General features: G+C 72.0%; 29 protein-coding genes and 1 pseudogene (1 of these 30 cut by a window edge). 12 read left to right on the plus strand and 18 right to left on the minus strand.

The window, feature by feature from the left end; genetic code table 11:
* Together smpB and BXA10_RS24360 are read right to left on the minus strand one after the other, a co-directional pair.
* Window positions 1–164, minus strand: partial view of an SsrA-binding protein SmpB gene (smpB, locus tag BXA10_RS24355; RefSeq protein ID WP_076473158.1) — the 5' portion only. The gene continues 328 nt to the left of window position 1, outside the view; 164 of the gene's 492 nt are visible here — the first part of the coding sequence; it begins with the start codon at window positions 162–164; its stop codon lies beyond the left edge, outside the window.
* 114 nt (window positions 165–278) lie between these two features.
* A complete protein-coding gene (locus BXA10_RS24360; protein ID WP_076473159.1) occupies window positions 279–1,172 on the minus strand; it encodes a LysR family transcriptional regulator in 894 nt (297 codons plus the stop codon).
* A gap of 95 nt (window positions 1,173–1,267) precedes the next feature.
* On the opposite strand from BXA10_RS24360, the gene BXA10_RS24365 reads away from it, so the two are divergent.
* Window positions 1,268–2,089, plus strand: coding sequence for an NAD(P)-dependent oxidoreductase (locus BXA10_RS24365; protein ID WP_076473160.1), 822 nt, complete (start codon window positions 1,268–1,270; stop codon window positions 2,087–2,089).
* Window positions 2,086–2,505, plus strand: a complete 420-nt coding sequence (locus BXA10_RS24370) for a RidA family protein (protein ID WP_076473161.1) — start codon at window positions 2,086–2,088, stop codon at window positions 2,503–2,505. Before BXA10_RS24365 ends, BXA10_RS24370 begins: the two co-directional genes overlap by 4 nt.
* A 148-nt stretch (window positions 2,506–2,653) precedes the next feature.
* Here BXA10_RS24370 and BXA10_RS24375 read toward each other — a convergent pair whose 3' ends face one another.
* Window positions 2,654–4,879, minus strand: a complete 2,226-nt coding sequence (locus BXA10_RS24375; protein ID WP_076473162.1) for a hypothetical protein — start codon at window positions 4,877–4,879, stop codon at window positions 2,654–2,656.
* Window positions 4,880–5,047: 168 nt separating this feature from the next.
* Between BXA10_RS24375 and BXA10_RS24380 the strand changes: the two genes are divergently transcribed.
* The 3 genes from BXA10_RS24380 to BXA10_RS24390 all read left to right on the plus strand — a co-directional run bounded on the left by BXA10_RS24380 (window position 5,048) and on the right by BXA10_RS24390 (window position 9,356).
* Entirely contained in the window at window positions 5,048–6,715 is a 1,668-nt protein-coding gene (locus tag BXA10_RS24380) for an NAD(P)/FAD-dependent oxidoreductase (RefSeq protein ID WP_245828433.1), read from the plus strand.
* Window positions 6,712–8,169, plus strand: a complete 1,458-nt coding sequence (locus tag BXA10_RS24385) for an ATP-binding protein (protein WP_076473163.1) — start codon at window positions 6,712–6,714, stop codon at window positions 8,167–8,169. Before BXA10_RS24380 ends, BXA10_RS24385 begins: the two co-directional genes overlap by 4 nt.
* A 140-nt stretch (window positions 8,170–8,309) precedes the next feature.
* Window positions 8,310–9,356 (plus strand): aldo/keto reductase, encoded by a 1,047-nt coding sequence (locus tag BXA10_RS24390; protein ID WP_076473164.1) that lies wholly within the window; start codon window positions 8,310–8,312, stop codon window positions 9,354–9,356.
* A gap of 193 nt (window positions 9,357–9,549) precedes the next feature.
* Here the strand turns inward: BXA10_RS24390 and BXA10_RS24395 are convergent, their stop codons facing one another.
* The 7 genes and pseudogenes from BXA10_RS24395 to BXA10_RS24425 form a co-directional block, all read right to left on the minus strand.
* The gene (locus tag BXA10_RS24395) at window positions 9,550–10,065 is read right to left on the minus strand and encodes an NUDIX domain-containing protein (RefSeq protein WP_076473165.1); all 516 of its coding nucleotides are present in this window, start codon (window positions 10,063–10,065) and stop codon (window positions 9,550–9,552) included.
* 107 nt (window positions 10,066–10,172) lie between these two features.
* Entirely contained in the window at window positions 10,173–10,739 is a 567-nt protein-coding gene (locus BXA10_RS24400; protein ID WP_139338119.1) for a riboflavin biosynthesis intermediates N-glycosidase, read from the minus strand.
* A gap of 187 nt (window positions 10,740–10,926) precedes the next feature.
* Window positions 10,927–11,565: an SRPBCC family protein gene (locus BXA10_RS24405; protein ID WP_076473167.1), complete on the minus strand. Its 639-nt coding sequence runs from the start codon at window positions 11,563–11,565 to the stop codon at window positions 10,927–10,929.
* A gap of 185 nt (window positions 11,566–11,750) precedes the next feature.
* Window positions 11,751–12,101 (minus strand): annotated as a pseudogene (locus tag BXA10_RS31000) (ArsR/SmtB family transcription factor); the annotation flags it as partial.
* Between the two features lie 27 nt (window positions 12,102–12,128).
* Window positions 12,129–14,225, minus strand: a complete 2,097-nt coding sequence (locus BXA10_RS24415) for a xanthine dehydrogenase family protein molybdopterin-binding subunit (RefSeq protein ID WP_076473168.1) — start codon at window positions 14,223–14,225, stop codon at window positions 12,129–12,131.
* A 34-nt stretch (window positions 14,226–14,259) separates the two neighbouring features.
* On the minus strand, window positions 14,260–15,249 hold the full coding sequence (locus BXA10_RS24420) for an FAD binding domain-containing protein (RefSeq protein WP_076473169.1): 990 nt from the start codon (window positions 15,247–15,249) through the stop codon (window positions 14,260–14,262).
* Window positions 15,246–15,797: a 2Fe-2S iron-sulfur cluster-binding protein gene (locus BXA10_RS24425; RefSeq protein WP_076473170.1), complete on the minus strand. Its 552-nt coding sequence runs from the start codon at window positions 15,795–15,797 to the stop codon at window positions 15,246–15,248. The genes BXA10_RS24420 and BXA10_RS24425 overlap by 4 nt, the downstream gene beginning before the upstream one ends.
* Window positions 15,798–15,866: 69 nt before the next feature.
* On the opposite strand from BXA10_RS24425, the gene BXA10_RS24430 reads away from it, so the two are divergent.
* Window positions 15,867–16,451 carry a nucleotidyltransferase family protein gene (locus BXA10_RS24430; RefSeq protein ID WP_217696839.1) on the plus strand — a complete coding sequence of 195 codons (585 nt, stop codon included), beginning with the start codon at window positions 15,867–15,869 and terminating at the stop codon, window positions 16,449–16,451.
* 138 nt (window positions 16,452–16,589) lie between these two features.
* Here the strand turns inward: BXA10_RS24430 and BXA10_RS24435 are convergent, their stop codons facing one another.
* The 4 genes from BXA10_RS24435 to BXA10_RS24450 form a co-directional block, all read right to left on the minus strand.
* Window positions 16,590–17,945 (minus strand): GH1 family beta-glucosidase, encoded by a 1,356-nt coding sequence (locus BXA10_RS24435; protein ID WP_076473171.1) that lies wholly within the window; start codon window positions 17,943–17,945, stop codon window positions 16,590–16,592.
* 29 nt (window positions 17,946–17,974) lie between these two features.
* Window positions 17,975–18,814: a carbohydrate ABC transporter permease gene (locus BXA10_RS24440; RefSeq protein WP_076473172.1), complete on the minus strand. Its 840-nt coding sequence runs from the start codon at window positions 18,812–18,814 to the stop codon at window positions 17,975–17,977.
* The gene (locus tag BXA10_RS24445) at window positions 18,807–19,802 is read right to left on the minus strand and encodes a carbohydrate ABC transporter permease (RefSeq protein ID WP_084753208.1); all 996 of its coding nucleotides are present in this window, start codon (window positions 19,800–19,802) and stop codon (window positions 18,807–18,809) included. The genes BXA10_RS24440 and BXA10_RS24445 overlap by 8 nt, the downstream gene beginning before the upstream one ends.
* A gap of 75 nt (window positions 19,803–19,877) precedes the next feature.
* A complete protein-coding gene (locus tag BXA10_RS24450) occupies window positions 19,878–21,179 on the minus strand; it encodes an ABC transporter substrate-binding protein (RefSeq protein ID WP_076473174.1) in 1,302 nt (433 codons plus the stop codon).
* 149 nt (window positions 21,180–21,328) lie between these two features.
* Between BXA10_RS24450 and BXA10_RS24455 the strand changes: the two genes are divergently transcribed.
* The 4 genes from BXA10_RS24455 (at window position 21,329) to BXA10_RS24465 (ending at window position 34,476) form a co-directional block, all read left to right on the plus strand.
* On the plus strand, window positions 21,329–22,528 hold the full coding sequence (locus BXA10_RS24455; RefSeq protein ID WP_076473175.1) for an ROK family transcriptional regulator: 1,200 nt from the start codon (window positions 21,329–21,331) through the stop codon (window positions 22,526–22,528).
* Between the two features lie 553 nt (window positions 22,529–23,081).
* Entirely contained in the window at window positions 23,082–23,252 is a 171-nt protein-coding gene (locus tag BXA10_RS31660; protein WP_175649293.1) for a hypothetical protein, read from the plus strand.
* Window positions 23,253–23,485: 233 nt separating this feature from the next.
* Complete coding sequence (locus BXA10_RS24460) at window positions 23,486–33,163, plus strand: calcium-binding protein (RefSeq protein WP_139338121.1); 9,678 nt, start codon at window positions 23,486–23,488, stop codon at window positions 33,161–33,163.
* A gap of 179 nt (window positions 33,164–33,342) precedes the next feature.
* Window positions 33,343–34,476: a carboxylate-amine ligase gene (locus BXA10_RS24465; RefSeq protein WP_076473177.1), complete on the plus strand. Its 1,134-nt coding sequence runs from the start codon at window positions 33,343–33,345 to the stop codon at window positions 34,474–34,476.
* A gap of 17 nt (window positions 34,477–34,493) precedes the next feature.
* On the opposite strand, the gene BXA10_RS24470 is transcribed toward BXA10_RS24465, so the two are convergent.
* Together BXA10_RS24470 and BXA10_RS24475 are read right to left on the minus strand one after the other, a co-directional pair.
* The gene (locus BXA10_RS24470; RefSeq protein ID WP_076473178.1) at window positions 34,494–36,278 is read right to left on the minus strand and encodes an N-acetylglutaminylglutamine amidotransferase; all 1,785 of its coding nucleotides are present in this window, start codon (window positions 36,276–36,278) and stop codon (window positions 34,494–34,496) included.
* A 171-nt stretch (window positions 36,279–36,449) separates the two neighbouring features.
* Window positions 36,450–36,872 (minus strand): MarR family winged helix-turn-helix transcriptional regulator, encoded by a 423-nt coding sequence (locus BXA10_RS24475; protein WP_076473179.1) that lies wholly within the window; start codon window positions 36,870–36,872, stop codon window positions 36,450–36,452.
* Between the two features lie 80 nt (window positions 36,873–36,952).
* Here BXA10_RS24475 and BXA10_RS24480 point away from each other — a divergent pair, with 80 nt between their 5' ends.
* On the plus strand, window positions 36,953–38,746 hold the full coding sequence (locus BXA10_RS24480; RefSeq protein ID WP_076473180.1) for an ABC transporter ATP-binding protein: 1,794 nt from the start codon (window positions 36,953–36,955) through the stop codon (window positions 38,744–38,746).
* Window positions 38,747–38,816: 70 nt separating this feature from the next.
* Here BXA10_RS24480 and BXA10_RS24485 read toward each other — a convergent pair whose 3' ends face one another.
* Window positions 38,817–39,377, minus strand: a complete 561-nt coding sequence (locus BXA10_RS24485) for an NADPH-dependent FMN reductase (RefSeq protein WP_076473181.1) — start codon at window positions 39,375–39,377, stop codon at window positions 38,817–38,819.
* A 140-nt stretch (window positions 39,378–39,517) separates the two neighbouring features.
* Here BXA10_RS24485 and BXA10_RS24490 point away from each other — a divergent pair, with 140 nt between their 5' ends.
* Window positions 39,518–40,036, plus strand: a complete 519-nt coding sequence (locus tag BXA10_RS24490; RefSeq protein ID WP_076473191.1) for a MarR family winged helix-turn-helix transcriptional regulator — start codon at window positions 39,518–39,520, stop codon at window positions 40,034–40,036.
* Here BXA10_RS24490 and BXA10_RS24495 read toward each other — a convergent pair.
* On the minus strand, window positions 40,033–40,305 hold the full coding sequence (locus tag BXA10_RS24495) for a hypothetical protein (RefSeq protein ID WP_076473182.1): 273 nt from the start codon (window positions 40,303–40,305) through the stop codon (window positions 40,033–40,035). The two genes, BXA10_RS24490 and BXA10_RS24495, sit on opposite strands and share 4 nt — an antisense overlap.
* Window positions 40,306–40,404: the final 99 nt, after the last annotated feature.

Consider the following 40,404-nt stretch of genomic DNA (forward strand, 5'->3'; position numbering starts at 1 on the left):
TGGGCGAACGCGTCGACCAGCGACGCGTGCCCCTCCCGTAGCGACTTGACCTCGGTGCCGGCCAGCACGATCCCGGCCTCGTACGTCTTGAGGATCGTGTAGTCGTGCCGTGCCTTCTTGTTCGAGGCGATCAGCCGGCGCTCGGGCTGCCTGGAGGCGTTCACCCGGCCGAGGATATCCGGACGCCGGCCGGCCGCCCGTCCGGTCGGCGGCGAGCCGCTCCAGCCGCCGCTCGACCGCCGAGGTCGCGCCGGCAGCGGCCGGGTCGGTCGGTCGGGTCAGAGCGTGGCGGCCACCTCGGCCAAGACGGGGAGCAGCGCGGCCACCGCTGGGGAGCGGTGGCGGTGGGCGACCATGGCCGCGTACACCCGCCGCGTCGGCGCCTCGTCGGGGTGGAGTCGGAGCAGGGTGAGATCGGTCGGGGCGGCCCGGACAGCCAGCGCGGGCACCAGCGCGACACCGAGGCCGGCGCTCACGCAGCCCAGCTTTCCGGTCCAGTCGGCGGCGACGATGTCGATACGCGGCCGGAAGCCGGGCGGCATGGTGGCCCGCATGAACGGGTCCGCCCAGTCCACGGATCCCGCGATGAAGGACTCCCCGGCCAGTTCCGCCAGGCGTACCGTGTCGCGCCCGGCCAGCGCGTGCCGCCGGGGTACCGCCACCAGCAGGCGCTCGTCGAGCAGGTGGTGCAGGTCGAACCGTACGCCGTCGAGTGGCTGGTCGGGTGGCGCGCTCACCACGGCGAGGTCCGTGTCGCCGGCGAGCAGTCGCTCCAGCAGGGTGGGCGTACGGCCCTCCAGCAGTGAGAGGCCGACCTCGGGGTGCGCGGCACGAAAGGCGGCGAGAGCGCGGGGCACCAGCGCGGCCACCGCGGTAGGGAAAGCGCCGACCCGCAGGCGGCCGCCACCCAGCCCGCGCAGCGCGTCCAACTCCCGGCGGGCGGTGGTCAGTCGGTCGAGCACCGCCTCGACGTGCGGGAGCAGGTGCCGGCCCTCCTCAGTCAAGGTCACGCCCCTCGGCAGCCGGTCGAAGAGCACCACCCCGAACTCCGCCTCCAGCGCGGCGATCTGCCGGGACACCGCCGACTGGGTGTAGCGAAGCTCCTCTGCGGCTGCCGTGATCGACCCGTGCCGTACGACGGTTCGCAGCACGTCCAGCGCCTCGATCTGCATGCGGTGCACGCTAGCCGATGCCATGCGAGATACACATGTCAGGCATTCCAACTATTCGCTGGTCGCATGCCAAGTGCCCGCCTACGGTTCCAGACATGTTGAAGATCGCCGTACTCGGCACCGGGCGGATGGGCGCGGCCATCGCTCACCGGCTGCTCGCCTCCGGGCACTCGCTGACGGTCTGGAACCGCACGGCCGCCCGTACCGAACCGCTGCGCCGCACCGGCGTGACGGTCGCCGGCTCACCCGCCGACGCCGTCGCCGGGGTCGACGTCACCCTCACCTCGCTGGCCGACCCGGCGGCCGTCGACACCGTGCTGTTCGGGCCGGGCGGCGCCGCGGCGGCTCTCGCGCCGGGCACGTGCCTCGTCGAGATGTCCACCATCGGTCCGGCCGCGGTCCGAGCCCTCGCCGACCGGCTCCCCGAGGGGGTGTCCCTCGTCGATGCCCCGGTCGCCGGGAGCGTCACCGCCGCGGCGTCCGGGCGACTCCGGGTGTACGCCGGTGGACCGGCCGTGGCCGTCGAGCACGTCCGCCCGCTGCTGGAAGCTCTCGGCACCGTACGCCACCTGGGTCCCGTCGGCAGTGGCGCGGCGGCCAAGCTCGTGCTCAACGCGGCGCTGCTGATCGGGGTGGCGGGCGTCGCCGATGCGCTCGCCGTCGCCCGGTCCGTCGGGGTCGACCGGGACGTCGCACTCGACCTGCTCGACAGCGGTCCACTCGGCGCAGCGCTCGCCCGGGCCACCACGGCCGACGCCGACTTTCCCATCGCGCTGGCCGAGAAGGACCTCGGCCTCGTGCTCGACGAGCTGGCCGGGGCTGCCGCCCCTCTGGTCCGTGCCGCCCGGGCGGCGCTGGCCACCGCACCCCACCCGACCGCTGACATCGCCGCCCTCACAATCCTGGAGCAGCTGTGAAGCTCACCCTCGACAACCCGCACACCGTCGCCGCGCCCTTCGGGGACCGGTTCGCCCACGTGGCCCGACTCGACCTGGCCGGCGGCACCCTGCTGTTGCTCGCCGGGCAGGTCGGCGTCGACGACGAGGGCCGGGTGGTCGCGCCGGGTGACGTCGTCGCGCAGTCCGAGCGGATCTTCGAGATCGTCGACGGCGTGCTCGCGGCGTACGGTGCCGGTCTCGCCGACGTGCTGCACATCCGCAGCTTCCTCACCGATCTGGATGATCTGCCCGGGTACGCGGCCGTCCGGCGCCGGCTCTTCACCGGGGCTCCGCCACCGGCCAGCACCACCGTCGAGGTGAGCCGGCTGTTCCTGCCCGGGGCGGTGATCGAGGTCGAGGTGACCGCCGCCGTACCGGCCGACCGGCCACGCTGACCCAGCCCGTGACCGTTGCCCCGCCGTGATCGACTCGCTTTCCTGAAGCCGGGCGTCCCGGACGCCTCGACGGCCCGCCTTCGAGGAACCCGAGTTGATCACGGCGGCGCCGACCTGCCCGGGGACGGGGCGGTGGAGACGGGCGAGGTCAGGAGGTCTCGGTGCGGAGCCGCTCGGCGAGTTCCCGGACCGACTCGGTGAGCCGGTCGTCGGACTCGCCCGGCCAGTGCCCGAAGATCGGCGGTGGCACGCTGTCGCTCGGCGGAGGAACCACGTCACGCGGGTCGATCTGCCGCCGGTCCACCGTCGCCGCCGGGTCGTCCGGGCGCGTCGGGTCGCCGGGCCGGTTGGGGGAGAAGATCCAACTGCCGATCTGGTCGGTGTCCCGCCAGATGTTGATCCACCGCCAGCCGACCCGCCTGCCCACCTCCCGGAGCACACTCTCGTCGACGTACGCGGGGAACAGGGGGCCGTAGAGCCGGCGCAACGGCGAGCCGTAGGTGAGCAGGGCGACCCGGCTCCCCACCCGTTCCGGCAGCTGCAGCACGGCCGCCGCGAGCAGCACCGACCCGTGGCTGTGCCCGGAGAGCAGCACCCGGTTACCCTGTCCGACCAGGTAGGTGATCCGCTGGGTCAGCTCGGGCACCGCCCGCTCGGCGTAGCACGGCGGCGCGAAGGGGTGGGTGCCGCGCGGCCAGAAGGTGCCCAGGTCCCAGATCACGCCGACGTACCGGCGGAACTCGACGGTCCGGTACGCGAAGATGCCGCCGACGACCAGGCCGAGGAGGATGGCGGCGATCACGTAGCTGCCCACGCCGAGGAAGAAGTTCACCAGGTCGCCGGGGATCCCGATGTAGCCCTGGATGACGTCCGCCGGGAACCGCCCCATGAGCCCGAGGGCACTGGTTGCCAGCCCCAGGCCGATGAGGCAGGCGTAGACCATGGTGATCGGCTCCAGGTGTTCGGTGAACCGGGCCCGGGCGATGGTCCGCTCGACCTGTCGCAGTCGTGGCGCCGCCTTCGGCGGAGCGTCGGGGAAGTCCCGGGCGACGATATCGGCGGCGGCGCGGTACCTGCCCCGGGCGGAGACGACGGTGACCAGCCCCGCGACGACCAGCGCGCCGAGCACCGCCAGCACGAACCCGAAGATCGCCCACTTGTAGGCCGGCGGTGGACTGATGACGGCGCGTGCCGCGGTCGGCTCTTCGCGGTTCAGCAGGTCCGCGATCCGATAGACCAGTTCGGAGGAGAACGCCACCGCCAGCCCGGTGGCGACCGCCGCGATGGCAGGTGCGCCCCAACCTCGCCGTCTGCTCCGCAGCCCGCGGTGGCGCAGCACGACGAGCCCGATGCCGGCCAGCAGCAGCGTCTGGGCGACGAAGACCCACGCCAGGAAGGCCCCGTAGCGCGGCAGACCGATCCCCGGGGGCCACGGCGCCGGGTCGAGCAGGACGACCAGCACGACCAGCACGGTCAGTCCGCAGGTGAACGTGCGCAGCATCCGCGTGACGGCATCCGCCGTGGGGCGGGGTTCCGGGTGGTCTATCAGGTTCCGGGCGCAGATCAGCGCGATACATGCCGCCAGGACCGCGCCGACCAGCACCCCCAGCACCAGCGTCACGACGGAGACGCCGGGGCTGAGGCGGGCGGCGAGCAGGCTCGCGTCGAGAGTGGCGAACGCGGTCGCGACGTGGATCGAGCGCAGCCGCCCGACGAGTGGGGCCGAGTCCCATCTGCCCACCGCAGCGAGCTGGTACGGGCCGGAACCGGTGGTCTTCGGCGCGTGGAAGGCGCTGAACGGCCGACCGGGCCGAGCGCTGAGCCACCAGATCAGGGCGATGGCTCCGATCGGGATCAGACTGAGCACCGCCAGGCGCAGCCCGGTCGGCTGCGTGCCCAGCCAGGACAGCCAGTCCCGGTCCCGGACGCAGCGTGGGGAGGCCATGCACTGCCAGGCGACCAGGTCCAGCGCGGCCCCGACGATCGAGAGCACGTAGAGCGCGGTCAGGGTGAGCCCGAGTATCCGGCACAGCACCTTCATCATGGTGTGCGAGCCGGTGGGGTTCGGACGCATCCACGCCGCCACGTTGCAGAGCATGAACGGAAGCAGGAAGACCAGCGACAGCGTCCGCACCGCGGTGCCGGAGGGCAGGTCGCTCCAGCGGTACGCCTCCACCGTGACGCCGCCCGGGCCACAGCTGTCGGGGTAGCCGGGCCGCGGGCGGAAGAAGCCGCCGTTGCTGTCCCCGGCGACCTGGTACGCGTGCGGCCGGTCCAACACCTGCTCGGGGCCCGCACCTGAGACCCCGTGCACCCGCAGCTCCACGACCTCGCCGGTCTCCGCCGGCCCGGCCGTTGACGGCGTCTCCGACATAGGCCCCCCGGAGGTGTCTACGGCAGCCCGGGCCGCGGCGCCCCGCCGGCGCCCGGCCCCGGTTACCCGCCCGGACGCCCGGTAATCGTCCTGGTGGCCCGCTATCACGCCTCTTTCCGGGTGCTCCCCGCCCAGGTGCCGGTGACCGATGGTGAGCGAGGTGGTTTCATGGGCGCCATGGCGAACCCGGTGATCCTGACCGTCGACGACGACCCGGTGGTCTCCCGCGCGGTGGCGCGCGACCTCCGTCGGCGCTACGGCGAGCGCTATCGGGTGATCCGTGCCGGCTCGGGCCCGGAGGCGCTGGACGCGCTGCGCGAGATCAAGCTGCGCGGTGAGCAGGTGGCGTTGCTGCTCGCCGACCACCGGATGCCGGAGATGACCGGCATCGAGTTCCTCGAGGCGGCGATGGATCTCTTCCCCGCCGCCCGACGGGTGCTGCTCACCGCGTACGCGGACACGGACGCCGCGATCGAGGCGATCAACGTCGTCGACCTGGACCACTACCTGCTCAAGCCCTGGCACCCGCCGGAGGAGAAGCTCTACCCGGTGATGGACGGGCTGCTGGAGGCGTGGGCGGCCACTCCCGACGCGGCGCTGACCGAGATCCGGGTGGTGGGGCACCGCTGGTCCGCCCCCTCGTTCAAGATCCGTGACTTCCTGGCCCGCAACCTCATCCCGTACCGGTGGCTGCTCACCGACGACCCGGAGGGCGCCCGGCTGCTCGCCGCCGCCGGCGCCAGCGAGACGGACGTGCCGCTGGTGGTGACCGCCGAGGGCAAGACGCTGATCGCCCCGTCGGCGGCCGAGCTGGCCAGCGTGGTGGGGCTCGCCGTGGAGCCGACCACCGACTTCTACGACGTGGTGGTGGTCGGCGGCGGCCCGGCCGGCCTCGGCTCGGCCGTGTACGCGGCGTCGGAGGGCCTGCGTACGGTGCTCGTGGAGCGCCGCGCCACCGGCGGGCAGGCCGGGCAGAGCAGCCGGATCGAGAACTACCTGGGCTTTCCCGACGGCGTCTCCGGCGCCCAGCTCACCGACCGGGCGCGCCGGCAGGCGCTCAAGTTCGGCGCCGAGTTGCTCAGCACCCGGGAGGTGATCGGATTGACCGAGGCGGGCGGGGCCCGCCTGCTCCGCTTCGGCGACGGCACCGAGATCGCCGCGCACACCGTGGTGCTCGCCACCGGCGTCTCCTACCGGGTGCTCGACGCCCCGGGCGTGGGCGACTTCACCGGTCGGGGCGTCTTCTACGGAGCCGTATCCACCGAGGCGCCGAACTGCGTCGACCAGGAGGTCTACATCGTCGGCGGGGCGAACTCCGCCGGTCAGGCGGCGGTGTTCTTCTCCCGCTACGCCGCCCGGGTGCACCTGGTGGTCCGGGGTCCCGACCTGACCGCGTCGATGTCGCGTTACCTGATCGACCAGTTGGAGCAGAGTGACCGGATCACCGTGCACCCGCACACGCAGGTGGTGGGCGCGGCTGGCGGCGACCACCTGGAGCGGATCACCCTCTGCGACTCCCGTACCGGCGAGGTGCGTACCGCCGAGACCTCCTGGCTGTTCGTCTTCATCGGCGCGGAGCCGCGGACGGACTGGCTGGACGGGGTGCTGCTGCGTGACGAGCGCGGCTTCATCATCACCGGGCCCGACCTGGTCACCGACGGAAAGCCACCATCCGGCTGGTCGCTGTCGCGCGACCCGTACCACCTGGAGACCAGCCTGCCGGGGGTCTTCGCCGCCGGCGACGTGCGCTCCCAGTCGGTGAAGCGGGTCGCCTCCGCCGTGGGCGAGGGAGCCATGGCCGTCTCGCTGGTGCACCGCTACCTGGAGGCGCAGTGACCACCCCGAACGGCCGGTTGGGGCCGGAGCAGCTGCGTACCCTGTTCCTGTTCGAGACGCTCGACGACGACCAGCTGGCCTGGCTCGCGGAGTGCGGGCGGGTGGAGCGACGGGCCGGCGGGACGTTGGTGTACGGCGAGGGCGAGGCCGCGACCTGCTTCTTCGTCCTGCTCTCCGGCACCGTGACGCTCAGCCGGCGGGTGGCCGAGGACGAGGTCGAGCTGAACCGCACCTCGCAGCGGGGGGTGTACGGCGGAGCCACCCAGGCGTACATCGTCGAAGAGACCGAGCAGACCTACCGCAACACGATGCGCGCGATCACCGACGCCGAGTTCTTCGTGCTCCCCGCGGAGAACTTCGCGCGGGCCGTGCGCACCTGGTTCCCGATGGCGATGCACCTGCTGGAGGGGCTGTTCATCGGGATGCGGAACAGCCAGACCCTCGTCGGTGAGCGGGAGCGGCTGCTCGCCCTCGGCTCGCTCTCGGCCGGCCTCACCCACGAGCTGAACAATCCGGCCGCGGCGGCGGTCCGGGCGACCTCGGTGCTGCGCGACCGGGTGGCCGGGATGCGGAGCAAGCTCGCGATGATCGCCGACGGTCGCCTCGACGGCAGCGCGCTGCACCGCCTGGTGGAGTTGCAGGAGGAGGCGGTGGCGCGGGTGGTGACCGCGCCGAAGCTCAGCCCGATGGCCGTCGCCGACGCCGAGGACGCGCTCACCGACTGGCTGGACGAGCGCGGGGTACGGGCCGCCTGGGATCTGGCGCCGATCCTGGTCGGCGGCGGCGCGGACACCGAGTGGCTGACCCGGGTACAGACGATCGTCGGACCGGCCGACCTGGAGGCGGCCATCCGGTGGCTCACCTACACCGTCGAGACCGAGCTGCTGATGCGGGAGATCGGCGAGGCGGTCACCCGGATCTCCGGCCTGGTCGGTGCCGCCAAGCAGTACTCGCAGCTGGACCGGGCGCCGTTCCAGGTGGTCGACGTGCACGACCTGCTCGACGCCACGCTCGTGATGTTCAAGGCCAAGATTCCCGCCGGGGTCAAGCTCGTGAAGGAGTACGACCGGAGCCTGCCGCAGGTGCCGGCGTACGCGGCGGAGCTGAACCAGGTCTGGACCAACCTGGTCGACAACGCGCTGGGCGCGATGGGCGACAAGGGGACGCTGACCGTACGCACCGAGCGGGCGGGTGACCTGCTCGCCGTGGAGATCGCCGACACCGGGCCGGGAATCCCGCCGGAGGTGCGTCCGCGCATCTTCGAGCCGTTCTTCACCACGAAACCGGTGGGCAGCGGCACGGGTCTCGGACTGGACATCTCGTACCGGATCGTCGTGCACAAGCACCACGGCGACATCCGGGTGCGCAGCGAGCCGGGCGACACGGTCTTCCGGGTGCTGCTGCCGCTCACCGTCGAGCGCCCGCCCACGCCCGATCCGCTCCCCGCGCCCTGACCATCCCCGTCGGTCGCCTCCGCCGAGCCCGGTGGGGACGATCCGCACTGTTGACCTCCAGTGCACTCGAACTCCTAGCGTGAAACGTACGCCCGCCGGGTCCACCGGCGGGCATCCGTACGACGACGGGGAGTTCAGGCATGCGTTACCGTGTTCTCGGCGGCACCGGCATCGAGGTCAGCGTCCATGCGCTCGGCGCGATGATGTTCGGCGCGGTCGGCAACCCGGACCACGACGAGTGTGTTCGGATCATCCACTCCGCCCTCGACCGCGGGATCAATCTCGTCGACACCGCCGACATGTACTCCGCGGGCGAGTCCGAGGTCATTGTCGGCAAGGCGTTGCGTGGTCGCCGGGACGAGGTCGTGCTCGCCACCAAGGTCCACTTTCCGATGGGGGAGGGGCCCAACCGTGGCGGCAACTCGCGGCGCTGGATCGTGCGGGCCGTCGAGGACAGTCTCCGGCGGCTGGGCACCGACTGGATCGACCTCTACCAGGTGCACCGGCCGGACCACACCACCGATGTCGAGGAGACCCTCGGCGCCCTCACCGACCTGCTCCGGGCGGGCAAGATCCGGGCGTTCGGCTGCTCCACCTTTCCGGCGGAGGAGATCGTGGAGGCGCAGCACGTCTCGGAACGGCGCGCGCTCGGCCGGTTCCGTACCGAGCAGTCGCCGTACTCGCTGCTCGCCCGAGGCATCGAGACGGACGTGCTGCCGGTCTGCCAGCGGTACGGCATGGGAGTGCTCACCTGGAGCCCGCTCGCGTCGGGCTTCCTCTCCGGGCGGTACCGCGAGGGACGCCCCGCCGACCTGAGCAGCGGCCGGGCCACCCTCACTCCGGCCCGCTTCGACCCGGCCATTGCGGGTAACGCCGCCAAGTACCGGGCCGTCGAGGAGCTGGTGGCCCTGGCCGAGCAGCTCGGCTGCACGCTGCCGCAGCTGGCGGTGGCGTTCCCCGCGACGCATCCGGCGGTCACCTCCGTGCTCATCGGACCGCGCACCATGGCCCAGCTCGACGGCCTGCTGGCCGGCGCCGAGCTGACCCTCGACGACGCCGCGCTCGACCGGATCGACGAGATCGTCAAGCCGGGCACCAACCTGTACACGGCCGACGGCGCCTGGCGTCCGCCGGCGCTCGACCCGGGGCGTCGTCGCCGCCCGGTGGCCGACCGCGCCGCCGCCTGACCGCTGCCGGCGGCGTCGCCGCCTGACCGCCGCCCGAACGTCGCCGCCCGACCGTCGCCGCCTGACTGTCGGCGGCGGTCGTGGCGTCGCTGTCGGTGTCGAGGCGGCACGCGGTGCAGCCGACGCGATGCCTGGCGTCGCCAGGAGGGCGGCTTCAGCGGGTGTGGTGCGCGGCCTCGCCAGGAGGCCGGCCTCAGCGGATGTGGTGCGCGGCCAGGAAGTCGGCGAGCACCCGGGTGTGCGTGTCGAAGGCGAGCTCCGTCGGTTCGGTGAGGACCAGCCACTCGGTGGCCTCCTCGGTCGGCGCCGACGCGGGCAGGTCCTCGGCGCGTTGCTCGGGCAGCACGCCGAAGACCATCATCGTGCCGCCGCGTGGGGCGCCATGCACGGCGAAGAGCGTGGCGTCCTGCGCCGCCGCGAGCAGGCCGGTCTCCTCCCGCAGCTCCCGGACCAGTGCCTCGTTCCACTCCTCGCCGTACTCGATGAAGCCCCCGGGCAGGGCGAGTTGCCCGCGGGCGGGCTCGATGTCCCGCCGGACCACCACCACGCCGAGGCCGGCGGCGGTGCGGACCGGGAGCACCGCGACCGCGACCGGGAGCGGGTTGCGCCAGACCGTCTGCCCGCAGACCGGGCAGACCCGCGGCCAGCCGGCCGCCGCCGGGTAGGCGGCTCCGCAGAAGGAACAGTGGGAGTACGGCGCACCGGTCATGCCGCAGCACGTTACCCGCGGTCCGGCGTCCACTTCGACCAAGGTCGACTCGTCTTCCAGTCGGTCCGTCTCGCTCTGACAGCCCGACTTGGTGGAAGCCGAGTCGATCAAGTGACGCTGGTGTCGCGGAGGGTGTCGCGGGCGTCCATCAGGGCGAAGCCGAGCAGGTTGGCTCCGCGCCAGGCACCGGGATCGGCCGCCCGTGGGTCGTCGGCGGCGAGCCCGATGCCCCAGACGCGGTCCAGGGGGCTCGCCTCGACGAGCACCCGATCGCCGGTGCCGAGCAGGAAATCACGCAGCGCCGGGTGCTGGTCGAACTTGGCGACGCTGCCCGCTACCACGATGCCGTAGCGGGCGGCCTCCCACCGCGCCTCGTCGAAGCCGCGGACCTGCCGGCCGAGCGACTTGGCGCGGTGCGGGTGGGTGGCGGCGAGGATCCTCTCGGCCGTCTCGGTGTCGCCGAAGAGCTGCGCCTTGTGCCACATCATCCAGTGCTCGGCCGTGGCGAAGGTGCGACCACCGTCGTCGAACGGGGCGGGCCACCACTGGCTCAGGCACCCGGCGCCGACCCTGCCGTCGCGCTGCGGCCGGTGGCCCCAGAAGAACAGGTAGCGCACGCGCTGCCCGGCGCGCACCGCGGCGGACAGGTCGTCGATCGATCGAGGGGACGGCACGGGCGCAGTCTGCCCGATGGCACTGACAAGGTCGACTCGATATCCATGAAGTCGGGCTGTCCAAGCGCACGGGACAGCCCGACTTCCTTGAGGACGAGTCGATCACGCCCGCTCGCGCCGCGCAGCCCTCGCCCCGGTCGCGCCGCACAAGGCCGTGCCCCGCTCGCGCCGTGCCGCGCGCGGTAGCTCAGGCGGGGACGCCGGTGTAGAAGGCGGTGACCCGGTCGGCGGCGGCCCGGGCTGCGTCGGGGTCGGTGCCGGCGGCGACGCTCGCCTCGCACCAGCGCTCGCTGGCCAGTGTCATGAACGCCCGCCCTTGCGCCGAGGCCGACCAGGCCTCGGCGTCCTCCGGGCGTACGCCCGCCCCGGGCGCACCGAAGTACGACGCGAGGCCGAGCAGTCCGAGGTCCCAGCCGATGCCGACCGCGCCCGGGCCGAACTGCGCCCACCGGTCGTCGTCGACGTGTGCGATGTGCTCCAACTCGAGGCGGGTGCGGTCACCCTCCTGCGGGGTCAGGCGGACCTCGATCCAGCTGACCTCGTTGCCGTACTCCCAGGTCGCCGTGAAGCTGTGCGGCGGGTCGCAGGCCTCCACGACACCACCGGCGTTGCCCTGCAACTGGTAGCGGCCGCCCAGCCGTAGCTCGCCGGAGATCGGCAGGAACCAGCGGGGGATCCGCTCGGCGTTCGTGCAGGCGTCCCAGACGTCCTCGACCGGCGCGTCGTAGGTCTGGCTGATCGTGGTCACCCGCGCTTCGCCCGCCTCCAGCGTCCGGCTGCCGACCTGCCGTCGGACGGCGTTGATCTGCTCACTGGCATCGATCATCGTGCTCTCCTCTTGTCGGGAACCTCCGTGGCCCGCCGGCGTGGCCGCTCGTCGGCGTCGGTGGATGCAGACCGGCGTGGCCGTTCGTCGGGGTCGGCTGACGGCCGCCCGCGTGGCCGTTCGTCGGCTCGCGCCGCTGATTCGGCGTGGCCGTGGTGGGCGGACGCCGGTGGTGGCGGCCCGTCGGGTGTGGTGGCGGACTGTTCACGCAGTCGCCGCTCGCGCTTGCCGCGGGCGAGTTCGGTGGCCAACGCGTTCAGTGGCGGGGTCCAGAACCGGCGGAAGTGGTCGAGCCACTTGTCGACGTCGCGCAGCGGGCGCGGGTCGACCGCGTAGAGCCGCCGCGTGCCGTCCGGCCGGACGGTGGCGAACCCGTTGAGCCGGAGGACCTTCAGGTGCTGGGAGACGGCCGGCTGGGAGATGCCGAACTCGCGCTGGATCACGACGCAGACGTCGCCCGCGCTCGTCTCGCCCTCGGAGAGCAGTTCCAGGATCCGGCGCCGCACCGGGTCGCCCAACACGTCGAAGGCATGCACCCGGAAGTTATATCAGCGATGTGTTAATTAAGTAAAGGATGATGTGCCGATGAGTTTGTCGAGCCGGATCGGCAGGTCGCGTACCCGTACGCCGGTGGCGTGCCGGACGGCGTTGGCGATCGCGGCGGCCGTACCCACGATGCCGATCTCGCCGAGTCCCTTCACCCCGGCCGGGTTCAGGTCGGGGTCCTCCTCGTCGACCCAGTACGCCTCGATCTGCTCGACGTCCGCGCACCCGGTGATGTGGTACGTGGCTAGATCGTGGTTGACCCAGTCGCCGTACCGTTCGTCGAGCAACCCCTCCTCGTGCAGCGCCATCGAGATCCCCATGGTCATGCCCCCGATGAGCTGACTGCGGGCGGTCGTCGGATTCACCACCCGCCCGGCGGCGAACACACCGAGCATGCGGTTCACCCGCACCTCGCCGGTGTCCACGTCCACCCGCACCTCGGCGAACTGGGCGCCGTACGCGTAGCGGGCCATCGGCTGCTGGGCCCGAACCTCGTCGGCGGTGCTCGCCGCGACGGTCGTCCCCTCGGGTGGCAGCGTGCCGGAGTGGTGGCCGAGCCGGTCGCGCAGCTCCTGGCAGGCGCGTACCACCGCCCAGCTCCACGAGGCGGTGCCCATCGAACCCCCGGCCACCCCGGCCGGTGGCAGGTCGCTGTCGCCGATCCGGATGTCCACCCGCTCCGGCGGCACACCCAGCGCGTCCGCGGCGACCAGCCACAGCGCGGTGCGTGCGCCGGTGCCGATGTCGGTCGCGTTGATCCGGACCAGGTAGCCGCCGTCCGGGAACGCGGTCGCCGTGGCCGCCGAGGCGCGCGCGCGAGCGGGGTAGCTGGAGCCGGCCACCCCGGTGCCGATCAGCCACCGGCCGTCGCGGCGGGTGCCGGGGCGCAGGTCCCGGTCGGCCCAACCGAACCGGCGGGCCCCCTCGGTGAGGCACGCGACGAGGTTTCGGCTGCTGAACGGATGCCCCTGGTCGGGGTCGACCGTCGGTTCGTTGCGGATCCGGAGTTCGATCGGGTCGATCCCGCAGGCGGCGGCGAGTTCGTCCATCGCGGACTCCAGGGCGTACGCGCCGGGGCACTCGCCCGGCGCCCGCATCCAGAACGGAGTCGGCACGTCGAGACGGACCAGCCGGTGCGTGGTGCGCCGGTGCGGCGCCGCGTACATGCTGCGGGTGTAGACGGCGGTCTGCTCGGCGAACTCGGTGAGCGTCGAGGTCTGGCTGATCGCGTCGTGGCAGATCGCCGCGATCCGGCCGTCCGCGTCGGAGCCGAGCCGTACCCGTTGGATCGTCGGGGTGCGGTAGCCGATCGGGCCGAAGAGCTGTTGACGGGTCAGGGCGAGCCGGACCGGCCGGCCCACCTGCCGGGCCGCGAGTGCGGCGAGCACCACGGCGGCCTTCGGGTAGCCCTTGCTGCCGAATCCGCCGCCGACGTGTTCGCTGATCACCCGGACCGACTCGCGGGGAATCTCGAACAGCTCGGCGAGCGCGGCCTGCACGGCCGTCGAACCCTGGTTGCTGTCGTGCAGGAGCAGCTGCCCGTCCCGCCACTGTGCCGTGGTGGCGTGCGGCTCCATCGGATTGTTGTGGTAGGCCGGAGTCCGGTAGGTGACGTCGACCCGCACCTCGGCGGCCTCGAAGGCGGCGTCGAAGTTCCCTTCCGTGGTGTCCGTCGGATAGCCGGGGTTGACCTTCTCCGGCCGGTACAGCCCGGGATGGTCGGCGGTGAGCACGGTGCTGTGCGGTTCGGTGTCGTACTCGATCAGTACGTGCCGTGCCCCCTCCCGGGCGGCCTCGATGCTCTCCGCCACGACCAGGGCCACCAGTTGACCGCGGTAGTGGACCACCGGATCCTGCAACAGGTGCAGCTCCGCTTCGACGCCGGCGGCAAGCCGGGGGGCGTTGCCGTGATGCAGGACGGTGAGCACGCCCGGCACCGCGAGCGCCGGGTCCGGGTCGATCCGGGTGATCCGGCCGCGCACCGCCGCGGCGGGCACCGCCCATGCGTACGTCACGTCGTCCAGCGGGTACTCGACCGCGTACCGGGCCGTGCCGGTGACCTTCTCGCGGCCCTCCAGCCGTGGGTGGGCCCGGCCCACCGCGCCCGCGCTCATGCGCGTGCTCCGGCGTTCACGTCGAGGTCCCGGATCATGCCCGCGACTCCGCCAGCTCGGTGAGCGCGCGGACCGTGACGGCGCGGATCAGCGGGACCTTGAAACCGTTGTGGGTCAGTGGACGTGCCACGGCGAGTTCGGCGTCGGCGGCCTGCCCGGCCAGCTCCGGCGTGAACTGCCGGCCACGCAGCGCCGCCTCGGCCTGGTAGGCCCGCCACGGCCGGTGCGCGACCGCGCCGTAGGCGAGCCGGACGTCACGTACCACGTCGCCGTCCAGGTCGAGCACGGCGGCCACCGAACCGACCGCGAAGGCGAACGACGCCCGGTCGCGCACCTTGAGGTACGTCGACCGGCGCGCGGCCGGCAGCGGCGGGAGCCGTACGGCGGTGATCAGCGCGCCCCGCCGCAGGGTGGTCTCACGCTCCGGGTGCTCACCCGGGGACCGGTGCAGCTTGACGAAGGGTACGTCCCGCGTACCGTCGGGTTCGGCCACCTCGACCACCGCGTCGAGCGCGGCCAGCGCGACCGCCAGGTCCGAGGGATGGGTGGCGACGCACTGCTCGGACCAGTCCAGGATGGCCAGGTCGCGGTTCTGCCCGTGCCGCGCCGCGCAGCCGCTGCCCGGCTCCCGCTTGTTGCACGCCTTACCGGTGTCCTGGAAGTAGTAGCACCGGGTGCGCTGCAACAGGTTGCCGGCCGTGGTCGCCATGTTGCGCACCTGGCCGGAGGCGGCGGCGAGCAGGGCACGGGCGAGCACGGGGTAGTCCCGCCGTACCACCGGGTGGGCGGCCAGGTCGCTGTTGCGTACGGTGGCGCCCACGCGCAGGCCACCGTCGGGCAACGGCTCGACCGCGTCCAGCGGCAGCCGGGTGACGTCCACCAGCAGGTCGGGCCGCTGCACGCCGAGCTTCATGAGGTCGACGAGGTTTGTGCCGCCGGCCAGGTACGCCGCCTCGGGGTCCTCGCCGAGCAGCGCCACGGCCTCGTCGACATCGGCCGGGCGACGGTACCGGAACTCCCTCATCGCTCTCCCGCCGTCTCCCGGATCGCGGCCACGATGTGCGGGTACGCCCCGCACCGGCACAGGTTGCCGCTCATCCGTTCGCGTACCTCCGCGTCGGTCAGCCGGACCGCGCCGGTGAGGTCGTCGGTGACCGCGCTCGGCCACCCCGCGGCGACCTCGTCGAGCATGCCGCGGGCGGAGCAGAGCTGCCCCGGCGTGCAGTAACCGCACTGGAAGGCGTCGTGGGCGATGAACGCCTCCTGCAACGGGGCGAGCGGGTCGGGCCCGGCCAGCCCCTCGACGGTGGTGATCGAGCAGTCGTCGAGGGTGACGGCGAAGATGAGACAGCTCTTCACCCGCCGGCCCTCCAGCAGCACGGTGCAGGAGCCGCACTGACCGTGGTCGCAGCCCTTCTTCGCGCCGATGAGGTCCAGGTGCTCGCGCAGCGCGTCGAGCAACGTCGTGCGGTTGTCCAGCGTCAGCTCGCGGCGGGTGCCGTTGACGGTGAAGGCGACCCGGGACGAGCGTTCGTCGCCGGCGACCGTGGCGCTACCGGAGCCGTTCTGCACCCGCCCATAGTAGCTTTGTTCGTACTAATCGGAAGAAAACCGGTGAATCGTTCACGATGTGGGGGCGGTGTGGAACAGGGGAACGTGGCCGGGCTCCTGCTCGCCGCCGGCGGCGGCCGCCGCTTCGGCCGGCCGAAGGCGCTCGTCGAGTTCGACGGCGAGCCGCTGGTGCGCCGTGCGCTGCGCCTGCTGGCCGCCGGCGGCTGCGCCCCGGTGCACGTCGTGGTCGGCGCCGGGGCGGACGACCTGCCGCCACTGCCGGAGGCGATCCTCGTCCGCAATCCCGACTGGTGCCGGGGGATGGGTCGGTCGTTGCGCCTCGGGTTGGCGTCGATGCCCACGCACGTGACCGCGGCCGTGGTCGTCCTCGTCGACCAGCCGCTGCTCACCCCGGCGGCGGTACGCCGGGTGCGGGCCGCGTACGCCGGCGGCGCGGCCGTCGTGACGGCCACCTACGCCGGGCGCCCCGGGCACCCCGTCCTGCTCGGGCGCGACACCTGGCCGATGCTCGAGCGGTACGCCACCGGTGACCGGGGTGCTCGCGACCTGCTGCGCGCTCGGCCGGACCTCGTGGTCCGGGTGCCCTGCGACGGCGTCGGCGTCCCGGTCGACCTCGACACCCCGGCCGACCTCGCCCGCGTCACCCCGCAATGACGGGCGCGGGGCCGCCGTGAACCCGTCCCCGCCGACCCGGAAGAACGCCGGACGACCACAAGGGTCGATCATGAGATTTGCGGCGGAGTCGATCTCCAGAAGTGCCGCAAACCTCATGATCGACACGAAGGGGAGGCGTCAGGCGGTGCCGGCCGATCGCCGGTGGGCGCGGATGAGTTCGGCATAGCGGTGGCCGCTGGCCTTCATCGTCCGGCGCTGGGTGGCGTAGTCGACGTGCACCAGGCCGAAGCGCTTGTCGTAGCCGTACGCCCACTCGAAGTTGTCCAGCAGCGACCAGACGAAGTAGCCGGCGAGCGGCACGCCCCGCACCACCGCCGAGGAGCACGCCGCCAGGTGCTCCTCCAGGTGGTCGGTGCGCTCCTTGTCCTCCACGGTGCCCTCGGCGGTGACCTCGTCCGGCCACGCCGAGCCGCTCTCGGTGACGATGATCTTCGCGGGGCGGTACTCCTCGCTCACCGCGACCAGCAACTGTTCGAGCCCGCGCGGGTAGACCTCCCAGCCCATCGCCGTCTCGATCGCGCCGGGCACCGGCACCTGCCGGGCGTACGGCGCCGGCCCCGCCGGGTCGTCCACGACGAGCTGACGGAAGTAGTAGTTCACCCCGAGGAAGTCCGTCGGGGTGGCGATCACCGCGAGGTCGCCGTCGCGTACCGGCGGCTCGATGCCGTACGTGTCGATCATGTCGGTCGGGTAGCCGCGTCCGTGGATCGGGTCCAACCACCAGCGGTTGACGTGGCCGTCCATCCGGCGGGCCGCCGCGACGTCCTCCGGCCGGTCGGTCGCCGCCTCGATCGGGCTGAGGTTGAGCACCAGCCCGACCGACGCCGGCCGGGCGGCGTTCGCCCGTACGGCCTGGGTGGCGAGGCCGTGCCCGAGCAGCGTGTGGTGGGAGGTGCGCACCGCGCGGCCGAGGTCCCGCTCCCCGGGGGCCATGTTGCCCTCCAGGTGGCCGATCCAGGAGACGCAGAGCGGCTCGTTGACCGTGCACCAGTCGGTCACCCGGTCGCCCAGGCGGGCCGCGACGATCGCGGCGTAGTCGGCGAACGCCTCGGCGGTGGCGCGCTCCGGCCAGCCGCCCCGGTCCTGCAGGGCCTGCGGCAGGTCCCAGTGGTAGAGCGTGACGAACGGCCGGATCCCCTCCGCGAGCAGTGCGTCGACCAGCCGGTCGTAGAAGTCCAGCCCGGCGGCGTTGACCGTGCCGGTTCCTTCGGGCAGCACCCGCGGCCAGGCCACCGAGAACCGGTACGCGTCGACGCCGAGCCGGCGCAGCAGCGCCACGTCCTCCGGCCAGCGGTGGTAGTGGTCGCAGGCCACGGCCCCGGTGTCACCGTTGTCGACGTTTCCCGGGGTGGCCGAGAAGGTGTCCCAGATGGACGGAGATCGCCCGTCGACGTCGACGGCCCCCTCGATCTGGTACGCCGCGGTGGCGACGCCCCAGAGGAAGTCGGGCGGCAGCTTGGACAGGTCCGGCACGGGTCGGTTCTCCTCTTCGGTGGATCGAATCACTTGACCGCGCCGGCGGTGAGGCCGGCGACGAAGTAGCGCTGCAGCGCCAGGAAGCCGGCGACGACGGGCACGCTCACCACCAGCGAGGCAGCCATCACCTGATTCCAGTAGACGTTGAACTGGGTGGAGTAGCCCTGCAGGCCGACCGCCAGGGTGCGGCTGCCCTCGTCCGTCATGACCGAGGCGAAGAGCACCTCACCCCAGGCGGTCATGAACGCGTACACGGTCACCGCGACCACTCCGGGCACGGCCGCCGGCAGGATCACCTGGAACAGGGTCCGCAGTGGACCGGCGCCGTCGACCTGGGCCGCCTCGTCGAGCCCACGGGGGATCGAGTCGAAGTAGCCGACCAGCATCCAGATCGAGAACGGCAGCGAGAAGGTCAGGTACGTGATGACCAGACCGGTACGGCTGGCGTACAGCTCGATCCCGGTGCTGTTGCCCAGGTTCACGTAGATGAGGAACAGCGGCAGCAGGAACAGTATGCCCGGGAACATCTGGGTGGACAGGACTGTCACCGAGAAGACGCCCCGGCCACGGAAGCGGTACCGGCTCACCGCGAACGCAGCGAAGATGGCGACGGCCACCGAGCAGACCGCGGCGATGCTCGACACCACCAGGCTGTTCACCAGGTAGTGCGCCAGCGGCACGGTGCTCCACATGTCGATGAACGGTTGCAGCGTCGGGCGGCTCGGCCACCAGGTGAAGCCGTTCTGCACGTCCTGCAACGGTTTCGCGGCCGAGGTGACCATCACGTACAGCGGAATGACGACGAAGAGGGTGAGCAGGGTCAGCACGATCCGCCGGCCCCAGCGCTCACCGGCGGTCTCACGCATGGTCCCTCCGGCGGTTGGTGATCAGCAGGTAGCCGGCCGAGACGACCAGCAGGAAGAACAGCAGCGCCACGGACATCGCCGAGCCCGACCCGAAGTCCCAGGTCTTGAAGGAGCTGCGGTAGATGTGGATGGAGATCAGGTCCGCCTGCTCCGGCGCCGATCCGCCGAAGAGCACGTACGGCGTGTTGAAGTCGTTGAAGGTCCAGAGGAAGAGCACGAGCAGCAGGACCAGGTTCACCGGCCGCAGCATCGGCAGGGTGACCGAGCGCAGCCGGCGCCAGAAACCGGCGCCGTCGATGGCCGCGGCCTCGTGGAGCTCGTCCGGCACGTTCTGCAGACCGGCCATGAGGCACAGGAACGCGAACGGCCAGTTCCGCCAGACCGAGACGACCAGCAGCGACCAGAAGCTGTTGTCGCCGATCAGCCAGAACGGCTTGTCGTTCAGTAGCCCGAGCTGGTCGACGAGGACGTGGTTGACCAGACCGGTGTCGCGCTGGAGCAGGAAGCTCCAGGTGATCACGGCGGTGTAGACGGGCAGCGCGTACGGGGTGAGGAACAACGCCCGCAGGATCGCCCGGCCGCGGAACGGTCGCTGCAGTACGACCGCGCCGGCGATCCCGAGCAGCCAGGCCAGTCCCACCGAGAGCAGGGTGTAGAGCAGCGTGATCCAGAACGAGTGCAGCAGCTCGCGGCCGGCGGCGGTGTGGAAGTTCAGCGTCGCCCGGTAGTTGTCCAGCCCGATGAAGGGCGCGGTGGACCAGTCCCGGATGTGGAACTGGGTCAGCTCCAGCAGGCTCATCCAAACCCCGACCAGCATCGGGATCACGTGGATGCCCAGCTCCAGTACGACGGCCGGAACGAGCAGCAGGTACGGCAGGAACGAACGCCGGGGCCGGCGCGGCCGCCGGGCACGGGCCGGCGCCGGTCTCCCGACCCGGGGATCACGCCGGTCGGGGCGGGCACCCGGCGCGGTGGTGCTGGTTGCCATCAGGGTCCTCTCGCCAGGTGGTGGCCGTGGCGGGCGCGGAGTGGCGCCCTGCCACGGCCACCGGTGACGCCGGGATCAGCGCATCTTCTGCTGCGCGTCGCTCAGCTTCTTCTTCACCGATTCCTCGGTGACCGGGCGGCCGCTGGCCGCGTCGGCGAACAGTTCCTTGATGGCGGTGCCGACCAGGGTCTCGAAGGTGCTCTCGTCGGGCACCTGCGGCAGCGGGGCCGCAGTGGTGGAGAGCGTCTCCTGGAGCACCTTCTGCTCCGGGGCGCTGAACGCCGGATCGGTGCCGACGGTCTTCACCGCGGGCAGCGAGCCGTACGTCTTGTTGAGGACGGTCTGCTCCTCGTCGCTGGTCATGAACTTCACGAAGTTCAGCGACGCGTCCTTGTTCTTGGTGTGCTTGAAGATCGCCATGTTGATGCCGGCGACCATGCTGTTGACCTTCTTGCCCCCGGCGGGCGGGGTGGCCAGGAACGGCACGGGTGCGACTCCGTACGCGTCGGCCGGCATGTTCTGGGTCTTCAGGTTCGACCCGGCGGCCTGCCACAGCAGCATCGCCGCCTTGCCGTTGGCGAAGTCGGAGACCGACTGGTTCTGCGCGTACTCGGCGTTGCTCGGGTTGCTGATCTTGTCGGTGGCCATGAAGTCGACGTACCGCTTCACCGCCGAGACGTTCTGCGGGGTGTCGAAGGTCGGCTTGCCGGACGAATCGAACCACTCGCCGCCGTACTGCTGGCCGAAGGCGAAGGCGTGGTGGGCGTTCTCGTTCGGGTTGGCCCCCTCGATCGCGAGCCCCCACCTGTCGCCGGTGCTGAGCTTCTTGCCGTACTCGGCGAGCTGCTCCCAGGTGGTCGGCGGGGCGGTGATACCGGCGTCGGCGAACGCCTTCTTGTTGTAGTACAGCGCGTACGCCAGGCTGTAGAGCGGCACGGCGGCCGGCGGCTTGCCGGGCGCCCCGGCGGCGGCCAGCGCGGCGGGCACGAATCGGTCCTTACCGCCGACGGCCTGCAGCGTGGCGTCGTCGAACTCGACGAGCGCCCCGGTGGCCTGCAACGACGCCGACCAGGTGTTGCCGATGTTCACCACGTCCGGGCCCTGACCGGAAGTGGCAGCGGCGAGCAGCTTGTTGAGCAGGTCCGACCAGGGGACGACCTCAAGATTGACCTTGATGCCGGTCTGCTTCTCGAACTTGTCCAGCTCCGGCTGGAGGATCGTCTTGTCGGCTTCGATGCTGGCGCCCTGGTTGCTGGCCCAGTAGGTGAGGGTCTTGCCGGAACCGCCGGCGTCGTCGCCGGAGCCGCCGCAGGCGGTCAGCGATGCGGCCGCCAGGACCGCGACGGTGAGTATCCCGAGGTGTCGTCTCGTGGACACGATCAGCCCTTCCGATGCAATGGTGGGGGTGGAGGTGGGGGTTATATAAAGGCTTAAATTATGGCGTCATTAAAGTGTCTGCCGGATGGGCCGTCAAGCACGGGGAGCCGTACAGTCGCTCCGGACGACCGACGAGATCGAGGTGACGAGTGGAGCTGGCGCGAGCCACCAACCGGAGCGTGCGGATGCGCAACCGGGGGGCCCTGCTGACGAAGCTCTTCCTCGACGGGCCGCTCACCCGGCAGGACCTGGTGCGCAGCACCGGCCTGAGCCAGCCGGGTGTGAGCAACGTGGTCAGCGACCTGATCGAGGAAGGACTCGTGGCCGAGGCGGGCGCTGCCGAGTCCGACGGCGGCCGGCCCAGCATGATGCTCCGGATCGCACCCCGGTTCGCGTTCCTCGCCGGGGTGGACGTCGGTGAGACCCGGGTCCGGGTCGAACTGTTCGACTTCGCCATGACCCTGCTGGCGAGCGTGGAATACCCGCTCGATCCGGCCCGGACCGAACCCGCCGAGGTGGCCGGCCACGTGCTCGCCGGGATCGACGCGGTGACCGGCACGGCCGGAGTCTCGCCCACCGACGTGCTCGGCGTCGGGATCGGTGTCTCCGGCGTGGTGTCGCAGGGCGAACATGCCGTGGTGCACGCCCAGGCGCTCGGGTGGGACGCGGTGCCGCTGGAACGGTTGATCGCCGCCGGCACCGACCTGCCGCTGCACATCGACAACGGGGCGAAGACGCTCGGCCAGGCCGAGATGTGGTTCGGTGCCGGCAAGGGCGCCCGGCACGCGGTCTTCGCCCTGGTCGGTTCGGGCGTCGGCGCGGCCGTGGTGGCCGGCGGCGCCACCTATCGCGGCGCCTCCAGCAGCGCGGGGGAGTGGGGCCACACCACCCTGGTGTACGGCGGGCGGCAGTGCCGCTGCGGCGCCCGTGGCTGTCTCGAGGCGTACGTGGGCGCCGAGGCGATCATCGACCGTTACCGGGAGGCGCGTGGTGGCCGCCCGGTGCCGGGCGAGGACGAGGAGTCCCAGCTCAACGCGCTGATCGAGGCGGCTGCCGGCTCCGCCACCGCTCGCCGGGTGCTCGACGAGACGGCCGCTTACCTCGGCGCCGGCGTGGCCAACCTGATCAACCTGTTCAATCCCGAGCGGGTCGTGCTGGGCGGCTGGGCGGCGATGGCGCTCGGGGACCTGTTGCCGGCCGTACGCGAGGCCGCCGGCCGGCAGGCGCTGCGCCAGCCGTACGAACAGGCGTCGATCGAGCTGTGCCGGTTGGGCGTGGACGCCGTCGCCCTCGGTGCCGCGACGTTGCCGGTCGCCCGCTTCCTCGCCGACGGCGGCGTACGCCGCTGACCCCCCGGGCGTACGCCGCTGACCCCCCCGGGGCGCGCGGCCAGCCGCCCGATTCGAGCAGCCGCGGTGGCGGCACGCCGGGGCGAAGGGGTGGCGGGGTGCGGTCGTAGCGATGCTTTGGAGCTGAATCGTTTGCGACATCGCGCGCCGGGACCGCGAGGGGGGCGGATCAGCGCCGGCGTGCCATGCATCGTCGTGCGTCGCGCCGTCGTGTGCCACTCCCTCGTGCGTCGCGCGGTCGTGCGTCGCGCCGTCGTGTGCCACTCCGTCGTGCGTCGCGCGGTCGTGCGTCGCGCCGTCGTGTGCCACTCCGTCGTGCGCGGCGCCGCCGCGTGCCGCAGTCCCGAGTCGTCTACGACATCAGCTCTAAAGCCTCCCAGTGGCCCTACCGGCTGCCGGCGAACCGTCCCTGGGGCGACAGCCATCCATGAACGACTTTCGTCATCCCGCAGACCCCGGTGATGCGGGAGAAGCCGTTCCTCGACGTCGACGGCACCGGCGAGTACTGGGTGTTCGTCCCGGCGCCGGGGCGTCGGCCGGCCACGCCGAGTGGTTGTGGCGGGCCGACCACGCGGCCTCCGGCGTACCGACCGGGTGGACGCTGAACACCGCGGACACCGGGCTGACCGTCAATGGTGACGACGTCACGGTGGCCAGCCACCAGGGGTGGGGCATGGGTAGCTACTGCTACTGCAACGTGAACGCCGCGGTGGTCGCCGCCTGACCAACTACCCGTAACCCCGGCACGTTCGTCGACTGGCCCGGTCGGATTCTCCGGCCGGGCCAGTCTCCGTCCGGACGCCCCGTGCCACCAGCCGGTCAGCATTGGTCCGACTGATCGGTTCGACGCTCTGTCACCATGTCGACTCACTCGTTGTGAGCAAGTTCCGCGATCGATGTGCTGTCGCCGACGGCGCCGTCCGAGACGGCCATCCCTTCGGAACGAGGTGGCTCATGATGGCTCTCCGGCGTCTGATCGCCGCGATACTCGCGACTCTGCTCGCAACGACGTTCGCTGCCGTGTGGACGGCGCCACCGGCCCAGGCCGACGAGGCCTGGGAGACCGCCTTCAAGGCGCTGATGAACCGTACGGCCACCTGGGCCGAGAACGGTCTGTCCCGGATCGGCCCGCTGGCCCAGCCGCTGCCGCTGCTCGACACCAGTCCCGGCGCGCTCGTCCAGGTCGACAAGCTGGCCCCGACCGCTGCCGACGCCTTGGCCGACGACCTGACACGAAACGACGTCGACCTGGGCGGTGGCACCCGGCTGACCAGCACGGTCACCGAGGACGGCGGGGACCGGCTGCTCGACGTGCTGCTCAGCACGAAGAAGGAAGTCAACGGGAAGGGCCTTGCCGTCTCCGGGGTGACCGTCGCCGACGCGGTGAGCGTCACCGGCTGGGCCACCCTGCACCTGCGGGCGCGGCACACCGCCTCCGGCGAGACCTACCTGGTGCGCGACGGCGACACCCCGCGGATCGACATCGACGCGGTGGCCCGCCTCCGCACCGATCTCGCCCAGGCCACCGCCTCCGTCGGCATCCTCGGCGTGAAGCTGACCACGGGCAGTACCCTCGCGGCGCGTACCCACCTCAAGGTCACTCTCACCGACCCCAACGGTGACGGCCGCCTCGCCTTCGACACGGCGGCGGGCGCCGGCACCGGTGAACTCGGCGCCGCCGGTTCCCTCGCCGGGCTCGTCCAGGTCACGCTCGACAACTCCGGCGGTGGCCGGATCTCCGACGACGAGACCGAATCGGGCCCCGGCTCGGTGCACGCCGAGGTGAAGCTCGGTGCCGCCACCGAGGGCGTCCCGGTCGCTCTGCCCGCCATCGAAGGGACGGTCACCGTCGACTGGCCGGACATCTCCTCCGGCACGCCGACCGTCACCACCAGCGGCCTGGACGAGACGATCGGCCGGTTCCGCAGCATGAGCCCGCTCGACCTCGCCGCCGGGCTGGCCCAGCTCGCCACGCTCATCGGCGGCGTGCAACAGAGCGGACCGGCCGGCAACCTCGACCTGCCCTTCCTGCGCGGCACCTTCGCGGACGCGGTCAAGGTCAACGAGAAGATCACCGCGTTCCTTCAGGAAAACGTGTACCCCCGGCCGGAGGACCCGCAGTTCCAGCCCGGCGACGACCCGGCGAAGGCCGGGCAGCCGAAGTTCGGCTCCGTCCAGGAACTGTTCACCCTGCTCGCCGCCGAGGAGCTGCCGGTCGACAACGTCTCCTTCGCCGACGACAAGCTGGCGTTCCGGGTGCGGCTGGAGCGCGAGTCGACGGAGGAGGTGGCGCTCGACCCGGGCGCCCCCTCGGTCTCCGGCCGCGGCGCCACCTTCACCGCCGACGGCTTCAGTGTGCAGGGCAACCGGTTCACCCCGGGCGGGCTGGTCGGACAGCGGGTGGTCGCCGGCACCTCGGCCGGCACCGTGGAGAGCAACACGGCGAACGCCGTCACCCTCGAGACGAGCTGGATCGGTGGACAACCCGCCGCCGACAGCGCCTGGGTGGTCAGTGGGTCCAGCCCGCACACGGGCGCGGTCGAGCTTGGCGGCGCGTTCACCAAGACGGTGGGGGGCAAGCCGGTCGGACTGCGCGCGGCGAACGCCCAGGCCAGCTTCGCCACCGTGAAGCCGCGTTACGAGGCGGATCTGACACTGGTCCTCGACCTGCGCGACCTGGGCAGCCCGGCCGCCAACGCCGACCGGGTGCTGCTGCGCACCGACCCGGCCACCCCGCTGTTCGCCGCCGACTTCCCGATCAGCAGCGCGGTCGACTTCTACACCACCGCCGGGTTCCTCAAGGCCAAGCTGGGGGGCAACCTCGCCGTGGGGCCGGCCGAGGCCGGCAAGCGCATGATCGAGGTTCGGTTCAAGCAGGCGCAGGACATCTCCCTCGGCACCCTGTTCACACAGCTCAAGCAGAATCCGACCGGTCTGCTGGCGGCCACCCACTCGGTGCGGACCACCGGCCGGGTGGACGTGAGCGTGCCCGGCGGCACCGGAGCGCTGGGCAGCGGCGTCGGCGTCGACGTGAGCTGGACCGCCGGCGGCCAGCCGAGCGTCGACACCTCCGAGCTGGACGGGCTGTTCGCGCTCGACTTCAACCCCGACGACCCGAAGGCGCTCTTCGCGCTCGTCGTGGAGGCGCTGCGGCTGGTCAACGGCGCGCTCGCCGCGCCCACCGCGGGCACCGGTCCGCTGGACACGGAGATCCCGCTGCTGGGCCGCTCCGCCCGGCAGCTGCTCGGCAGCGACGAGAGCGGCGTCGGCGCCGGGGTCAGCTACGCCACCCAGGGCGACAGTTTCCTGCTCAAGGACGCCAACCGGGACGAGGACAGCGCCTTCGACCCGCGGCTGTCCGACCGGGCTGTGGTGATCGGCAGCAAGGCGTACCGGGTGCTGGAGCGAGTCGACGGGCAGACGTTGCGCATCGACCCGGCCGGTACGCCCACCCCCGCCGACGGCACCGCCTACGCGCTGCGCCCGGAGCTGGCCGACGCGGTGGACCGGCTGCTAGCCACCCCGCCGGACACCCTCCAGGACGCGATCGACGTGCTCAACAAGGCCATCGGCGAGGGCAGCGGCATCGGGTTCACGCTGGACGAGCGCGCCGGTGGGCCGTACCTGCGGCTCGGGCTGGACTGGAAGCGCGGCTTCCAGACCGGCGGCCCGTTGGCGTTCCGCTGGGACGCCGCCCGTGAGCTGGTGAGCCTGGACACCTCCGGCGCGTACACGGTGGACGTGAACGCGCGGGCACAGCTCGGCCTGCTGCTGCCGCTGCGCCCCGACGGCGTACCGCTGCTGGACCGCAGCTCGTCCGCGGACGTGACGGTGACCGGCGGCGTCGACGACCTGGCGGTGGCCGCCCGAGTCGGCCCGCTCGCGGTCGACCTCGGCAAGGCCGACGACCACGGCACGGTACGTACCAACGTCAGCTTCGGTCTCGGCGGTCTCGCCGCGGACGGGCCAATCGCTGGATTGCTCGCCGCGACGCCGAGCGTCACCACCGCTGGCACCGACTGCGGCGACGGCGTCGGCGGGGCGGACAAACCGATCTGCGCCCGCGCCCCGGTCTTCGTGAACGGCTGCGACCCGGGTGGCACGAGCAACACCCTCTCGCTCGAGTTGGGGCTGGACCTGAAGGCGAGCACCACCCCGCCGGATCTCGGCACCTGCTTCCAGAACCTGGCGCTGAAGCTCACCGACTTCAATGTCGGCATCGACGGATACCTGGCCAAGGTGGAGGAGGCCCTGCGGCTGGCCAGCTTCGACGGCAAGCTGCCGCTGGTCGGCGACGACCTGCAGCAGGGCGAGCGGTTCATCGCGGACCTGCGGGAGAAGGTGAAGGCGGCGATCGGGCCCGTGCTGAACGACGCCACCCTCGACAAGGCCGGGGTGCAGGCCGCCCTGGACGAGGCGCTGGGCGAGGTGGCGCCGGGCGCCAAGGCCACGGTGACCTGCCGCGACGACGCCGAGACCTGCGGCGCGGAGAACTTCCAGTCGGTACGGATCACCCTCACCGCGAGCCAGGGCACCCCGTCGCCGGAGCAGGGCTGCACCGGCGACTGCCCGGGCGTGGACGTGCCGCTGGACCTGGGCATCCCCGGCCTGTCGCTGAAGGCCGCGAAGGGCACCAACGACAAGGTCACCGCGAACCTGGGCTGGAAGCTGCGGTTGGACCTGGTGCTCGACCGGGACGAGGGCTTCTACGTCGCCACCCACACCGGGGACGGGGCACCGGAACTGGCCATCGGCGCGTTCTTCGACGTGCCGCAGAAGATGGAGGCGCAGCTCGCCTTCATCCGGGTCGACGCGGAGAAGCAGGGCAGCGATCCGCTGGTCAGCGCGTACTTCGCGATCGACCTCAAGGGTTCGCCGGGGGAGCAGAGCTGCTTCGGTGACACCCCGGCCGGCGAGTGCGTGGCCGACCCGGACGCCAAGCTGACCCTGGCCGAGTTCGGCGACCTCGGTTCCCTGATCGCCACCGACCTCACCGTCAAGGTGAAGATCGACTGGAAGCTCGCCGCAAAGCCCAGCACCAGCGGCGACTCGGCGCTGCCCGGCATCAGCGCCCGCTTCGGGATGACCTGGCAGCTGACCCACCAGCGCGGCGGGCTGACCGCGGCGGGCGACGCCCCGGACCACGGCTTGCGGATCACCTTCACCGACATCGCGCTCGACGCGGGCGCCTTCTTCGACAGGATCCTCAAGCCGGTCGTGGAGCAGCTCAAGGCGGTTACCGGGCCACTGCAGCCGGTCATCGACACCCTGTACGCCCCGATCCCCGTCCTGTCCGACCTGTCCAAGGCCACCGGCGGGTCCGACATCACCCTGGTCTCGCTGGCCGAGCAGTTCAGCACGCTGAACGACGGACCGGATCTGTCCTTCGTGCACACCGTGCGCGCGGTGGTCGATTTCATCCGCTCGATTCCGGACTGCGACTCCGGCTGCGCCATCCCGCTGGGTCAGTTCCTGGTCGACCCGGAGAAGGCACTGACCACGGAGGTCTCCCCGGCCTCCGCAGAGAGCCTGATCGACAGGGCCGACGACTTCACCCAGGCCAAGCCCGCCGACGAGGTCAAGTCGACCGTCGACGCGGCGGCCGGGGACGACGGCAAGAAGATCTTCGCCAAGGACCCGGACGGGAAGTCCACCGCCGAGAAGATCGGCTTCACCTTCCCGGTCTTCGACAACCCCGGCTCGCTCTTCGGCCTGCTCATGGGGCAGGACGTCGAGCTGATCGGCTTCGACTCCGGGCCGCTCACCCTCGGGTTCAGCTGGCGCCAGTCGTTCGGCCCGGTCTACGCCCCGCCGCCGGTCATGATCACCTTGGCGGGCAGCGCCTCGGTGACCGCACGGTTCATCGCGGGCCTGGACACCGCCGGCATCCGGCACGCCATCGAGGCGGCTACCAAGGACACCGAGCTGGACGCGGTGAAGCTGCTCGACGGGCTCTACTTCAAGACGGCGGACAGCACCGGCACCGCCGTCCCGGTGGTCACCCTCCGTGGTGAGATCGCCGCCGGGGCCCAGGTCTCCGTGCTGTTCCTCAAGGCCGGCATCGAGGGTGGCATCCGGCTCACCGTCGGGTTCAGCTGGAACGACCCGAACAACGACGGCAAGTTCCGCACCAGCGAGTTCCTCCAGGCGCTGATGAACAACCCGATCTGCCTCTTCACCACCAGCGGCCAGCTGTCGGTGTTCCTGAAGGTCTACATCACCATCGACCTGGTGCTCTTCGAGAAGACCTTCGACTTCACGCTGGTCGACGCGGTCCTGCTGGACTTCCGGGCGCAACCGAACTGCGCACCGCCATCACCGAAACTCGGCGGCACGGTCGGCGACACGCTCGTGGTCTTCGCCGGCAAGTTCGGTGGGGAGAAGCAGCGCGGCCACGCCGCCTGGGGCAACGACCGCGACCCCTACGCCGGTGACGTGGTCAAGGTGTACGCGCTGCACTACGCCGACCCCGACCCCGACCCCGACGACCCCGACGTCGGCCCCGACCCACTCTTCGACGGCTTCGCCGTCGAGGCGCTCGGTCACCGGGAGGAGTTCCTCGATCCCGGTCTGAAGCGGGTAGTCGTCGACGGTCGGGACTACGACCCGGCCGACAAGAGCAAGCCGGCCATGTCGGTGCTGCTGCTGGGTGACGGCGACCCCAGCGGGGACGGCACGAAGACGTCGGACTTCGACCAGACCGCCGTGGTCCTCGGCTCCCAGGGGCGGGACCAGATCCGCACCGGCACCGGCGCCGCGTTCGTCGACGGGCGTGGCGGTGACGACGTCATCGTCACCGCGGAGGGGTCCGGCATGGTCAGCCGGATCGCGGGCGGCCCCGGTAGGGACACCATCACGACCGGCGACGGGAACGACGAGGTGGCCGGCGACGGCACGCTCGGCGGCACCGACCTGGGGCCGACCACGGTGCGCACCGCGGACGGCGCCGATCTCGAGTCAGAGCTCGACGGGCTGGTCGACTGGACCACGCTGACCGGCCCCACCGGCGCGACCGACCCCAACTCCGACGGGGACGACCACGTCACCGTCGGACACGGCAGCAGCAAGGTGTACGGCAACGCCGGCAACGACGTGCTCGGCGTGCTCACCGACGACAAGCCCAGCGGCGACAACCTGCTCGTCGGCGGTCCGGGCGAGGACACGATCAACGGTGGGGTGGGCGACGACACCATCCACACCTCCGACGCGGGTGCGCCGGACCCGGCGGACGGGCCCGGCACCGGCGACGCCGGGTTGACCAACCAGGTGGACACCGGCAGCGGCGAGGACACCGTGTACGGCAGCGCCGGCAGCGACCTCGTGGTCTCGCACTCGGCCAACGGCCAGACCGGACGGCTCTACGGGTACGGCGCCGACGACGTCCTGATCGGCGGATACGGCACCGACGAACTCTACGGCGGCCCCGGCGACGACCACGTGCTCGCCGAACCGTCCGAGGTCGGTGAGGCCGGCGACGACGACGGCTACGGCCCGTTCCGCGAGGTGGTCCACACGCCGCTGCCGCCCGGGGTGCAGCCGCAGACCAAGCTGCTGGTCGGCGGCCTGGGCAAGGACCACATCATCGGTGGCGACGGTGGCTCCACCATCTTCGGTGACCGGCACCTGCCCAAGGAGACCTGCGCCGACGCCACACTCGCAGACGGCCAGCCGGCCCCGAAGGCCCAGGGCGACCCGGACCTGATCCTCGGTGGCCTCGGGGTGGAGCGGGTCGCGGCCGGTGGCGGCGACGACCGCGCCGACCTCGGCGGCGGCGACGACCGCGCCTGCGGCCAGCTCGGCAACGACACCCTGCACCTGGGCGACGGCGCCGACCGGGCCTGGGGCGCGGCGGGTGTGGACCAGCTGCACGGCGACGGCCAGGACGACCTGCTCTTCGGCAACGCCGACGACGACGGTCTCTACGGCGGCGACGGGGTGGACACCGTCGAGGGCAACGCCGATGACGACCAGCTCTTCGGTGGGCCCGACGGGGACCTGCTGTACGGCGGCAGCCGGGTAGCGGGCGCGGGCGACGGGCAGGATCGGATCTACGGCGAGGCCGGGCCGGACCGGATCGTCGGCGACAACGGCACGCCACGGGTCGGCGACGTCGGGCCGTACCCGCTGGACCTGGCTGGGGACGCACCTGACGCGGGCGCCGGCGATGTGATCTCCGGCGGTCCGGACGACGACATGGCGTACGGCGGCCTCGGCGGCGACCGGGTCGACGGCGACGGAGGCGACGACCAGCTGGAGGGGAACAACGGCGCGGACGTGATGCACGGCAACTTCGGGCGGGACGAAATCGTCGGCGGTTCCAGCCAGGAACCGACGGCGGGGACCGGCCGGCCCGACACCGGTGACCAGATCTTCGGCGACGCCGACGAGGACCTGATCGCCGGCGACAACGGCCGCTTCGTCCCGGCGGGCGCCGACGCGACCCGGGTCACCCAGGGCCGGGCCGGACCGCCCCGCAAGGTCACCCTGCTCGACCTCGGCTTCAGCCCGGCGGCCGGCACCAGTGGCGGGGATCTGATCTCCGGCGGATCCGCCGACGACGTGATCTTCGGTCAGGGCGGCGCCGACCGGGTGCACGCCGACGGTGGCGCGGACTTCGCCGAGGGCGGCCCCGGCTCCGACTGGGTCGAGGGCAACTACGGCGACGACGACCTGGTCGGCGGGTCCAGCACGGCGTACGACGGTTCCGGCGCGGCCACCACTGGGCAGCCGGACGCCGCGGACGCCGTGTTCGGCGGACCCGGTTCGGACGCGGCGATCGGTGACAACGGCGCGGTGCTGCGGCCGCTGCCGGGTGAGACGCCGACTCCGGTGACCGTCCGGCTCGGCTCGGGCGGGGCGCCGTTCGGGCCGCGGATCGTGGTGCTGCTCGACCGGGCGGCGGTCGACGCCAACCGGCACGGCGGTGACCGCGTCAGCGGCGGCGACGGTGTCGACACGCTCTGGGGACAGGACGGCGACGACGCGCTGACCGGTGACGGCGGCGGCGACTACCTGGAGGGCAACGGTGGCGCGGACGTGCTGCGCGGTGACTCCGCCCTGGGCGCGGCCGGCCACAGCACGGTCACGCCGCTGCCGGACGCCGGCTGGCCGGGCACCCCGTCGGCGGCGGAGGGGCTGACCGGGACGGGCGAGCCGGCCGGCCAGGACGACCTGATCGGCGGCAGCACCGCTCCCGGTTTCCGGGACACCGGTGACCTGATCGAGGGCAACGGCGCCGCGGACGTGCTGCTCGGCGACAACGGCTCGCTGCTGCGTACGGTCGTCACGGGCGACGGGCAGCCGACCGAGCGGGTCTACACCGAGCGGTACCCGGCCGGCGCGGTGCCGGCGGACGCCACAGTGGCCCGCACCCACGACCCGGCGCTGCCCGGACCGTCCACCCGGTTCTGCACCACCGCCCAGGTCACCTGCGAGCCGGCCGGGGCGTACGGGGCGGACCAGCTTTTCGGCGACGCCGGGGACGACGGGATCTGGGGCCAGGACGGCGACGACCTGATCCGGGGCGGTGACGGCGACGACGACATCGTCGGCGAGTTGGGTGCCGACGCCCTGTACGGCGAGGCGGGGCGGGACGCGATCCTCGGTGACCGGGGCGGCGTGGTCAACCAGTACCTGAACGCCGACGATGTCGCGGCGCTCGGGTTCACGGTGACGCTGTCGTCCCCGCCGCAGGAGACGTACACCGGGTTCCGGGCCGGCGACTACGACCGGCGTGTGGACCTGCTGCACGACACCGACGGCGACACCTGGATCGGCGGCTCCACCTCGGCGCCGATGCCGCACGACGGGCTGACGGAGGGCGGCGACGACCGGATCCGGGGCGGCGCGGGGGCGGACAACATCCACGCGGGCTTCGGCGACGACGTGGCCAACGGTGACAGCGGCGGTGACCAGCTCTTCGGGGCCGACGGTTCGGACGTGCTCTGGGGTGGCAAGGGCTGCGATCCGGTGCTGGACGGGGCCGAACCGCAGTGCCAGGTGGACGGGGCGTTCAGCGCCGCCGCGCGTGGCGACCACGACCAGTACGTGGACCACATCTTCGGTGGTGCCGGCGCGACCAGCGGCCCGGCCGTGGAAGCCGTGCTCGGCTCCGACCTGCTGGACTTCCGTCCGCGTGGCGCGTACCCGGACAACTGCGCGGCCGGCGCCTGGCCGGTGACCAGCGACGGCGTCACCGTCGACCCCTGCCTCTGGTTCGAGATGACCGGGCTGGACAACGGGGAGGTGGCCGACAACCAGCACCACCACGGCACCGACTGGATCTACGGCGGCTGGGACCGGGACGTGCTCCAAGGCGACGTGACGGAGAACGGGCCGAACAACGGTGACCGGCTCATCGACTGGAACGGCGCCTACAACCTGTTCACCCACTGCAACTCGGCCTACGGCGGGTTCAACGACGTCCGCCAGCACAGCCCGGCCATGCAGAACTTCCTCAGCCGGGTGGCCTGGGGCTCCGGCGCCGGACGTGCCGGGTCCGACGCGACCACCGAAGACACCTCCGCCTTCGTGGAGCTGGCCCTCGTCTATCCGCGGGACAACCGCCAGCACGGCGCTGGGCCGGCGTACCCCGGCACGCCGGGGCACTTCGACGCACCTTCCTGCACCGACTGACCACACCGAGCGTCGCGGCCCGGCCCCGTCACGGGACCGGGCCGCGACGCTCAGTACCTGGTCAGCGGAGTGCGGCAGTGGCCGATCCGGAGCGTTTGCCGGTCGAGTCGGCGGGAACGCTGATCCGGCCGAGTAGCGCGACGCCCGGGGCGTCGCCCGACGAAACGGACGCCGAACGTATGACGTACCGTCCGACAGTCGCCACCGCGGTGCCCGACCTCACCACGCTGACCCTCGGCGTGGAGGAGGAGTTCCTGCTGCTGGACCTGCGGTCCGGGGAGAACCTGCCGGTCGCCCAGCGGGTCCTGACCGCGTTGCGCGGCCCGGCGCGGGACCAGAGCCGGCAGGAGTTCCGGCACAGCATGGTCGAGATGGTCACCCCGGTCACCGCCGACCTGGCCGAGTTGCGCGCGCACCTGGTTGCGCTGCGGCGCTCGGCCGCCGAGGCGGCCGAGTCGGCCGGCGCCCGGCTGGTCGCGGTGGGGGCGACCCCGATGCACGAGCCGCACCGGACGGTCCCGGACAAACCGCGCTACCACGCCATGTCCCGGCGGTACGGACCAGTGGCGCACGACCCGGCGGTCTGCGGCTGTCACGTGCACGTCGGGGTGCCGGACCGGGAACTCGCCATCCAGGTGTGCAACCACCTGCGTCCCTGGCTGCCCGTGGTGCACGCGATCGCCACCAACTCGCCGCTGCACGACGGCGCCGACACCGGGCACGCCAGTTGGCGTTCGATGCAGCTGGAACGCTGGCCCAGCCTCGGCCCCACCCCCTACTTCGCTTCGGCGGCGGACTACGACCGTACGGTGGAGGAGCTGATCTCCGCCGGCGTCATGCTCGACGCGGCGATGGTCTACTGGTACGCCCGGCCGTCCGCCGCGTACCCCACAGTGGAGATCCGGGTCGGGGACGTGTGCCCGACCGTCGACGACACGGTGCTGGTCGCCGCGCTGTTGCGTGCCCTGGTCGCGACGGTCCTCGACGAGGCGCGCGCCGGCGTGCCGGCGTCACCCGTGCGCGATTGCCTGGTGTCCGCCGCGCACTGGCGGGCCGCGCACGACGGCCTGGACGGCACCCTCATCGACCTGCGTCGCGGCGGTGCCCGGCCGGCGTGGGAGCTGGTCGACGAGCTCTTCGCCACGGTCTCACCGGCGCTGGTCCGGCACGGCGATCTGGGCTACGTGCTCGACCAGCTGACCCGGCTGCGCGGCGAGGGCACCGGCGCCACCCGACAGCGGCGCGTCCTCGACGAGACCGGCGACCTGCGCGCGGTACTCGCCGAGCTGGCCGCCTGGACCACCGCCACCTGACCCTCCGGGGGCAGGGGTCAGTGGATGTCGTGGGACTGGAGCCAGAGTTCGAGCAGGCCCAGCTGCCAGAGCTTGTTGCTGCCGGCGGCCGCCGCGGCCCGGTCCGGCTCGGCCAGCAGCTGCGCCACGTACTCCTGACGGAACAGGGCACGCTCGCGGGCGACGGGCGCCTGCAACGCCTCGACCACCAGTTCGCGCACGGCACCGTCCACGTTGCGCAGCGCGGGCACCGGGAAGTAGCCCTTCGGCCGGTCGATCACCTCGGCCGGCAGCACCTCCCGGGCCACCTCCTTGAGCACCCCCTTACCGCCCCGGGCCAGCTTGTGCTCCGGCGGGCAGTGCGCCGCGAGGGTGACCAGGTCCTGGTCGAGGAAGGGCGTACGCACCTCCAGGCCCCACGCCATGCTCATGCTGTCGACCCGTTTGACCGGGTCGTCGGGGAGCATCAGGTGGGTGTCCAGCCGCAGCACCGCGTCCAGCGCGGTCTGTGCCCCGGGCGCCGCCAGGTGCGCGTCGAGCAGGTCGCGGCTGGCGTCCCGGTCCAACGCGTACGCCGGGCCGACCACCCGGTTCAGCTCGGCGTGGTCCCGGTCGAAGAACGCGGACGCGAACTCGTCCGCGGCGGTCTCCCGGGGCACCTCCGCCAGCGGCTGGTGGTAGCCGTAGCCGGCGAACACCTCGTCCGCGCCCTGCCCCGACTGGGCCACCTTGACGTGCTGGGCCACCTGTTCGGAGAGCAGGTGGAAGGCGACCACGTCGTGGCTGCCCATCGGCTCGGTCATCGCCAGCACGGTCCGGCGTACGGCGGGGACCAGGTCGTCGTCGGCGAGCCGGACGCGCTGGTGGTCGGTGTCGAAGGCGCGCGCCACCAGGTCGGAGTAGTGGAACTCGTCGCCGGCTTCGTCGCCCCGGCTGTCGAAGCCGATGCTGAACGTGCGCAGGTGCCGCTGCCCCGCCTCGGCGAGCAGCGCCACGATGAGACTGGAGTCCAGGCCGCCGGAGAGCAGCACTCCGACCGGGACGTCCGCGACCAGCCGCCGGTGTACGGCGGTGCGCAGCGCCTCCCCGACGGCGGTCTGCCAGTCCCGCGCGCCCATCGCCGCCTCGGCGGGTTCCCGTACGTAGTCCGGCTGCCAGTACCGCTCGTCGCGGCTGCGCCCGTCCGCCTCGACGATCCGCAGGGTGGCCGGTGGCAGCTTGCGCACGCCGCGCAGGATGGTCCGGGGCGCGGGCACGATCGAGTGCCAGGAGAGGTAGTGGTGCAGCGCCACCGGGTCGATCCCGGTGTCCACGTCCCCGGCGCGCAGCAGCGCCGGCAGGCTGGAGGCGAACCGTAGCCGATCGGGCGTCTCGGCGAGGTAGAGCGGTTTGATGCCGAGGCGGTCGCGGGCCAGCACCAGTCGCCGCCGAACCTGGTCCACCAGGCCGAAGGCGAACATGCCGACCAGATGGTCGACGAACCGCTCGCCCCAGTGGGCGTACGCCACCAGGATCACCTCGGTGTCGCTGGTGGAGCGGAAGTCGTAGCCGGCGTTGCGCAGTTCCTCGCGCAGCTCGGGGTAGTTGTAGATGCAGCCGTTGAAGACCAGGCCGAGCCCCAGGTCCTCGCGGACCATCGGTTGGGCGCCGGCGTCGGAGAGGTCGATGATGGTGAGCCGCCGGTGTCCGAGGGTCACCCAGCCGTCGCTCCAGAGCCCCTCGCCGTCCGGGCCGCGGGAGCGCATGGCCTCGGTCATCCGGGTCACCGCCGCGGCGTCGGGCCTCGACCCGTCGAACCGGGCCTCCCCACCGATGCCGCACATCAGCGCCGGCCGCCGGTCGTACCGCTGAGCAGGCGCACCACGAGGCCCTCCCGTCACCCGCCGGTCCCGTCGATCGGACGGGCTCGGCTACCCGGCCGGCCGGTGACCAAACCCGGCCAGGGGACTGCCGCGGCCCCGCGCAGCCGGTCATCCCGGGCCCGTCCCGGGTGGTCAGCCGTGCAGCGTACGCAGGATGCGGGCGAGGTCGTCGCGGTCGCCGGGGGTGAGTTCGGCGAACAACCGGTCCGCCTCGGCCTGGCGGGTGGCCCGGATGGCGGTGCTGGTGCGTACGCCCTCGGCGGTGAGCGCGACCAGGGTGGCCCGCCTGTCGTTCGGGTCGGGGCGGCGTTCGACCAGCCCACGCCGCTGCAGGTCGTCGACCACCTCGGTGGCGGAGCGGGGTGCGATGCGCAGGTGCTCGGCGAGCGCGCCGGGACGCAGTACGCCGTGCCGGGCCAGGACGCCGAGGGCGCGTGCCTGGCTCGGGCTGATGTCCCAGGGCGCGAGGGCTGCCCGGGTGCGATGACGCAGCAGCCGCGCGACCTTCCAGAACGCCTCGGCCAGGGTGTCGTCGTCGCCGTCCGCCTCGGTCACGCGGAATACGGTAGCAGCAGCTACGGTTGTTACCTCATGATGAGGCAACCTCAGTAAAGTGCGACGGAAGGCAGCCGCTCTTGGAGCCCAACCCCCACGGCCGCGACCGCGGCCCCCGCACCGTCAGCCCGGCGGAGAAGGCGCAGGCCCGGCAGGTGCCGCTGCGGCGCGTCGCCGGGCTCTTCCGCCCCCATCGGGCGTCCCTCACCGTGGTCACCGCGATCATCGTGGCGTCCTCGGTCATCGCCATGGCCTCGCCGTTCCTGCTGCGGCACGTGATCGACAGCGCCCTGCCGGAGCGCGACCTGCGCCTGCTGGTCTGGCTAGTCCTCGGCATGATCGGCGTGGCGGCGGTCACCGCCGTCCTCGGCGTGGTGCAGACCTGGATCTCCACCCGGGTCGGGCAGGAGGTCATGCACCGACTGCGCACCGAGGTGTTCACCCACCTCCAGCGGCAGTCGCTGAACTTTTTCACCCGCACCCGTACGGGCGAGGTGCAGTCGCGGATCACCAACGACATCGGTGGCATGCAGTCGGTCGTCACCTCCACCGCCACCTCGATCGCGTCGAACCTGACGACGGTGGTCGCCACCGTGGCGGCCATGGTCGCGCTCTCCTGGCGGCTGTCCCTGGTCTCGCTGGTCATCCTCCCGCCGGCCATCTGGCTCACCCGCCGCGTAGCCCGGCTGCGCCGTGAGATCACCGCCCGACGCCAGCGGGAACTCGCCGACCTGAACGTCACGGTCGAGGAGGGCCTGTCGATCAGTGGCGTGCAGCTCGCCAAGACCCTCGGCACCGCGCCGGCGCTGATCGAGCGCTTCACCGCCTCCTCGGCCCGCCTGGTCGACCTGGAGCTGCGCAGCGAGCTGGCCGGACGCTGGCGGATGGCCTCGATGACCATCGTCTTCGCCGCCGTCCCGGCGCTCATCTACCTCGGCGCCGGCCTGCCGGGCACCGCCGGCACGCTGAGCATCGGCACCCTGGTCGCCTTCACCGCGCTGCAGAACGGGCTGTTCCGCCCGCTGATGATGCTGCTCAACGTGGGTGTCTCGGTGACCTCGTCGCTGGCGCTGTTCGCCCGGATCTTCGAGTACCTGGACCTGCCGGTCGAGGTGGCCGAACCGGCCGAGCCGGTAACGGTCGACCCGCGCCGGGTCCGCGGCCACCTGCGCCTGGAGGAGGTCACCTACAGCTACCCGGGCAGCGACACCGCGGCGGTCGCGGGGGTCACCCTCGACGTGCCCGCCGGCACCGGACTGGCCCTGGTCGGGGAGACCGGCTCCGGCAAGAGCACCCTTGCCGCCCTGGTCAGCCGGCTGCACGACCCGACCAGTGGTCGGATCACCATCGACGGGGTGGACCTGCGTGACATGCGCCTGGCCGATCTGGCCGCAGTCGTGGGCGTGGTGAGCCAGGAGACCTACCTGCTGCACACCACCGTGCGGGAGAACCTGCGGTACGCCCGGCCGGACGCCACCGACCCGGAGATCGAGGCGGCCGCGCGCGCCGCGCAGATCCACGACGTGATCGCGAGCCTGCCGGAGGGGTACGACACAGTCGTCGGCTCGCGGGGCCACCGCTTCTCCGGCGGTGAGAAGCAACGGCTGGCGATCGCGCGCACGCTGCTGCGGGACCCGCGGGTGCTGATCCTCGACGAGGCCACCAGCGCGCTGGACACCGAGACCGAACGGGCCGTGCAGCGGGCGTTCGACGAGCTGGCCAAGGGGCGCACCACGATCACCATCGCCCACCGGCTCTCCACCGTCCGCGACGCCGACCAGATCGCGGTGCTCGACCACGGTCGCATCGTCGAGTGCGGCACCCACGACAATCTGCTGGGTCGCAACGGCCGTTACGCCGCCCTGGCGGCCTGAATGCCGCCGGGTACGCGAAGGTGGCCGCAGGACGAGCCGGCGGCCACCTTCGGTGCGTTCAGGTGCGTGTTCAGTTCTTGCGCAGGTGGGCCAGCGCGCCGCTCCAGGCCACGACCTGGTCGATCATGGTGTTGAGCGCGGGCTCGTGGACCGGGTTCGGCTTGAAGACGCTGTAGTTCTCGAAGTCGCTGTGCAGCGACAGCGCCACCTGGACCCGCACGTCGGCCATCATGAGCTCACCGGCGATCAGGCGCAGGTGCTCGACGGCCCGCGCGCCGCCGACCGAGCCGTAGCTGACGAAGCCGACGGCCTTGTTGTTCCACTCGGCGAAGAGGTAGTCGATGGCGTTCTTGAGCGCGCCCGAGGTGGAGTGGTTGTACTCCGGGGTGACGATCACGAAGCCGTCGTACTGGGCGATGGTCTCGGCCCAGCGCTTGGTGTGCGGCTGGCTGTACTGCCCCATCGACGGCGGGATCGCCTCGTCGAGGTGCGGCAGCGGGTGGTCGAGCAGGTCGATGAGGTCGAACTCCGCGTCCGAGCGCTGCTTGGCGTGCTCGAGGACCCAGCGGGCAACCGCCTCGCCGTTGCGGCCGGGGCGGGTGCTGCCGAGGATGATGCCGATCCTGGTCATGGGTGTGGTGCCTCCAGAAGTCGTGGTGTTACGCCAGCACACGCTAGACAGTCATTGCTTGGTCAAGCAAATAGGCGAGCTATGGTTGCCGTCACACCGGCTCGGGCGGCATGCCCGCGCCCGGAACTAGGATGGTGGCCATGCTCGGTGTCCCCGGCAAACCCCTGAAGCCTCTCGACCAGGACGAGGAGGCCCTGGTACGCAACCTGTACCGGGTGATGTATCTCCTGCCCAGGGCGATCGACGCCGACATGATCTACGACCGGCAACTCCCGCTCACCGAGTACACGGCCCTCATGCACCTCTCCGAGGCGCCCGAGCGGCAGCTGCGGATGAGCGAACTCGCGTCCGCGTGTCAACTCTCGCTGAGTGGGATGACCCGGACCATCACCCGCCTGGAGACGCAGGGCCTGGTGCGCCGGGTTCGCAGCGAGCAGGACGCCCGCGGCTGGAACGCCGTCCTCACCGACGCCGGCTTCGCGCGGCTCACCGAGTCCTGGCCGAGCCACCTGGCCGCTGTCCGCCGGCGGTTCCTCGACCACTTCGAGGGCGTCGACCTCGCCCGCCTGGCTCAAGTGTTCGAGCGGGTGGGGACCGCCGACGAGGTGTCCGCCAGCACCGATGAGCCCGTCGCGGAACAGTCTGAAAACCGTCTCTAAAGAGTCTCGTTACCGGCCCCGGCCGCATCCACCGACTGGTCGCCGGCGGCGTGCATCCGCCGTGCCGCCTCGACCTGCTCGCGATCCAGCGCCCGGGGCCGGCCCGGCCTCCGTCGGGACCGGCCCCTGACCACCGCGCAGCGTGACGCGTCTACGCGGCAGCCCCTCCGCGGGTCCAGCAACCCCTCGACGTCGGCCAGCAGCGGCTCGACCAGCGCCGCGAGCAGGTGCTCCTTGGCGGGGAAGCGGCAGAGGATCCGCCTGACCATCGGTCGCTCCTATGCCGCGTCAAGTGGTCCTGGTGGGGTTTCGAGGCGTCGGTAGAGCTCTCGGGCGACGTAGCGCTTGAGGCAGCGTTTGATCTCCCG

Source organism: Micromonospora avicenniae (assembly GCF_900156065.1).
In the GTDB taxonomy this organism is placed as follows: domain Bacteria; phylum Actinomycetota; class Actinomycetes; order Mycobacteriales; family Micromonosporaceae; genus Micromonospora; species Micromonospora avicenniae.

What these genes read in the sequence shown, in the direction of transcription:
- BXA10_RS24360 (WP_076473159.1), bottom strand. Translation starts at nt 1,172, where the DNA reads ATGCAGATCGAGGCGCTGGACGTGCTGCGAACCGTCGTACGGCACGGG.
- BXA10_RS24465 (WP_076473177.1), top strand. Translation starts at nt 33,343, where the DNA reads ATGACGTACCGTCCGACAGTCGCCACCGCGGTGCCCGACCTCACCACG.
- BXA10_RS24470 (WP_076473178.1), bottom strand. Translation starts at nt 36,278, where the DNA reads ATGTGCGGCATCGGTGGGGAGGCCCGGTTCGACGGGTCGAGGCCCGAC.
- BXA10_RS24365 (WP_076473160.1), top strand. Translation starts at nt 1,268, where the DNA reads ATGTTGAAGATCGCCGTACTCGGCACCGGGCGGATGGGCGCGGCCATC.
- BXA10_RS24415 (WP_076473168.1), bottom strand. Translation starts at nt 14,225, where the DNA reads ATGAGCGCGGGCGCGGTGGGCCGGGCCCACCCACGGCTGGAGGGCCGC.
- BXA10_RS24395 (WP_076473165.1), bottom strand. Translation starts at nt 10,065, where the DNA reads ATGACCGGTGCGCCGTACTCCCACTGTTCCTTCTGCGGAGCCGCCTAC.
- BXA10_RS24420 (WP_076473169.1), bottom strand. Translation starts at nt 15,249, where the DNA reads ATGAGGGAGTTCCGGTACCGTCGCCCGGCCGATGTCGACGAGGCCGTG.
- BXA10_RS24495 (WP_076473182.1), bottom strand. Translation starts at nt 40,305, where the DNA reads ATGGTCAGGCGGATCCTCTGCCGCTTCCCCGCCAAGGAGCACCTGCTC.
- BXA10_RS24440 (WP_076473172.1), bottom strand. Translation starts at nt 18,814, where the DNA reads ATGCGTGAGACCGCCGGTGAGCGCTGGGGCCGGCGGATCGTGCTGACC.
- BXA10_RS24490 (WP_076473191.1), top strand. Translation starts at nt 39,518, where the DNA reads ATGCTCGGTGTCCCCGGCAAACCCCTGAAGCCTCTCGACCAGGACGAG.
- BXA10_RS24445 (WP_084753208.1), bottom strand. Translation starts at nt 19,802, where the DNA reads ATGGCAACCAGCACCACCGCGCCGGGTGCCCGCCCCGACCGGCGTGAT.
- BXA10_RS24485 (WP_076473181.1), bottom strand. Translation starts at nt 39,377, where the DNA reads ATGACCAGGATCGGCATCATCCTCGGCAGCACCCGCCCCGGCCGCAAC.
- BXA10_RS24380 (WP_245828433.1), top strand. Translation starts at nt 5,048, where the DNA reads ATGGGCGCCATGGCGAACCCGGTGATCCTGACCGTCGACGACGACCCG.
- BXA10_RS24390 (WP_076473164.1), top strand. Translation starts at nt 8,310, where the DNA reads ATGCGTTACCGTGTTCTCGGCGGCACCGGCATCGAGGTCAGCGTCCAT.
- BXA10_RS24375 (WP_076473162.1), bottom strand. Translation starts at nt 4,879, where the DNA reads ATGTCGGAGACGCCGTCAACGGCCGGGCCGGCGGAGACCGGCGAGGTC.
- BXA10_RS24460 (WP_139338121.1), top strand. Translation starts at nt 23,486, where the DNA reads ATGGCTCTCCGGCGTCTGATCGCCGCGATACTCGCGACTCTGCTCGCA.
- BXA10_RS24405 (WP_076473167.1), bottom strand. Translation starts at nt 11,565, where the DNA reads ATGATCGATGCCAGTGAGCAGATCAACGCCGTCCGACGGCAGGTCGGC.